We start from the raw sequence: 57671 nt of genomic DNA, 5'->3' as shown, positions 1-57671 counted from the left end.
AGCTGAATTTAAAAGTGTTGGCTCATCTGTAGCTTTGTCATTCACTGCTACTACTTTACCTGCTAGTGGTGACGCTAAATCTAAGACTGTTTTTGAAGCTTCTAATTCTAATAGTGAGTCATTTTTCTCAATTTCTTCTGCTTTTGTAAATTCTACGAAACCAACTGTTCCGATATCATCTTGTAGTTCTGGTGTCATGATTAATGTATATTCTTCACCATTTTTTTCAACCCATAAATAGTTCGCAACTTTTCTCATCGTAGACCATCCTTTTATTTATAATTTATATATTGAAGCTATCAATTCCAATGCTCTATGTCGATTGTTAACTCCAGGCATTAAGGGGATTAATAGCAGTTCATCTGCATCGATTTTCTCTATGAGTTGATCGAGCTGGTCTTTAACGCTTTTAGCACTACCTACTACCATTCTCGAACGATTCGATTCCAGACGTTTCACTTCTTCTACAGTATAAGTGTATTCTTCTGCAGTTTCAACCGATGGAAACCTTTCAAATTCACTGAAATTCATTTTACCAAGTAACCATAAATCTAAAGCCTTCGCCATATGTTCAGCCGCTTCATCTGTATCTGCAACAACGACAAATGGTGAGATCATCACCGTAGGCTTTGCCATCACTTTGGATGGTATGAAATTTTCTCTATACCTCTCAACAGCGAGTTTTCCAACATCAGCCTTATCTATCGAAGCATGTGGAAATAAGCCAAAAGTATAGCCAATACCTTGCCGTGCAGCAAGTTCAGCTGATTTAACGCTTGTAGATAATACCCACATTTCTGGATTACTTTCACCGAGTGGATTCGCCCGAACATTATTAAAACGGTGTTCTTCATCATCTTCATTACAGAGAAATTTCTGAATATCTGAAATATTTTCTTCATATCTCTGTTTTCTAGGTCTATATTCATTCATTGCTTTATTTACTTCTGGTGTCCCGAGTGTATTTCCAAAACCTAAATCTACACGCCCCTCATAAAGGTTTTCCATAACTCTGAAATTTTCAGCCACTTTTAAAGGACTATAATGCGGGAGCATCACACCACCTGAGCCAACTTTAATTCGTTTCGTTTGGCCTAAAATATGCATCATCATCATCTCAGGGCTCGAACTCGCAAAAGCATTTACGTCATGGTGTTCAGCCATCCAGAACCTGTAAAAACCTAAATCTTCTGCTTTTTGGGCAAGTCTGACCGTCTCCTTTAGAGCAGTAGTCGCATCTTGACCTTCATCAATCACTGCATAATCTAGCAAGTTTATTTTCACTATTTCCACTTATCCTTCAAATACAATATATGTTAATCATATTAATTATAGCTAGGGTAAATTTTATCGTCAATTGAGTTGTTTTACGAGTAACTTTAGAATCATTACTTTGATTTTTATGCTATAGCACATTAATATTAAATTAAGGAAATGAAAATGTACGAAGGAGCTATACTATGAACAAAAAGTATTCACCCTTGTTTGAACCTCTGAAGTTACCAAACGGTAGTGAGCTTCAAAACCGTTTTGTACTATCCCCAATGATTACAAACTCTTCTACACGGGATGGTTTGGTTACTAAAGAAGATGAACAATATCATTTAAGAAGGTCGACCTCAGCACCTATACAAGTTACTGGTGCTGCCTACATCGAACCCTATGGCCAGCTCTTTGAGTATGGGTTTTCAGTAGCAGATGACCGAACAATTCCAGGACTTACAAAACTCGCAAGTGCAATGAAATCAAATGGAAGTAAAGCCATTCTTCAATTAACTCATGCAGGCCGGTTCGCCAATACTGCGATTATGGATTTGGGTGTGGTTTATGGTCCGAGCTTTATGTCCTTAAACACACCTATAAAACATCAGGTTTTACCGATGACAAAAAGAAAAATTGAACTTGTAATTAGAAATTATGCTGATGCAACCAGACGGGCAATTGCAGCTGGTTTTGATGGCGTTGAAGTATCCGCTGCTCAGCGTCTACTAATTCAAACATTCTTTTCTAAATTTTCCAATGAAAGAACGGATGAATATGGTAGTGATTCATTAGAAAACCGTTCAAGATTTGGTCTAGAAGTAATTCGAGCAGTTTCAGATGTAATTGATGAAGAAGCTGATGAGAATTTTATCTTCGGATTTAGAGGTACACCTGAAGAAACACGTGGAAACGAAGTGGGCTACAGTGTAGAAGACTTCTTGAGTTTCGTAGATGAGATTGAAAAGATTAGAAGACTAGACTACCTTGCCATCGCCTCTTGGGGTCGCAACATTTACCAAAATGAAGTGCGTGCTGAAGGCCAATATCAAGGTCAGCCTATCAATAAAGTCGTTTATGAACACGTTAAAGGCCGAGTGCCAATGATGGCAACTGGTGGTATCAACTCTCCAGATAAAGCCCTAGAAGCACTCGAGTATGCAGATATGGTCGGTGCCTCTAGTCCCTTTATCACTGAGCCGGATTTTGTAGCAAAACTACAAAGCGGTGACGAAGATCAGATTGATTTACAGTTTACTATCGATGAACTGGATGACCTCAAAATACCTGAAGCAGCCTTCAAGGATATTGTAAAAATGATGGATTACGGTGAAGGTCTCCCAAAAGAAACACGTGATGAGTTGAGACGGTTAGCAGAAGAAAAATGATATTGATTGTTATTTGCTGGATTTCGAATTTAATTCGAGGTCCAGCTTTTTTTGGTTGCTGGTAGTCGTTTTATTTTCGAGTTCTTGGTTTTATCAATCATCATACTCTAACTGCTTTTTCTCCTTGAGAAGGTCTTGAAACTCCGCATCTAATTCCTCTGATGGCTCAATACTCAATCTTGCCAACACATCTGCGATTTTATTGTGTAACAGCATCAATTTTTCCTTTTTGAGATTCCGTTTTGTTGCCGTATTTCTATTTTCAAATTCAGTGAATGTCCCATCGAACACTATAACCTGTCTATCTTCAATCGAGAGTATTTGACTGGCAACGTTCTTTAAAAGCGTCCGATCATGACTAACAAAAATGATTGTTCCTTTATAAGATTTCATTAATGCTTCCAATGCTTCTAATGAATTAATATCAAGAAAATTCGTCGGTTCATCCAATACCAGCACATTGACGTCACTTAAAAATAGCTTAGCCAAGGCGACTTTCACCTTTTCTCCCCCACTTAAGACACCAACTCGCTTAAATACATCATCTTGCCAAAAGTGCATTCTCGCCAGGACGGTTCGTATTGTTGTTTCATCTTGGGAGGAGCTATCTTTCACATTATCTAGAATACTTTTCTTCTCGTTTAATATAGTCAGATGCTGAGAGAAATATGCTATTTTCACTGCAGGAGATACTGTTATCTCATTTGAATCATTTAAAATTTTATTGATTAAAGTTGTTTTTCCTGACCCATTCGCTCCAATAACCGCGACCTTTTCACCACTCTTAATATTGAAGCTAAAAGGTGACCATAATATTCGTTCACCAAGATTACCTGTTACCTTCTCTCCTCTAATAATGATGCGGTCTTTTAAAGCTTCTTCATTATACACTTGCATTTTTATAGGTGCTTGAACTTCAGGTTTCTTCACTTCTTCTAGTTGGTCTAAGCGTGATTCTAGAGCTGAAGCTGTTTTTCTTAATTTCTTTTGCTTTTTAGCAAAATACGGCTTTGCCCCCATTTGACTCGCTTCTGAATTTGATACTCTTTTTGGTGCTTTTGTTGCCCGTGCTGCTTTTGCTTCCTTCTTTTTAATTGCCTCTTCTAGTTGTGACTTTTTCTTTTCATACTTTTCGTACTCTGCCATTTGGTGACGTTCTACCTTTTCCTTCTCTTCTATAAACGTCTCATAGCCACCATGGTAAACTTCAATTTTTTCATCATTTATTTCCCAAATATCAGTACACATTGCTGATAAAAAATCACGGTCGTGAGAGACGATAATCATTGCTCCAGACAAGCCGTTCAATTTTTCTTTCAACCAATCGATATGTTTAAAATCTAGATGCGTTGTAGGTTCGTCTAATAATAATAAGCCGGCTGAATGATTAATTGCCTGTTGTATATAGCTTTGAGTCATTTCACCCCCACTTTTTTCATCGTCAATTTCCTTTATCTGAGGTACGAGTTCAACCGTCGTTTTTCGATCAATCGTACCTTCTTCTGGTGTAATCGTTCCTTCTATAATGCTTAGTAAATTAGTCTTACCCCTGCCATTATCACCAACTAAGCCGATAATTTGATTATCATCTACATGTAAGTGATTGGCTTCAAACAGTAAGCGGTCTCTGACATAATGTTTTAAATTCATAATTTCAAGTAACTGCATAATATCTACTCCTTAAATGGAGGCATAAAAATACCTCCTATCTCTATATAGAATAGGAGGTATCCACACATTGAGATGATTATAGATAGGCAGACAGAATTCACCCAACTACACACCCAAACACAAATATCGAATCCAATCCTATTCTAAAAACAAACACAACAAATAAGCATTCAATATAAATACTTATTCACTTGCGTGGTTTTTGGTTAAATAGGATTAGATCTTCATGTGATTGGCTCACCTCTTTCTTAGATTGCTTACAGATTAACATCCGCTTAAAATACTGTCAACAACGCTTATTGATTTACCTCATTAGTGATTACTCTTTAACAGTAAACTTTATTTTGACCTGAGAGCATCATACGGAACACCCTCATCAAACAACTGAATATAATATAATAATTCACTAGTTGTGTGCACTATATTCGACTTCAAAAAAATACTCCCCTTAAGTTTTCACTTCATGAAGTGAAAACTTAAGGGGAGGGACATCTTTTAATTAAGATGTGGACATCTTTTAATTTGAAGTCACATTAACCGGTGCACCATGTTCAATGGTATTACCAATCGTGCAACCACGTTTTGCAATTAGGACTAATTTTTCCTTAGTCGCATCATCAATATTACCTTTAAATGCAATATCTACATCAATTCTTTCAAGTCTTGATGGGCTTGTATTAGCTTTTGTAGCTGATGTTTTAATTTCATATGAGTCAACTTCAATTTCTCCACGATCTAGTACAGCATCAAGCGTCAGTGCCATACACATAGCAACTGAACTTGTAATGTAATCAATAGGACTATACCCTTCAATCACACTGTCCTGTGCGGCACCTGCCGTCATTACATTTTTGTCATTTGTAATTTCGTGTACCTGATCTTTATTTTTGACTAATTTAATCATTATGCATTCTCCTTTTTGTTATTTCATTCCAAGTGATTAATTCCCAAGTTACATCGTCCAAATCTTTAAATATAGCTGAATACCCCCATTCATCTGCCTTGCCCTTAGAGATGATTTTACCTCCATGTTCAGAAGCACTTAATATTATACTATCCACAGTTTCTCTCTTTTCAACATTTTGACTTAAAATAAGACTAGCTGTACTAATAGTTTCCACATCTTGGTCAGTCATTTCAGCGAAACTTTCAATTTCACATAAAACTAAAGACAAGTTATTACGAAACAGTATAGCAATATGATTTTCACCTTCAGAAATATTGTCTTCTTCTAATTTAAAAATTTTCTTATAAAATAAAGCAGCTTCCCCTAGGTTTTTTACAGGAATTGTGACAATATCAATGTTTGGTTTCAATCGTATCACCTCTTTGTTATTAACCTCATTATAAATTTTCTAATCTAAATAAAAAAGCACAAGGCTCTGAACCTTGTGCTTTCATTTATTTACCTACCCCTATAACTAACTGAATTTCCACAGGTGCATTTCCTGGTAAGGACTTTACTCCAATGGCTGCTCTTGAGCCGATACCAGCCTGTCCCAAGTTATTAAATAAGTAGTCAGAACCAATATCTGCCACTTTAGAATGTGAAGTGAAATCGTCATCTGCATTGACATAAACAGTCATAGATAAGACCTGTTTAACTACTTCATCATCACTAACCAAAGCCATCGCTGCACTATATGCATTGTCTATGGCTTGTAAGATTGCTTCTCTATAAGATTCTATTGACTCAGTGTGTAGAATTCTCCCACTTTGAATAAGCTCTCCGTTCTTTCTCGGTGTCATTCCTGCTGTTGAAATAATATTTTTAAATCGTGATGCTGGCTTATAGTTACCTTGTGGAACTGGCTTATTTAATTCACTCATTTTCTTAATTCCTCCACAACTTGAATAATGCGTTTCATTGCTTCCACTGCAGCTTGATGATCTTGTGAGAAGTTCACTCTAAAGCTAGAATCAAAGCCTTTCCCAAACTCTGTTCCTGGAGTCACTGTTACCCCTGCTCTTACTCTTAATATTTTAACGAATTCAGCTAATGATACTTTAATAGCTGGAATTTCAGGAAACAGATAACTTCCCGCTTCTGTTGGACGAACTTTAAAGCCATCTGCCTCATTTAAAACTTTCACTAAATCATCTCTTATTGCCTGATGACTCTCAATTCTATTCTTCATCCAACCATTTGGCTCATTAAACCATAGTTTTAGTACAGCTTGATTGTAGCCACTTGCCCTTAAAGAAACAATTGCTTGGAGTTTTTCCATACGTTCGATAATTTTTGCTGATCCAAAAGCGACACCTAAACGGTAACCACTTAATGATTCTGTTTTAGAAGGCCCAATGATTGTAATGACATTTTCTGAATTGATACCTTCTTGTGTAATCAGATGTATATAGTCTCTCCCATCGAACAACTGACGCGAGTATAGCTCATCGACAATAACAGCAACACCATACTTTTCTGCTAAGGCCGTAATTTTTTGAATTTCATCCTTAGAATATATGACCCCAGTTGGATTATTTGGATTAGAGAATAAGAAAGTTTTTACACCATTCTTAAATGCCTCTTCAAGTTCATTTAAGTCTAAACCCGCTTCTTTTTCATTATCAAAATAATTTAATTGTACGGGAACAAGTTCCCCATCAAAAAAGTGCACCAATTTTCTATTGGCGAAATAATCCGGGTCAACAATTGCCACCTTATCCCCACGTGCAACTAAAGCACCCATAGCAAGAAATAGTGCGCCTTGGGTCCCAGGAGTGATGAGTAAGTTACTGTCCGCTTCCATCTTCCATCCCGTAAAGTCAGTGAGCTTACTCGTAAGATCTTCACGTATATCTAAGCTACCACGATATTCTGTATATGCTTGCTGTCCTCCAAGTTCAAACCCTTCATTAAAAGTTTCTTGAACACCTGGAATGGGCTCATGTGCATCGATATCTCCATGTGAAAAATCAACCGGTGTACCAGGAATTTTATCGATATCAAACGAGATTTCATCAATACTTTGTCTGACCTCTTGACCAGGCGCAAATTCTGCACCTAACTTTGAAAACTTATCTTCTATAGATGACATTTCAATCACGCTTCCTTTTTTATTTTGCATAAAATATTAATCTTCTCTATAGTTAATAATGTTAATAGATAAAAGCCTGGATGCCCAATAGCTATAATCTATAATGGTATATATTTCTTGTTATAGTGCGTTAGAAAGGAATGCTGAAATGTTAAAAAGTATGGATTATGTGTATGCAGTTTACTTAAATCAAAGTTTTTCAAAAGCGGCAGAAGCTTTGTACATTTCTCAACCTGCCCTAAGTGCTGCAATTAAAAAAGTTGAGGTTGAAATTGGCACACCTTTGTTTGATCGCCGAACGAACCCAATCAGTTTAACAGAAGCTGGTCAGTATTATATAAACTCTGTAGAAAGAATTATGCAGATTGAAAAAGAGATGCAAGATAAGTTTAAAGCATTAAGTGAGAAGAACAAAGGTATTATTAACATTGGTGCTGCTTCTTTTTTCTGTACATATGTCCTACCTAATCTTATTCAAGACTTCGAAGAAAAGTATCCACAGTACACAGTGAATTTACTCGAAGCCAATGCAGATGATTTAATGAAATACTTAAAATCAGGTGTGGTAGATTTAATAATAGATGTAGAAACTAAAGGTGAACATTATCACTATGAGTCTCTTATTTGGGCAGAGGATGATATTTTACTCGTTGTTCCAAAAGCATCTCAGATTAACGAAGCACTGATTAATTATCGATTTACATATGATACTGTCAGAAGTGGTGAATATCACAAAAATGATGACTTAAAGGTAAATTTAGATGCTTTTAAAAACGAGAAATTCCTCCTCTTAAGAGAAGGTAATGACATGTATAACAGAAGCATGAAAATGTTTAAGAATGCTGACTTTAAACCTAAAGTGTCAATGTATTTAGACCAGATGCTAACTTCTTTTCACATTGCCTGTAAAGGTGTTGGTCCCGCTTTTGTACGAGCAGGTTTGACCAATTATATTGATATTAGTGATGACGTCTATTTTTATAAACTGAATGATGTAAACAGCTACCAAAATATAAAGTTGTATTATAAAAAAAGCATTTCATCGTCTGAAATCAGTCGGGACTTAATTCGATACTTAGAACAACATAAACCAAAGACAATATAAACAGGGCTTAGGATATAATCCTAAGCCCTGTTTTAAATATTAAGAGTTTACAATCTTTTTAGTCACTTTTAAGAATGTCAAAATTTCTTCTTTAGACTGGCAATGCATGGGTGATATTCTTATCGCACCATCCATATCAAACGATTCGAGCATTCTTTTAGAATAAATACTCGATGCAACTCTGTCATATACAATGATATTTTCTCTTGAATATAAGTCCACAGCCACATTGTAATCAATACCTTCAAGACTTATACCGACTATAAAATCACGTTTGGATAAGTCTTCATAATCCAGATGTACAGTGACCCCATCTAACATTCTTAGGCCATCTACTGATTCAGTGCCATCTAACAGTATCTGCAGTAGCGCCCTTTCGTGTTGAGATATTGCCGTCATTCCTGCTTCGTACAAAGAACGTCGGTCTGACGTATTCGTAAATTTCTCTCCCAACCAACAAATATAATCGACAACCGCACTGATAGCAGCATAATGACCAGGTGTCACACTACCAAGTCCAAGTTCTTCATCACTTTTCCCAAGTAGTCTTTGATGTGGTAAATGAGTTGCACGGTCTGACACGTAAGCAAAACCTACACCACGAATACCGAAGAATTTATAAGGTGCAAAATTAATGACATCGACAACTGTCTTTTCTAAGTCAATTAAACCATGAGGCGCATGTTGAACAGCATCTATAATTATATAAATATCAGGCTTAATTTTCCTAGCTTCTTTAATGATCGTCTCTACATCTAAAATGCCGCCAGATATATTTGATGCATAGATGAAATTTAAAGAGATTGTATCTTTATCAATTAACTTTGTAATCTCCTCGACATCGACACCACCAGTGATTTTGTTTGTCGGTGCAACACGGAGTTCCTTTCCAAACTTATCTGCATAAAATTGAGCAGCATCATAAAGTGAGGGGTGCTCCAAGGCCGTCGTTACAATATTAGTCCCTTCAACATGTTCTGCTACTACACCTGTTAGATTAAATATTGCCTGTGAAGCCGTATAGTATGGTACGATAGCCCCATTTTTCGCATTGAAGATTGTTCTGATATCGTCAATCCCTTGTTTTTCAATATCCGACAAATATACAGCCGTCCTATGTTCCCTCATCGGATGGTCAGGAATTAAATCTATTTCAGCAAATCGCTCATTTGCAAGCTTTAAACGAAATGATCCTCCTGCATTATCTAAAAATATCCTAGCCTCTTTTGTTAAAGGATCAGTATCGATGTAAGCAAATTTCTCTCTAATTTCTCCCAGTAACTCTGAATCTAATAGTTTCCCTTCTGCAACATGACTCATTGTAAAAACCCCTTTTAAGTTGTTACATTTATTGTTAGGGAAATTTGAATGAATCACAAATACTAATAATCTATATTGTTATATGAAAATTTTTATACTTAATTCATCGTTGCTTCAGAAGTCTTCTCTAGTAAACTCACTACTTCAACATGCGCTGTATGTGGAAATAAGTCCACAGGTTGAACTTGTTTTAACTCATAGCCAAACTCACGGAGCCAAACAATATCATCAGAGAATGTTTCCGGGTTACACGATACATATGCGACACGCTCAGTACCAAGTCGACCAATTCTTCTCATAACCTTACCACCTGCACCTGAACGTGGTGGGTCTAGCATTAATAGGTCTGGTTTACCCCATGTTTCTAATACTTCGTCCATACCTTTTCTTGCATCCTTTGCAAGGAAGTACGTGTTATTGATGCCATTATCTTCAGCATTTCTTTTAGCTGACTCTATAGAAGTTTCTACAATTTCAATTCCTGCAAGTTCTTTCACTCTCTTAGCGAATGGTAGTGAGAATGTGCCCACGCCACAAAATAGATCAATCATTCTCTGATCTTCTGTTGCTTCTGCCATCTCGATTGCTAAGTCAACTAACTTTTCAGCCTGTGTTGGATTTGTTTGGAAAAAAGTATCGAACCAGATTCGATATTTATAACCATACATAACGTCATATATATAGTCTCTACCAAATAATGTATAAGTATCTTCTGATTGTGTACGGTCAGCCATATCTGTATTGACCATCCACATCATACTTTTCACGTTTGAAAATTGTGCTGATATATCAGCTACTAACTCGTCGATTTTATCTTTTAACTCACCATCAGGTGTTTCTGTCGCAAAAATAGCCAACATCATCTCTTTTGTTTCTTGAGAACGTCTGACCATCAAGTGTCTCAGTAATCCTGTATGATTCTCTTTATGGTAACCTGGTAAATTGTACTTACGTGTCCACTCAGATACAGTCAACATTGCATTCACCATATCCTTATCTGCAATCAGACAAGTATCTAAGTCGATGACTTTTCTAAAATTACCAAGTTCATGCATTCCTAATTCACCGTTCTGGCCGAAGGTGAATTCCATCTTGTTACGGTATTCAAATGGATTTTTTTCCATACCAATAGCATCTTTAACGATGTTTTCATCAAAACCATTTCTCTCTAACTCACGCTTCACGTAATTCGTCTTCTCAATTAATTGTGAATTATACGTCCAGTGCTGCCATACACAGCCGCCACAATGCTCGAAATGAGGACAAGGTGGTGTAATTCTATTTGGGCTTTCTTCAATAATTTCTTTCGGCATCACTGTGCCACGTTTTCTCGTCGGATTCGGTACATCAACAAGTACCTTCTCACCGGGAATCGTTTGTGGAATCGTCAATTTGATTTGACGCGGTTTATGTCCTCCGTTATCTCGATACGCTACCCCTCTACCTGAGCCCTTCCTATCAAAGTCATTGATCTTTACTTCAAATGTTTCTATATGATCATTATTCATTTTTGCCACTTCAATCGCCTCACACTTATATTCGTTCATACAATTTTACTGATAGACTAGAGGACTTGCAAGCGAAAAAAAGATGCCCACAAGGGCATCCTAATCTTCATACATAATTTTTCTATTCTTCTCTTTAAATCGCTGATTGTGCGATGACACCATCGCGTATTGGTTTGCTTCAGGATCTAAATGTGTCTTAGCGTTATTTACAGCGTTAACCGCATCTGCATATGCACCAGCAATAAGATTGACCTTCCCTTCGTAACGTATGCAGTCCCCTGCAGCGAATATTCCTGGTACATTTGTTAATCCAGTGGGTGCAGCCTTAATATAGAAATCATTTTCTAAATTTAGTCCTAAATGATTTTCTCTAAACAAGAGGTTATTTTGATCATAGCCATGGTTAACAATAATCGCATCAAAAGTTTCCGTTGTTTCTTCACCAGTAACCTTGTTCTTAATATCAACAGTTTCAAGGTTATTTTCACCGCTTACCCCAGTGACAATCGATTGAGTACGAATTTTAACACCATTCTTCTTCAAGCGACTGACCTCTGCTTCATGAGCGGTCAAATCATCACCACGGTAGATCAAGTTGATTTCTCCTGCGATTGGGGTTAAATCATTAGCCCAGTCTACTGCTGAGTAGGAGCCACCTGTAATTAACACTTTTTTACCTTTAAAGCTCATAATATCTGGTACTGCATAATGTAAACTTTTACCTTCATAACGGTCAGCATTTTCAACATCTAGTTTAACTGGCTGAATCATGCCACCGCCGCCTATGGTAATTATCACACTTTTAGAATAATGTTCTTCTCCAGATTCAGTGGCAATCGTAAAGTAATCATCAGTATCCTTTTTAATATTTGTAACAATGGTATTGAGCACTACATCCGGATCAAAAGTCAAACCTTGTGCAATAGACTTTTCAATCAGTTTACCTGCTGGTAATGGCTCCGTTCCTCCAATATCCCAAATCATTTTTTGTGGATAAAGATGTACCTTTCCGCCTAACCTTTCCTGGCCATCTATAATCTTCGTCTTCATTTCACGAAGTCCTGCGTAGAAGGCACTAAATAGTCCGGCTGGACCACCGCCAATCACTGTAACATCATATATATTGTGTGACATTCCTTACACTCCTTAATTTGTACCCAATGCTTCTTCCACATCTTCAACGATCAAGCTATTCGCAATATATCCACTATATAACCAGCTGTTTCCTTGCTCTAATTCATACACATTACCGTTTTCAACAGCAGGTATATTTTGGAACACATTATCAGCTAATGCTTTTTCACTATCCCCTTCAGCATCAGCAATGAAGAAAATATGATCGACATCTAATTCTGCAAAACTTTCAAGTGAAGCTTCAATCCAAGGTGTTTCGTTATCCGCTGATAGCTCTTCAACTAGGTCTGGTGCTGTCAAACCTAAATCATTATACAGCACTTCACCACTTGACTTGTCTTTGTTAGAAATAAAGAATGAACCGCCAGTGTACCATACAGCAATTGCAGACTCATTATTTACCTCTTCAGATAATTCAGTAGAAGCTTGATCTACAAGTTCGTTATATTCATTAATCTTTTCTTCGGCTAAATCTTCCTTACCAAATACTTCTGAAACACGTGTCAAACGGTCTCTCCAATCATCATATGAGCCACTGTCTACAACAAATGTTGGCGCAATCTTAGAATAGCTTTCGTATTTGTCACCTTCTACAGTATCTGCAGAACTGATGAGTAGTAGATCTGGCTCTTCAGCTGCTACTGATTCAAATGGTAAGTCAAAAGGCATTAATGGTAATCCTTCAAGACCTTCATCTTGTAAATAATCTTGGACACTATCTTCTCCAACTGTCCATTGAGCAATTGGTGTTTCTTCTAGCGCTAGTAAATCATCTTCTAAATATGTACCAATTATTCTTTCTGGATTACTAGGAATCGTTACCTCATTACCTGCATCATCTGTAAGGACGCGCTCCTCACCCTCTTCTGATGCACCTTCCTCAGATTCATTTTGTGCAGTATCGTCACTAGTATTTGAACATCCAGCTAAAAAGATAGATACACCTAACAAAATCGAAAGTAATTTCTTCATTATTTTCCCTCTGTCCTATTATAATATTGATAATCATTATCAATTAAATTTTATGCTTATTACACTATAAAGTCAATAAAACTTTAGAGTAAGGCATGATTTATTATTAATAAAAAAAAAGAATAGCTTAAGCTATTCTTCTTTCACTGATAAAAACGCGTTCAAGCAATCCTTGAAAATCATCTTTATTAAACATGACAGGGACTGGATAGTAAGGATTCGCTTCTTTATATGCAAGTTTAGCTAAGAAACCAACTTCTTCTTTAGCTAATGCATTCAACGGCATTTCAATATTCATTTTTTCATTCAACTCACGGATTTCATGAATAAATTTTTGCGCGCTTTCTTCAATTCTATCCGATTCTTCTGAAACGCCTGCAATCAGTGCAAGTTTCGCTAGTTGACTGTTAATTTTACTACCGTACTTCTCTAATACATAAGGCATTAAATAAGCCACTGCATGACCATGTTGGATTTTATATTTTAACTCAATTGAATGACTCAAGGCATGAATATTACCGAGTCCAGCTCTTGTAAATGCCTTACCAGAGAAATAAGATGCTCTTTGCATATTTGTTCTTGCTGTTATGTTACTACCGTCCTGGTATGATTCATATAAGTTTTTGAAGATTAGTTCCACTGCTTCTTCACTTAGTATTCTCGTTTGCTTATTGGAATTTTGGCTAATATAAGCTTCAACGGCATGCACTAAAGCATCCATGCCTGTATAAGCTGTCATCTCTCTTGACAGACTTATCAGCAATTCAGGGTCTAAGACAACTGTTTTCGGCATGAGCTTAGCGTCAGTGATCACGAATTTATTCTCACCAGTTTCATCACTGAGTACTGCACTGTTTGATGCTTCACTTCCAGTTCCTGCTGTCGTTGGTACTGCAACTAAGTAGGGTAACTTATTTTTCACTTTCATAAATCCTTTATACTCACTTAGATGTTCCATATTATTTGTGGATAAAACCCCAGCACCTTTGGCACAATCTATGGCAGAACCTCCACCAAAACCAATGATTGCTTGGCAATTCTCTCTTAAATATAAATCTCTTGCCTCCTTAGCATGTGATACTGATGGATTTTCTTCTACACCTTTATAAATATAGTAAATAATATTCGCCTCATTTAAAGACGCTAGAAGTGAATTAAGAAGTCCAGCATTTAATATTTTTTCATCTGTGACAATCAGTACTCTATCTATGTTATCATCTGCCATTTTTGGCGCTAATTTTTCAATACATCCGGCACAGTTAAGAACCGATTCAGGTTGCCAATTAAATAAAGGTGCCATACTTTTTAATAAGAATTGATATGCTCTACTATAAAACCTTAAAAACATGATTATCTTTCCTTTCAAAGCGTCTAATCACCCGCTTATTGTCACATGATACATACCTATTCCTAAATTATCGTGAAAGGAAAATGATAAATAGATTAAATTTTCATCAAATATATACCGTTGACATTTATACAGTCCAACTATATAGTTAAACTATACAGAACAACTATATAAAGGAGAACATTATATGAGACCTAAATTAGTTCCTTTATCTGAGACCATGCATCTAATATTGCTCGCACTTAGAACACCTTTACATGGTTATCGCATTATGCAGTTAGTTAGTGAAATGAGTCAGGGAGAAGTTAACATCGCAGCGGGTACACTTTACGGCGCCTTAGAAAATTTAAAGAAACACGGTTATATAGAGCTTTTATCAGAACCTGGCGAACGAAAAAAAGTATATCAGACCACTACACTCGGTGAAGAAATTTTAAAGAAAGAAAATGAAAGGTTAAATCACATTATTGCGCTTTATGAAAAAGGAGCTGAAGAGGATGAGGGTATATAAGTATTTCACAAATCCAAATAAACAAGAAAAATGGTTGAACACAATGAATGAACAAGGTTATAAGCTTGTTAAAAATCCAATGGATTGTATTTTTGTATTTGAAAAAAGTGAAAAAGATTATGTCACTCGACTTGATTATAGAAATAGCATGAGTGCAGAAAAATATAATGAATATGTATCACTCCATGAAGATTTGGGATGGGAGCACGTCCGTGGTGGCCGCTTTGGAATGACACCCCACACATGGACGAAAGTTAAAGATGGCAATGATGAACTATTTTCAGATGTCGAATCAAAAGTAAGTTTTTATAAACGTGCTGCTTCATACACAGGAACTTTTGCTCTTATATTTCTGATTTATACTTTTATAATTTTCAATGCCTACGACGGAGCAATTTTTTTAACACCGGGCTTGTTTGATATGGAAGGCTTTGAATTTTGGCGCGCATTTTTATTTGAGTTACCTTTTGCGCTTATGAGAATAGTGCCACCATTTATCTTCTTAATAATGGGAATATTTTTCTTTATATCCTATTCAAACCTAGAGAAAGTGAAAAAAGAAGCTGAAAAAAATCTTTAAGCATAGGAGATGGAACAGATGGAACTAAGCAATGTGACTAAAAAATACAGATCCAACTTAGTATTAAACCAGGTCAATTTTATGCTCGACTCCAATGTAACCGGACTGATTGGAAAGAATGGTGCCGGAAAAACAACAATGATGAAGATTATGTGCAACATTATTCCTAACTATTCAGGTGATGTGTCTGTTGATAATCAAGCAACAGTTGGTTATTTAATTGAGGAACCAAAATACTATAAAAACCGTTCTGGTCTATATAATATTAAGTATTTCACGAATATTAATGGCACTGCTTATGACAAGCAATATATTAATAGTCTCCTAGAAGATCTAGGCATGTCTGGCTATGTAAATAAAAAAATGAAGACCTACTCTATGGGTATGAAACAAAAATTAGGTCTGGTTATTGCCTTAGCTAGAAAACCAGACTATTTAATTTTGGATGAACCGACAAATGGCATGGACCCTGATGGATCCATAGAAGTTCTAAGAATCATAAGAGATTTAGCTCGGTCTCAGAATATGAAAGTTTTGATATCTAGTCATAAACTTGAAGATATAGAAGCAGTGAGTGATGATATTGTTTTTATCGACAAAGGGGTTTTAAGCAATAAGGAAAACATTGCTGAACTGTCGACTCAAAGTACCCTATCCTTGGTTTTTGACATTAAAGATATTGAACTTGCCAAACAAATTATTAAGGAAATTGATAGTCAAGCTAAAATTGATGAGACTATTATCTCAACCCGTCAGGTTAATAAACTGCAGGATATCTTAAAAGCACTTAGTGTTGACGGCGTGTATCCGGTGGATATTAATAAGCATAAGCAATCTGTTAAAGATTATTACTTTAGTCAAATGAAGGATGGTGAGAAATAATGAAGATTAGTAAAATAGTCACTTACGATTTACTTGCAGCTTTAAGAAGTTGGTTCACTTATTTCTCACTAATTCTGTGCATCTTACCTGCTGGTGCTATAGCATATTCAGTCGCAAATTTTGAAGCACCATTTGATACGACTCAATTGATTGCATTCTTTGCATTCTTCGGGTCCCTACTCGTCGTGATTAATGCGATGTTACCTTTTACTAAAGACTTAAGTCAGAATACGATTATTTTAATGATGAATCAATCAAGTAATAGAATGAAATATTTCTTGAGTAAAATAATATCCATCGGTTGTAGTGGATTACTCTTTGGACTCGCCTGTCTAGCTTCTACTTATGTACTTTCAAACTATGCTGGACTAGACTTTGACTCAGCACTATACTGGAAGATTCCAGTCACTTATGTCATTTACACATTGTTTTATGGTGCATTATTCCTATTAATTAGTATTTACTTTACTAACGTTGCAGCACTATTTATTATTGCTTTGATTTCAATCGTGCTACTCCCGAGTTTATTTAACGGCTTATTATTCTGGGATAAGATACCAGATTCAGTCGTAAAATTTTTAGAAAATAGCCTGCCACTCTACTATTTACCAGATCTTCTTAATACTCTTGAATGGCAAACTTCATTTTACTTCTCATCTATTGTTGCCATTCTATTATTCACAGTATTGGGCATGTTATTGATTAGAAGAAAAGATTATTAAAATTTTAGGGTGAAAATCTTGATATGATTTCCACCCTAATTTTGTGATTTTTTATAGTATTTTGGTTATGTTGTGTTGCCGGATGGAGATGACATGTTCTCATCTCTGTTCTAAGCATTTTGAATGGAGATGACACTTTCTCATCACTTTTCGAATCACATCGGATGGTGACAAACTGACCTCATCACCATCCCAAAAACAATAAAACCCCTATAACAAGCTAACTCTCACAGAACCCATCTCACTTTTATATTCTGCCTTATAACGAGAATCTACAATTTCAACCTTTGCCAAGTCGTTATGTACCTTACCGACATTCGCCTTCGCAACGACTTTGGTTAACTGAGGTGCTTTTTTATAGTTAACATGAACTGCACCCATCTTACTGATTGCTTTCACGTTACTTTCTACTTTTAATCCTGTCAGATTGATACTCCCGAGTTCTGAAACCAGATGATAGTAATCAGCTCTTACATCTTCTAAAATAATTTTACCCATCTCTGTTTTCATAGATAATTCATTAAACTGACTTGTTCGTGAAATAAGACGCCCCATATCAGATTTAATCTCGGCATTATCACTTTTCACATTTGTTGCTTCAACCATTCCTTCAGAACTATGAAGTCTTAGATTTTTAGCATTGATATGAGCCAAACTGATTTTGCCGTGTCTTAAATCCACATTCAACTCATCTAATGACTTAGGCCAAATGATTGTCAGCTCATCATTTCGCATCTGTTTTCTTTTTTTCATATAGTCAAAAATCGTATGCACTCTTACATTTTTCTTTCGTCCAGTATGAAGTATGTTCAACCGGCCATCTTTAATTTGATAGCTCAAATCACCTTTATGTGAATACGATATAAATTTAAATCCAAGCTTATGTCCAGCCTCAACTTTGACATCGACCGACGTCCCGCTCACCATCAGCTTTTGAATATCATACTGATTGACCACAGATGCAAAATCCGCTGTTACTGGTTGGATCTCACCTTCTGGAACCTCTAGGATCTTTTCTTCCTCCGTAGCTTCTTCTTCAACAACAGCATCTCTTATATATTTCTCAGCCACTTTTTTCGGGTCATCCAATACTTTTAACAAGTCCGCTTCACTATCTCCTAAATCTTTAGCTCGTTCGATTTGTAATTTGAAACGATCGATGATTTCACCCCTTTGTTCTTCTGGTAAAACTCCGAGTTCATCTTCCAATTCTTTTATAAAATTATCTAGCGTCATAAAATTCTCCTGATTCTACCCTACTTATTTTTCAATTTCGTTATGCATATTTTGAATTTTATCTTCCTCATCTGAAATTTGTCTGGCACATTCTAATAGTGTTTCTTGATACGCTTTAGTATCCTTTTTAGTATTTTTATAGCGCATCTTATGTTCAAGGCTTTCCCACATATCCATGCCAATCGTTCTAATTTGAATCTCCACAGGTGTATGCTCAATTCTTTCCGATAAAAACACAGGGACTGATACAACGATATGAAGACTACGATAACCATTGTCTTTGGGATGCTCTATATAGTCTTTTCTCTTTAATAATTTAACATCTTCTTGTTTTAAAAATAGAGATTCTAGCACATAGATATCTTCAATCTAATTACAAATTACCCTCATACCAGCAATGTCTAAAATGTTTTTGTTAGCACTTGCAACGTCAATATCTAGAACTTTTCGCTTTAGCTTACTCAATAAACTCTGAGTGCCCTTCACTCTGCTCTCCATGTGATGAATGGGATTATGCTTATGAATGACTTGAAACTCATCATCTAAAATTTTTAATTTCGTTGTGACTTCTTCTAAAACAGAAGAATATATATGATTGAGTTCCACAAAATCTATAAGTTGATCAAAATATTCTAGAGAATTGAAGTGTTCTCTTTCCTTAATTCTATTCGCCATTGATTCTTTCAAATCTAAAATATCTATAGATGGTTTACGCTCAACGTACATTTCATACACTCCTAGAAATACTTCTTTCTCCTATTATAAATGTATTTTTAATAATATACCAAAATTCATATATTTCTATTATTCTGAAAAAGCGTTATGATAAAACTAATAAGAAAAGGGGATGGTATGATGACATTGAAATTAGCTGATATCAAAGAAGCTCGTGAACGTATTACACCGTATACTGTAGAGACACCACTTTTAAGATTACATAACTTAGAAGAATACTTAGGTTGTGAAGTGTACGTTAAGTTAGAAAATATGCAATTGACTAAGGCTTTTAAACTTCGTGGAGTGATGAACACCCTACTCCAACTTTCTGACGAACAGTTAAGTAAAGGCATTATTGCATCATCTTCAGGCAACCATGGTCAAGCCATTGCCTATGGGGCAAAGATGCTCGGTATTAAAGCAGTCGTCGCTGTTCAAGATACAGCTCCAGCATTCAAGAAAGAAAAGATTTTAGAACACGGGGCAGAAATTATACCAACGACTGTTGAAGAACGTTTTAAGTTAACTGAAGACCTTGCTAAAGAACATGGTTACGAATTAATTCACCCATTTAATGATTATAGAGTTATGGCAGGACAAGGCACAATTGGATTAGAGATTTTAGAGCAACTACCAGATGTCGATCAAATTTTTGTACCCGCTTCAGGTGGTGGGATCTTATCCGGTATCGCAACTGCGATTAAAGAATCAGGTAGCAGTGCTAAAGTTCATGGTGTTGAGCCATTTAATTTACCGAAATATAATGAAAGTCTTAAGAACAGGAAAATTACACAAGTTGAAAATAAAGGGACAATCGCTGATGGCTTAGTGACTGTAGTGCCAGGTGAAAAGACCTTCCCAATCGTTGAAAAATATGTAGATAGCTTCCATACAGCAACTGAAGAAGCAATGAAAATGGGACAAAAGTTATTGTTAATGGAAGGAAAAATCTTAGCTGAAATCTCCTCATCCGCGAGTGTCGGTGCAGTACTTAATAAAGAAATAGAGGTTAATCCTAAAGACAAAGTATGCTTTGTTATTACTGGTGGCAACCTTGGTTTTGAACAACTAGACTACATTAAAGATGTAGATTATAAGTAATATATATAAAAGCGACGTGAAATTAGATTTTCACGTCGCTTTATCTATTCAACTACATCATAGATGTAAACCATACACCAAGTGAGGTACCTATATAGTTACCTATAATGTATCCTAGTGTACCGATGATGAGTATCGGTCCAACTAATTTTGTCCAACCTCTCGAAATCGCCATTGCTGCAGCGGTTGTTGGTCCACCGATATTTGCATTACTCGAAAGTATGATTTCCTCTAAATTAAATTTAAATAATCGACCGAAGCCAAATGAGATAATCATATTAATCAACACAATAACAGCTGCAAACACTAAGATTATTGGTGCATTTTGGATAATTAATGGAACCGATGCAGGTACACCAATGACTACAAAGAATATATAGATGAAAAACGTCCCAAATTCTTGTGATCCCGCAATGTTTTCAAAGTATTTAGGGAAGCTCGCTACAAGTACTAGTGTTAACGTTGTAAGCATTAAGTAGTTATCACCGATAATACCTCTTAAGACAGATAATAAAATATTGCTATCTTCCGGAATTACACTGGCAAAAAATTCAGCAATAGAGAATGACACTGCTACAATGATAAAGGCTGTTCCAATCGCTAAAGCTATATCTTGTAATGAAATATCCTTAGATTTCCAATATGAGGCAGCATGATTATCGCTTTTTCCATTAGACTCATTTTCATCCATGTGTGGTGTGCCGAATTTGTTTTTAAAGAATGATACTGTCGGTATCAATATAAGAACAAAGAAATAAACTGCCATTAGTAGATTATCCGCAACGACTGTAGAAGATACTAGGTCTTGTGGCACGTCAAATCGTGTCGCCATTGCCGCAAAGTTAACCCCACCACCTGAGTAGGAACCACTTAACATGGCACCGATATAGTTCGCTTGTGGTACAAACTCTCTTAACAACAAGAAGGCAACAATTGCACCTGCTACTGTTCCGACTGTACTAATTAAAAAGATAATTAACAGGCGTTTACTCTCTTGCCAAACCTTAATAACGTTCGACTGGAATAGTAAAAGTGGTATTGCGAGTGGCACCACGTATGTCCATACTGCATCATAAACTGGTGATTCGAGCGGAATAACGCCAGTATTACTTAGGAGCATGGCCCCCACTAAAGCGATTATTGCTCCAGATAACTTTGATGCCCAACTGTATTTTTGCTCGAGAACAATAGCGACAGCCGCCCAACCAATTAATATCGCCCAGAGCACCCAATAATTATCTGGACTAATGAAACTTGTTGTCTCTCCCATGGTAATTCCCCCTAGTTTTTACTTACCGTTATTATTATACTCGATTTAAAGCCTCACCTATATATCAATTTCCATTAAAATTGGAGTATGATCCTGTCTTGGTCCTGAGTCAATCATCTCAGACTTACGAACCTGTCCAGCTAAACGATTTGAAACTAACCAATAGTCAATTCTCCATCCTGAGTTATTAATCTTACTTGTTTTCGCTCTTTGTGCCCACCAAGTATACATGCCTTCAACGTCCCCATTAATGTGACGGAATGTGTCAGTAAATCCTTTGTTTAAAAGGTTTGTAAATCCTTCTCGTTCTTCATCAGTAAAACCTGGAGAACGACGGTTATTTTTTTGGATTTGCTAGGTCTATTTCTTTGTGTGCAACGTTGTAGTCTCCCGTGGCTAAAACTGGTTTTTTCTCATCGAGATCAGCTAGGTAATTTGAATATTGAATGTCCCATAGTTGACGGTCTGCTAACCTTCTAAGACCATCCCCAGCATTTGGTGTATACACTTGAGTTAAATAAAAGTCTTCAAACTCTAAAGTAATCATTCGTCCTTCTGCATCCATTGTCGTAGGTGCACCGATTGATGGATAATGCACTTCAGGTTCTAGGTGATTTTTGTATAAGAACATTGTTCCAGCATAACTTTTACGTGCGGGTTCTTCTGAACTACGCCACACTATGTTATATGAAGGAAAGGCTGTTTCTAAAGCCTCTACATGTTTTTTGGTTGGACCTTTCGCTGATAATTTAGTTTCTTGAATCGCAATAACATCAGCGTCGTGTACCTGAATGGATTTGATTACTTCTCTTGATAATAATGCTCTAGCAGAATCACTTGTTAGTGCTGCGTTTAGTGAATCTATGTTCCATGAAATAAACTTCAAAATGCTTCCTCCTGAATAAAATGAATTTATATTTGCTTATTGTTTATCTTATCCAAAATCAATCATCATTTCCATTGCTCGAATTAAGATTGGAATAACTTATTAATGACATCTTCAACTTGAGTAACCAGGTCTATTACCATTTGATTCGCAGAGTTCTCTTTAGAGCTTCTTAAATTTTGTCCACACCATAACGACATGTATTCAGGGCGATTTAATTTTGCTGCTTTAGCTCGAATCGGCTGTGTTAAACTATTTTGTACTGGATATGAAGGGACTTTCCCTTCATACTGACGCATTTCTTTTATAAAATCATTCAGTAAACCTCTTGCTGGCTTACCACTGAAAGTCGTGGTCACTACAGTATCAGTTTCTTGTGCATTTAAGATCGCAAGTTTGGCAACTTGTGGTGATCCGTTCTCCTCACTCGTTAAAAAGGCTGTACCTAATTGTACACCTTTTGCACCGAGTCCAAGAGATGCAACAATGCCGCGACCATCAGAAATGCCACCCGCTGCAATGACGGGTATGCTAACATAATCTACAACTTGTGGTACTAAAGCCATGGTCCCAATCATAGGCACCGCTTCTTTATTTAAGAAACTCCCTCTATGTCCGCCAGCTTCGCTACCTTGAGCAACAATTGCATCCATACCAGCTGATTCATTGGCAATCGCTTCATCTACAGTAGTTGCGGTACCTATAATAATAATACCTTTCTCTTTTAATTTTTTAATGATATCTCTATCAGGTATACCAAAAGTAAAACTGCAAATTGGAACGTTCTCTTCAATAATAACTTCGACTTGTTGTTTAAAATTCTCATCTGTAACCTTTTCAACAGGAGGTGCTTCATTGATGTTCAATTCATATCTATATCTACTTAACCAATCATTTGCCTGATCAATTTCATTTTGTTCTACTTGAACAAATTCAGGCGTAAACAGATTCACTGAAAAAGGTTGATCCGTTAATTTTTTAACTTCTTGAATCGTCTCTCTTAATTTTTCAACATTCATGTAACCCGCACCGATACTACCTAGCCCACCGGAATTGGATACTGAAGCAACTAAATCAGGCGTCGTAATTCCACCTGCCATACCCGCTTGAATAATTGGATATTTAATGCCTAAACTTTGACTTAACTGATTATTATTCCACATCAAACAATTCTCCCTTGTATTTGTATATAGTATACAATACGCAATATGCAATATATAAGATAAAAGACAAAGACCGTTAAGATCTTTGCCTACACTTACTTAACATTAGTAGATTACTTTTCTTCTAGAAATACATAAGTTTCTCCCATTGAAATATTTTGATAGATATTTGATAATTGAGAAGTTTCATCACCTACATGTAATTCTCCATCATCAATTACTCCGCTATAACTATAATATTCATCAGGTGTTTCTTTAAATTCTACGAAGTCCAATCTTAAATTTGTACCTTCATCTTCTAGTTTAACTGTTAGACTCTCACCATCTAAGCTGTAACTACCAGTATATTCATTACCTAGATTCAAAAGCGTCACTTCATCAGCTGAAGAAAATTCTAAAACTAACATATTTGAGGAAAAATTAATTTCAGCATTTTCTTTTTCTTCTTCCGAAATTGTAGGGTCATTACTTGAGATACCTAATTCTTTACCTTCTAGTCCTGTTTCATTATTACTACAACCTGTTACTATAAACAGCATTACACCTAATACTATTGTAATAATTCTCAAATTCATCATCCCTTACTAACCTATAGATTTTAGTAATTCATCAATTAATTCTTATATTTTTAACTATAACTCACTTCTTCATTAATTGGAAGCGCTATCAAATTATGTCAAAGCATAATAAAAGAGGCTAAATAAACAGCCTCTTTTTAATCTATTTTCTCTCTAACACAGTAACCGCTTCGACATGTTTCGTCTGTGGGAATAAATCTACGGGTACAACGGATTTAGCTTTGTAACCATGGTCAATTAAATACTTCATGTCTCTTTGTAGTGTACTTGGGTTACACGAGATATATACAATTTTTTTCGGTTCTACTTCTAATAACGAATCTAAGAATGTTTGATGACAGCCTTTTCTTGGTGGATCTACAAAGACTAAGTCTGCACTGACACCGGATTTAACTAGTTTAGGCATCACTTCCTCAGCCTTACCTAAATAGTAATCTGCATTATCGATACCATTCAACCGTGCATTTTCTTTTGCATCTTCAACTGCAGAGTCAACGACTTCAATGCCAATGATTTTCTTAACCCTATCCGATGCAGCAAGCCCTATTGTCCCAATACCTGAATAAGTATCGATAATCGTTTCGTCACCATTTAAATCGGCAAGATCTAAGCCGATTTGATAGAGTTTTTCAGTCTGCTCGTGATTCACTTGATAGAAGGAACGGTCTCTAATTTTAAATTCTCTACCGAGTAAGGTATCCGTAATATATTCTTTTCCGAGGAGTACAATTGAACGCTTGCCAAATATCACATTGGTCTTTTCATCATTAATATTTTGTACAATACTCTTGATTGCCTGAAATTCTTCTCTTAATGCTTTAATGATCGATAAAAATTCATTACGCTTACCATTAGTAATAAAGACGACTTGAATCTCACTATCATCATGATTCGACCGTATGACTAAGTGTCTTAACAGTCCTTCATGCTTCACTTCATCGTAAATCGAAACATCTTCTTCAATCAGTTTCTCCTTAACGAAATTCATAATATCATTGTGAATATCTTTTTGAATATAACAATGGTTGATGTCAACGATATCGTGTGAACGTGGTTTATAAAAGCCCATCACTAACTTACCATCCACTTTTTGCACTGGAATCTGAGACTTATTGCGGTAGTAGTTCCCACTACCTGTCACTGTGTCTTTAATTTCTAGATTTAAACCGGCCAGTCCATTGATATTTTGTTCGACAACTTCTTTTTTAAATTTCGCCTGTTCAAGGGCATTCATTACCTGAATCTGACAACCTCCACATTGAAAGTAATACTGACATGGGGGCACTTGTCTATTTACTGAGGCTTTATTTATCTTTAAGGCTTTACCAAAGGCAAATCTTGATTTGACCTGTAAGACTTTGAAACGAATTTCTTCATCTTTTAAAACATCAGCAATAAAGACCGGCTTATCGTTAACTTTAACGACACCCATGCCTTCTTTTGTATAGCTTTCTACGACCCCTTCATACTGTTCATTTTTTCTTAATACACTCATTATTAAACCTCTAACTGTTTCATTTTATAAATCAATTTCATAGGTTGAAAACCCATCACCGTGGTCTTCAATATGTCTAATCGGTAAGTCATCTTTATATTTTCTCCCTAGACTCCCGCTAGTAAATTGGTATGTTCCGTGTGGTAAAAGTGTCATTGGCTTTTTATCAGTAAAAGTCTCACCATTCTTCAAATACTCAGTTAAAATATCTCTAACAGATAAGGCAGATTCATAAATAATCTCAGCATCTCTTAAAAAAGGTGCATAAGCGACTTTGTAGTTATTTGCTGCAACTAAAAACATATCTTCATCACGAATTGGTTGCCCTTCATACTCAAGCTTTACTACTCTATTAGAATCACTAATTTGATGGGCAGAACTTCTATATCGTGCTGGCTCACTTAAATCAAATGTATAAGTAAGATCAAAGAAAGTATCAAAGTTATAACCTGGAAAACCATCTCTCGAATGATTTTCTTTAACTAGTGATACTGCACCGACTTGATTGAATGAAGATGCTGACCATTCAAGCCATTCTCTTAACACTTTGCCTGTAATTTTCACGATGACTAATGTGTTTGCATGCTTATACAAATTCACTGTGTCTGTGACTGTTAAGTCACCTGCTTTGATATCTGTGAAATCGTTCTTTCCGTCTCGTCCACTTTTAATAGCAGAATTAAAACCGAGTACAGGTAGCTGTTCTTTCTGAACTTCAGCTAGTCCTTTCGCATACCAAACGACCGCTTCAGATACGACCCGGACTGCTCTTGAAGGTATAACTCTAGAAAAGTACGTATGTAGTGGCACATCAGTATGACCAACGACTTGATTTAAGTACCCTTTCACTTTCTCATGATAAGAATTAAAGTCTTCAAGGGCTTCGTAATCAATCATCATATCTGTCGATGGAATTAAGCTAGATTTACCTTCAGTAACTGTCCATCCTTGGTCATATTCTAAGTCAAAAGATAGTAAGCCTAAATGACTGGCAGACACACCAGGTTGAACCATAGGGATTCCATTAAATGTGCCCTTAAATAGATCCAAGCGCTCATCTTGAACATTGATGTCTTCATGCGGGAACAAGTCGTGTGTATGGCCAAACACAATACCGTCAATGCAGCCTAATAACGCCATTAGCATTGCCTGGTTTTCACCATGTGTATGTTGGTCATCTGCCGCTTTACTCATTCCTGTATGACTCAATAGAATAATAATATCTGCCCCATCTTCTTTTAAATCCGCTGCTGTTTGTTTTACCGCTTCTGACATAGGGTGAACATCAACATTCCCAGATAGATGAAATTTATCCCATTTCATAATCTGCGTTGGGACTACACTTAAAAATCCAATATTAATTGGCTTCTTATCTATTTCTGTTTTCATAATGTAAGACTTTTTAATAATGGAAGATAGCGCACTATCCTTAAAATCGACATTTGAATTAACAATAGGTACATTCACTTGTTCATAGAAATCACCTAAAAATGATAGGCCGAAATTAAACTCATGATTGCCAAGACCAATCACATCATACATATTGTTGATAATTGAGGGTAAGAGTGCCTGTTTAGGATGAATGCTGTCATATTCACTCCATACATCACCCTGTAACAAATCACCATTATCCACAGTGATTACGCACTCGTCTTCATGCATATTTTTATAATGTTCAATATATGATTTAAATTTTAGCAGTGCATTAGACTTCATTTCATTCATAAAATAATTATAAGGATAAATTGCACCATGCACATCCGTAGTTGAAAATATTGTCAATTTCAAAGCAGTCACCCTCAGATTATTGTCTTTACATTTCTTGTTCCGTGTCCGGTAAACTATATTCCATGTCCTCACCATTTAATTCCTGATAAAACGCCAGTGGCACCCTTACTTTTAAAAACTCTTTCTTATTTTTAAAGTGTGCCGGTAAGACGCCACCAAACTCACCATCTAAATTTAACTGTACCTCTTCAAAAGATGACACTTTGACCTCTCTCGCTTTAAAGTAATGTACCTTTGGATGTTTTAAATGTTCGCCCTTCATGGCGATGGAAAGTAGATGGGCAAACTCCGCTAAATTAACATCTTCAATAATTAACAAAGAAAAATAGCCATCATTCAGTTTGGCATCTGGCACAAGCTTCTCAAAACCACCAATGGAATTTGTGAGACCAATCAAAAAGAGCATGACTTCACCTTGAAAGACATCATCATCATACTCAATACGTAGATTGATACTCCTCATTTGTGGAACCAGCTCTATACCCTTTATATAGTAAGCTAGAGAACCTATCATTGCTTTAAGTTTGCTCGGCGCCTCATAAGACACTTCTGTAATCTTTCCACCACCAGCAATATTCATAAAGTGCTTACCATTCATACTCCCTAAATCAACTTTCGCTGTTTCACCACTTAGAATAGTATCGATAGCTTCTTCTAAATTGTTTGGAATTGTTAGGGCATGTGTAAAATCATTTACAGTCCCCATTGGGATAATACCGAGGTCTGGTCTTTCGTTAAAGTCTGCCAGTCCATTAATCACTTCATTGACAGTACCATCACCACCGACGGCAACAACCAAATCAAAATTTTGTTCACAGGCAAACCTAGCCGCATAAGTCGCATCATCCGGCCCAGATGTCGCATGCGTACTTGTGATATAACCTGCATTCTCAAATCGAGTCAACACATTCGATAATTGATCTTTAAATGTTTCTTTACCAGCAGTAGGATTATATATAATTCTCGCAGTCTTCATAAATATCTCCTCTATATTATGAATTTATACGCCCTCGGATGATTCATTTCTATTCATCATCGAAAAGAGACGATATTTACGCTCCCCGTACTCATCTTCCGTAATTTCACTCTTAAGAAAAGCTTTTTTAAGTATTTTTAAATTATCACTGTAGTTTTTATCGAAAACAAGAAATTCAGTACAGTTAATGACCGTTTCCTTTTTTCTACTACCACTGCTCATAAAAATCATATTAATATTCGTTCCATCAACCGTTCGCCTGATGACCATATCATCCCTAAAGAAATCTGAGAAATCATCGATTTGCACATAGCCTTCAGCAATCAATATATCTGCTAAATTCTTAACATCATCATAAGATTTTACGATAAACAATATATCCAAATCACAATCATAAGGGAACTTTCTAAGTTTAGAGGAACCAATATGATGTACTTCTATAATCATTGATTTAAAAAAGTTTAATATTTCAAATGCTTGATTTATATATATATCTTTAACACTACTATTTAAATTTTTTATATTCATACAATCATCCTAAAATAATGTCGTTCACATCTATTTCATGTATAATAATCAGTAAAAGAATTATGTGCCAATATTATAACATATTCATGATTGGCAATATTATTATTTGAGGAGATACTATGAAAAAAGCTATTGCAATCATATTACTTATCGTCTTTGGTGCTGGCTTGTATTTTAACTTCGTACATACCGGCTCAGTGTCAAACGACACAACAACAGAAGACCAAGAAAGTGCGAAAACAGAAAACAATGAAGACAACCAGAACAATGAATCAGCTGAAGATTCTGAAGCATCGACTGATGAAACTGAAACGTCTGAACAACCAGATTCTATCGCTTTTAATGAGTCAAGCATCCAAGAACAGTATGATCAGCGAATTGCTAACAATGAAGCTTTAATTGTCGACGTTTTAACACCTGCATACTACAACAGTGACTTTGCTGACAGATTAAACCAACAGTTCGATACAAACACTATACAGTTTAATCAAGTGGAAATGCCAGGTAACACTGTTGATATGAATGAATTAACTGTTAACGACAATAGCGACATTGTGATCATGGATGCAATGCAAATTGCAGACTATAATGATGAAGTGCTTCCGGAACGTAACTTGAATAACTTAAGAAATGCATACATGGACCTATACAATGCAGATAAGACAGTTATTATACTTGGTAATGCAAATGTTCACGAACATGAAAACTTAGCAGACACGCTAAGTAATGATGCTGAATACTTCCCAAACAATGACTTCTTCTATATCGATAACCAAGAAGTCTCTGTTGAGAACCCTTATAACCCAGATGACAATGTTATGAATCCAGCAGTTGAAGATGAGATAATAAATAATATTCAAGCATACTTACTTCAGTAAGTAAAAAGGCGGAAAATCATATGATTTTCCGCCTTTTTTATAAATAACTTATCGTTTTTTAATTTCTGTTAGAAGTATTTCATTTACCATTTTAGGGTTTGCTTGCCCTTTTGATTTCTTCATGATTTGACCCACTAAGAAACCAATTGCACGGTCTTTACCATTCTTAAAGTCTTCAACTGATTGTTCATTAGCATCAAGTACTTCAGTCACCATCTGTGTTAAGGTTTCTGGATCAGAGATTTGCTCCATACCTAAGTCCTTCGCAATTTGTCTCGCTGTTCCACCCTTACTAATTAACTCAGTGAATACCTTCTTAGCTTGCTTACTTGAAATTGTGCCGTCTTCAATAATTTCAATCAGGCCTGTTAAGTTTTCTGGTGTAATTCCAGTTTCTTCAATCGCCACATTGTTTTTATTTACGTACTCATTAACATTACCCATCAGCCAGTTTGAAGCAAGCTTAGGATCTGCTTGATGAGATTCTACCATCTCGCTAAAGAAGTCAGAGAGTTCTTTTCTCATCGTTAAAATTTCTGCGTCATAGACAGGTAAGTCGTATTCATTTATATACTTCTCACGTAATTCGTCTGGTAATGTAGGAATCGTAGCTCTAACTTCTTCTTCCCACTCATCATCAATGTGTAGATATAATAGATCAGGTTCTGGGAAGTAGCGGTAGTCATCTGCACCTTCTTTGACACGCATGAGTACTGTTTCGCCTGTCTTCTCATCATAACGTCTTGTTTCTTGTTCAATAACACCGCCGGATAGGAGTACTTTCTCCTGACGCTCAACCTCATGCTCAAGTCCTTTTCTGACAAAGTTAAATGAGTTTAAGTTTTTCAGCTCAGTTTTCGTACCGAACTCTTTTTGTCCGACAGGTCGAATGGAAATATTCGCATCACATCTAAGTGACCCTTCTTCCATCTTCACATCAGAGACACCCGTATATTGAATGATTGATTTAATCTTTTCTAGATACTTGTAAGCCTCTTCCGGTGAACGAAGATCGGGTTCAGAAACAATCTCAACTAAGGCTGTACCTTGACGGTTTAAATCGACTAGTGAATAGTCATCCTTATGCGTAGATTTACCTGCATCCTCTTCTAGATGTAGACGAGTAATGCCAATTTTTTTCTTTTGTCCATCGACTTCGATTTCAAGTGAACCATGCTCACCAATCGGTTTGTCAAACTGTGAAATTTGATAGGCCTTCGGATTATCTGGATAGTAATAGTTTTTTCTATCAAATTTAGTATCTGTTGCGATTTCCATGTTTAATGCCATGGCAGCTTTCATACCATATTCTACAGCCCTATGGTTTAAGACCGGTAAAGTTCCTGGGTACCCAAGTTCAACTACTGACAGATTCGTGTTAGGATCGTGTCCATAGTGTAATGGGGCATTTGAAAATATTTTAGAATCCGTTTTTAATTCAACGTGGACTTCGAGTCCGATTATTGTTTCAAAATGCATCTTACTCCGCCCCCATCGTTAGATTTTTGAGTTCTTCATGTAAGTTATAAACTTTTTCAAACTGATAAGCAACATTATAAATTTTGTTTTCTTCGAAGTGGTTACCCATGATTTGTAATCCAATTGGTCGATTATCTTCAGTAATGCCACATGGAATACTTAAAGAAGGTATACCTGTTAAGTTTGCTGGGATCGTTAAGATATCATTCTTATATTCTTTTGTCCCTTCGATACTTACTTCGTCGTATTTATGTGCTGGAGTCGTTGACGTTGGCCCAATAATTAAATCATGATCTTTTAAAATTCTTTTCACATCGTCCGCAACTAATCGACGTAATTTTTGTGCTTTTACGTAAAAGGCATCGTAGTGCCCTGCACTTAACACATAAGTACCAAGTAAGATACGGCGTTTTACCTCATCACCAAATCCTTCGCCACGAGACTTTTTATATAGTTCTTCAAGTGTATTTGCATTTTCTGAACGGTAACCAAAACGGATACCGTCAAAGCGTGCGAGATTGGCACTCGCTTCACTCGAAGCAATCAAGTAATAAGAACTTACTACGTATTTAAGATTAGGCATCTCCACTTCTTCTACAGTTGCACCTAAATCTTCAAAACGTTTTTTAGCATCTAATACAGCCTGTGTCACTTCTTCGTCCACATCATCACCTAAAAACTCCTTAGGTAAAGCGATCTTCAACCCTTTTACGTCCTCATCTATACCAGATAAAAAGTCTATTTCCTGATTTTGAACACTTGTCATGTCGTGTTCAGTATCTTCTCCTGCGATTAGCTCTAGGACTTTTGCATTATCACGTACATTACGTGTAATAGGTCCAATTTGATCAAGTGAGGATGCGAAGGCAATTAAACCAAAGCGAGATACTCGACCATAAGTTGGTTTCATACCAACTACGCCACAGAAGGATGCAGGTTGTCTTACTGATCCACCCGTATCTGTTCCAAGAGCAAAGGGTACAAAACCTGCGGCAACAGCTGCTGCTGAACCACCTGAAGAGCCACCTGGTGAACAGTTCAAGTTCCATGGGTTTTTAGTTGTTTGGTAGTAAGATGTCTCAGAAGTTGAGCCCATCGCAAACTCATCCATGTTTAATTTACCAAGCATAATACCATTTTCACTATTCAGCTTGTTCATTACTGTTGCGTCATAGACTGGTTTAAAATTGTGTAGCATCTTACTCGCACAAGTCGTTAAGACATCTTTTGTCACAATATTATCCTTAATACCAAATGGTACACCAAATAATGCCTGATCCATTTGATCTTCAGCCTGCATACGATCAAGTTCTTCTGCTTTAGCTGTTGCTTCTTCTTTTGTCAGTGTAATGAACGCTTTAATATCTCCATCGTACTTTTCAATTCTATTGAATAAAGCCTCTATTACTTCAGAGGGTTTAATTTCTTTACTGTGAATTTTTGAGTATAATTCTTCAACTGTTAATTCATTAATATTCACTTCATTGACCCTCCCTTTATATCATTTTAGGAACTTTGAATTGTCCGTTTTCTGTATGTTCAGTATTACTTAAAGCTTCTTCCTGTGTTAACGGCTGACCTGCTTTATCTTCTCTCAGTTTAGATTCAACCTGAAGTGCATGGGTCATCGGCTCAACCTGATCTAGATCAAGTTCGTTAAGTTGATCTGCATGTGCAACAATGCTTTGAATTTTTGTTGATAGGTTCTTTAGTTCCTCATCATCTTTAATCTCAATTTTTGATAGGTTCGCAACATGGCGAATTCTATCAAGGTTAAGTTCTATCATGAATGACCCTCCTATGTTTTTACAATATTATTAGTTTACCAAATCTACCTTGACTTTACCATGTGAACTCACTATTCAAAGATGTATAAGTTCGCTTGTCCTTCGCCTTCTCTCGTGATGACACTATAGACCTGTGACTTATCTTTAATCTCTACTTCAACATCAGTATTGGTAAAGTGTTCATCTACTAAGTCTCTAACGAACTGCGACATACCTATCATTTCTCCGCGGCTATTATATTCAAGGGGGATTTCAACAGTCAACGTATCTAAATTATTATCGACAAATTTCCCACGTCCAACCGATGTCGTAAAACTATCGAAATATGACGATAACTCTCTGTTAAAGGTTTCGTATTCACTGTTTACTTCACTTGAGATTTCAGACGCTTCATTAGAAGGTAAGAGTACATTTTGTACGTTGATATCAGTGAATTCACTGATTGAATTTTCACCTGGTTCAACTGTGGCTTGTGAGACGAAATTACCGGGTACAATATCAGTATCTGATGATTGGATGAATATTGCGAAAACAATCTTCTTATCTACATATTCATCGTTCGCACGAATACGTGATAAAATCTCAGTTGCCATCTTTTCGCCTTCCTCTTTGACGACTTCTGGGTCTAATTCTTGTTCTTGTGTTTGACCATATTCCTCAGTTTGATAATAGTGAACACTATTCATCGCAAGTCCAATCGTAATACCATCAAAGTTTAAATTACCTTCTTCATCTTCAGACAAGTAGTTCTGCTCTAAAATATGTGAGAGGTAAAGCGGTGCTTCTTCGGCGATTACTTCAGGATCAGTCTCACCATTTGTCGATGGATTTAAACCTAAGTTACTGAAGGCATCTGAACTTAATAGCTCATCTTCTTCCATATTTTCTAACTCTTCACTCGTATATTGACGGCCTAAGTAACCTCTAGTCATCTCCTCTGAGATAATCTGTCCTTCTCTAAAGACAAACTGATCCGTCGGAAACTCTCCTTTACTCACTTCAAATAAGCCTTTTTCAAACTCCTCAACATTGTATGAAGACACCATGTTTTGACTTGATAAGCCTCTAGCTGGTGACAATTCATAAGGTACCACTGATCGATAAAATTCGTCACCACTTGAAGTTATTCTATCCTCTTGTTCTTCAACCTGAACATTTGACACTTCATTTTCAAGGCCAGAATTTTCGGTCTGCTCTGTGATCTCTGCCTCATTCTCACCACAAGCACTTAGTAAGAAGGCTACGACACCGCCGAGCATTAAAGTTTTAAACTTCATTGTCATTGCCCCAATTTCTCAATAAATTCTCTTTCATTCCAAACTTCGATTCCGAGTTGCTTGGCTTTCTCTAATTTCGAACCAGCATCGCTACCTGCGACGACAAGATCCGTACTTTTAGATACGCTACTCGTGACTTTACCACCTTGGGATTCAATATATGCACCTGCTTCTTGACGTGTCATTTCTTCTAGTTTACCAGTTAAGACCACTGTCATATCAGAAAAAAGGTTACCAGCTACTTCTTGAACTTCTTCAGTGAAATTTAATCCATGGTCTTGTAATTTCTTAATCAATTTTCTAAAGTCCTCATTCGAAGTATAAGTCACTATAGAGTCTGCAATTTTCTCACCAATTTCAGGAATTTCAATTAATGATTCAGCTCTGGCTTCGAGGATTTTATCGATTGTACCGTATTCTTCTGCTATAAGTCTGGATGCTTTAGCACCTAAGAACCGAATGCCTAAACCAAATAATACTTTATTTAAAGGATTTTCTTTTGATGCCTCAATCGCCTGGAGCAAATTACGAACCTTCTTATCACCCATACGCTCAAGTTCAATTAAATCCTCATATTTTAAGCTATATAAATCAGAAACATCTTTAATCAAGTCCGCTTCAAATAGCTGCCTAACCACTTTTTCTCCAAGACCATCAATATTCATTGCCCCTCTAGAAACAAAGTGAATAATACCTTCTTGAAGCTGAGCTGGACAGGCAGGGTTAATACAACGTATCGCAACCTCATCTTCTAAATGTACCGCATCATGTCCGCACGATGGGCAAGTTGTTGGTGCTTCATAGACCGCTTGATCTGTTCGTTCCTCTTTAAGTGATTTAACCACTTCAGGAATAATATCTCCTGCTTTTCTAATGACGACCTTATCACCAATTCTAATATCTCTTTCTTCAATGAGGTCGTGGTTGTGAAGCGAGGCACGTCCAACTGTTGTACCTGCAACTTTAACTGGTTCTAGAATTGCTGTTGGTGTAATGACACCTGTACGTCCCACTGTCAGCTCAATATCTAAGACCTCGGTAATCACCTCTTCGGCTGGGAACTTATAAGCGATTGCCCAGCGGGGAGATCTTACTGTAAATCCGAGCTCATCTTGTTCTTGTAGATCATTGACCTTAATGACAATACCATCAATCTCATAGGGAAGTTCAAAGCGGTGTGTCGTCCAGTAATCGATATACTCTAAAACTTCGTCTATGCTATTTAATAGCTGACGTTCATGATTGGTTTTGAAGCCGAGCTTATCCAATGCATCTAAAGCACCGTTTTGAGTCGTAGCTTCTAATGCTTCTGGTGAAGTGACACTATATAAAAATACTGATAAGTTTCTCTTAGCTGCAAGCTTTGGATCTAGCTGTCTCAGTGATCCCGCTGCTGCATTTCTTGGGTTCTGAAATTCTTGTTCACCACGTTCAAGGCGACCTTCATTTAATTTTTCAAAAGAAGATTTTGGCATGTATGCTTCACCACGGACTTCAAAGGATAAGTCTGTAGGCACTGAAAGTGGGATGGCATGAATGGTCTTTAAGTTTTCAGTAATATTCTCTCCAACTGTACCATCACCGCGTGTCGCACCAATGGTGAATTTCCCATTGTCATATGTAAGCGACACGGCGAGACCATCAATTTTTAATTCACACATATATGTTGGACTGTTCAAAACTTGTTTGACCCGCTTGTCAAATGCTCTTAAGTCCGCTTCATTAAAGGCATTACCCAAACTTAACATCGGTGTATTATGACGCACTTTCTCAAAGTGACTTAAGACAGCGCCACCGACCCTAACGGTCGGTGAATCCGCACTTTTATACTCAGGATATTGTTCTTCTAATTCAATTAATTCCCTGAGTAATTTATCGTAATCGACGTCCTGAATTGATGGTTGATCCAGGACATGGTATTCGTAGTTATATTGATTTAACTGTTTTTGTAAGGCTCTAATTTTTTCTTTCATCTAGTCTCAATCCTTCTTCTCGAGTGGTGCGAAATTCGCCAAAAGACGTTTTGGCCCTGCGGTATGAAAGACAATGTCTAACTCCGTATCATCACCCTCACCCTTAATTTGAGAAACGATACCATCACCAAATACTTTATGAGATACCTTGTCTCCGATACTGTATGTGGCATTTGGTTTTTTTTGAATAACCTGTGACCGTTTTTTCGGACCTTTAGCATAAGATGGTGTGGGCTGATTCGTGTTACCGAATAATTTTGTTCCACCCTGATTCTCTACTAACGCTTCAGGTATCTCCGATAAAAACCGACTCATCATATTGGATTCAGTACGGCCATATAACATTCTTGACTCTGCTCTTGATAAGATGAGTCGGTCCATGGCACGTGTGACACCAACGTACATGAGTCGACGTTCCTCTTCAAGTTCTTTATCGTCAAATTGAACACGTTTAGATGGAAAGACGCCTTCCTCTAAACCGACAATGAAGACGACTTTATACTCTAAGCCTTTTGAAGCGTGCATGGTCATCATCGTCACGCCCACTGTATCGTCCACACCATCTTGGTCGGAAACTAAAGCCATATCACTTAGGAACTCAAATAGATTATCATCTTGGACAGGGTGCTCATTATCAAATTCTTTCGTGACCGTCTTAAACTCTTCTAAGTTTTCTAAACGACTTCTCGCCTCGAGTGTTTTATCCTGTGCTAACATGTCGTGATAGCCGGTATCTTTTAATACTTCGTCTACGAGTTCTGTCATCGTTAAGTATTTGGACTTTTCCTTTAAGTTATCCAATACTTCTAGTAAAGACACTAATTTCACAACAGTCTTTTGTGGTATACCCAAAAAGTCTGCGTCACGAATCGCATCGTAAATACTGGAGTTCAACTGATCTGCATGGGCTTGAAGCTTTTCAATGGTCTTTGCCCCAATGCCTCTTTTAGGCACATTAATAATGCGACTGAAGCTAATATCATCAAAAGGATTTTGAATGACTTTTAAGTAGCTCATTAAATCCTTGATTTCCATGCGGCTGTAGAACTTCATACCACCAACCATTTTATAGGGAATACTTGACTTAACGAAGGCATCCTCTACCGCACGAGATTGAGCATTCGCTCTATACAGCACTGCCATATCACCATATGAGTATTCATCACTCAACTCTTGAATCTTTCGGACAACGGCTTGCCCTTCTTCACGTTCACTAAAGGAAACGTTCACTTCCACCTTCGCCCCCTCTCCTTTGTTAGAGCGCAAGTTCTTCGGTTTTCTTTCTGTGTTGTTATCAATGACTGCATTGGCAGCATCTAGAATCATCTTAGTCGAACGGTAGTTTTCTTCTAGTTTTATAACTGTGGCTTCAGGATAGTCTCTTTCAAAGTTTAAAATGTTTTGAATGTCTGCGCCACGGAACTTATAAATAGACTGGTCAGAATCCCCAACGACACAAATATTTCGATACTTATCCGCAAGCATCTGTACTAGGCGGTACTGTGCATGGTTCGTATCTTGATACTCATCAACATGAATATACTGAAAACGCGACTGATAGTAGCTTAAGACACTGGCTTCTTTTTCAAACAATTCAATTGTTAGCATGATTAAGTCATCAAAATCTAAAGAACTATTACGATAGAGCACCTCTTGATAGTCCTTATATATTTGACTGTAGAGTTCATCTAGGAAGCCGCCTGCTTCTTGAATCGCTTGGTCTGGTTTTATCAATTGGTTTTTATAGGCTGAAATCACTGATAATATACTTCTAGGGTTATGCTGTTTTACATCTAGGTTTCTATTTTTTAAAATGTCTTTAATGACGGATTGTTGGTCTAGCGGATCTAAAATAGAAAAGCTCGTATCGTATCCGAGATAGCTAATGTCTCTTCTTAGAATTCTGACACACATGGAGTGGAATGTTGAAATCCACATTCTGTTCGCATCTTCTTTAATTAACCTATCTACACGTTCACGCATTTCCTTTGCTGCCTTGTTTGTAAAAGTGATCGCTAAAATATTATAAGATGGGACTTGTTTTTCATCTAGAAGATAAGCTACGCGGTGTGTTAGAACTCGCGTCTTACCACTCCCTGCTCCAGCCATGATTAAGAGTGGCCCTTCCGTAGTTTTAATCGCTTGTAGTTGTTCCTTATTCATTCCACTTAAATCCATTTTAAAAAACTCCATTTATTAAATGATTGTTGTCAATGCTTGTTCTATATCATCGTAGATAATATTTCCTACGACGATCGTGTCGCTCACCTTGGCCATCTGAGTTGCCTCTGAGTGGGACTGAATACCACCGCCATATAATAAATGACTATTTTCACACGCATCAAATGCTTCTTTAACAAGTGCATAATCTCCGTATGTGCCACTGTACTCTACATATATAAAATCCATTTTATATAACTTATCTAACATGTGTATAGCAGCTAGAAATTCTTCGTCATTCATCAAAGTACACTCCGCTCGATTAAAAGCTTTGCAGTGTTCGTTCATCACGATATAAGGTAAGAGTCTAATGTTTTCATACTCAATAAACTCATGATATTCCATTAACGCCTCAATTAAGAGGCCATGTGCATACTTAATATTTTTAGTGTTGATCACACTTGGCACGTAATAATAATCAAAGCCTGGTACAACAGTATCAGGATGAGATATTTCAAGCGCTATAGACTTGTCTAAGTTGAAGCTTTTGATACGCTCAAGTAAATCCGAGATGTTTTGTCTGGTGACACCGTCTGTACCACTTATCATGATTAAATCTGTCTGAGATGTTAGGGTCGCTTCAAGTGATGCATCTGTAATATTTTTCTGTGGATCTAGCTTAAATACATGTTTTGCTTGTCTTAACATAGTCACAAGTCCTTTATAAAAATCATATGATAATTATAGCATTTTTACCTATTAAAAAACATAAAAGCCCGTGGGTGCTTTACGCACCACACGAGCTCTTAAATAAGGTCGAAATACTCCTCTAAAGTTAAGCCACTTTCATGAATATCCGTCGCCTTATCTCCAACATATCTCAAATGCCAAGGTTCGTACATGTAGCCGGTAATATCTTCTTTACCTTTCATGTAACGAATAATAAATCCATAGTGATGGGCATTTTCCTCTAACCATTCAAATTCTGGCGTGTACTCAAATGAAGTTTGTAAGAGTACTGCACTATCATATGATCCGACATCAATTGCAAGACCTGTCTGATGTTCTGAATGACCTGGTTCGGCACTATAGCGGTCAGCCGCTTCCTTACCATCTCTAGCTACATAATTATTATATAGCTCAGCCTGATAATCATAACTTCTAAAGTCACTCACCAATTCAAAGTTGAGCCCTTCTTCTTTAGCATCTTCAAACATTGTCATATAAGCGTTCTCCGCTTCTGGTTGCATACCTGGGTTGTAATCATCAGGTAGCGGAATCTCTTTGTTTACGATTAACACACCATCCGCATAAGTCACCCCATCAATTACTTCAACATTGACTGGAATGTCTAAGTCTGAAAACGTAAGCGCCTCATAATTTTTACTGTAGTCAATTGCCTCTGCCTCAGTTGATGCCTCGCCGCTACAAGCACTGAGAGCTAATAATAGACTAAGGACGAAAGTAAATTTAATTGCTTTCATTTACTCTAAACCTGCTCGCTTAAATATTGTATCTACACGGCGTAAATGATGTGACTCATCAAAGCATGATTGCAATTCTTCACTCGTTAGTGCTGCTGTGATTTTCTCATCTTGACTTGCGAGTTCTTGTAAAGGCACCTTACTTTCCCATGATTCCATCGCCTTCGGTTGCACTAAGTCATATGCTTCTTCTCTCGACATGCCTTTATCGATTAGGGCTAAAAGAATCTGTTGAGAATATACAAGTCCAAATGTCTTATCGATATTGGCCTTCATGTTTTCTTCAAAGACTGTTAAGTTTTTAATGATATTACCGAAGCGGTTCAACATATAATTTAAAGCGATTGTCACATCTGGGAGCATAATACGTTCTGCTGAGGAATGAGATATGTCTCTTTCATGCCATAGCGGCACATTCTCATATGCTGTTGTGATGTACCCTCTTATCACTCTCGCAAGGCCAGATACATTTTCACTACCGATTGGGTTTCTCTTATGTGGCATGGCACTTGAGCCTTTTTGACCCTTAGCAAATGCTTCTTCTACTTCTCTTGTTTCTGTTTTTTGAAGATGTCTAATTTCTACAGCAAACTTTTCAATTGAGGTTGCAATTAAGCCGATTACCGCTATATAGTGTGCATGGCGATCTCTTTGTAGTGTTTGTGTTGAAACCTCCGCAAATCCTATACCAAGATGATGGCAAACATATTCTTCAACTTCTGGTGGAATATTTGCAAATGTGCCGACAGCGCCACTCATTTTACCTACTTCTATTTCTTCTCTAACCGTTCTAAAACGTTTCAAATTGCGAACCATTTCTTGATGCCAAAGCGCCATTTTTATGCCAAAAGAAGTCGGTTCAGCGTGCACACCATGTGTACGGCCCATCATGATAGTGTGTTTATGTTCTCTTGCCTTATCCGCTAAAATTTCAATAAAGTTCTCTATATCTTTTTCTATAATTTCATTTGCCTGTTTAAGTACATAGCTCTGTGCAGTATCGACGACATCTGTTGATGTTAATCCATAATGAACCCATTTCTTTTCATCGCCCAAAGTTTCAGATACTTGTCTTGTAAAGGCGACAACATCGTGTCTTGTTTCTCTTTCAATTTCTTGGATTCTAGTCGCGTCAACACGAGCATTCGGTCTGATATTCTTCACTTCTTCTTTTGGAATGATACCAAGTTCAGCCCATGCTTCTGCTGCGAGTATTTCTACTTCCAACCAGGCGCGGTACTTATTATCTTCGGTCCAGATGTCTGCCATTTCTTGTCTTGTATACCTACTGATCATTAATTACTCATCCTCATTATTTGATTAATTTACCCTCAAAAACAGTCTCTTGATGTGAGACGACGACCTCGCCGCCTTCTTCTTTAAACACCGGAACTTCCATGCGTCTAGTGACTTGATAGCCTTCTTCCTTCATTCTTTCTAATACCTCTGCAAGTGTATCATCAGGGCCAACCTTAAATTTTTTCTTTCGTTGCTTCTGTTGCGCCATTAGCGTCATCCTGTTCTTGTAGCTCATATATTTCTTCTAATACTTCTTCTACATTTTCTGGTTCATAGTTCTTCATACGACGACGGCTAAGTCCTTTAGTCCAGAAACCACCATGTATATTTTTCGGTTCATAAGAGATAATAAAGGCCTTATCATCTAGCTCACGAATCGTTTCCATTAATTTTCTTTCATATTTTCTAGGTGACAGTATTTGCATGACTGTCCGCTGTCCATCACGTCCATATTGATGACCGTGTGTTACACCATAACCTAAGTTCCTTAAGTCATTTGGCAAATCGATATCTTTTTTACCTGTCGTAACGTTAACAACCGTATAACCAAGAGCAAGTTGCTCTTCAATCTTAGTACCGACGAGTATACCGACACCAAATCCAAGTGCATAAGCAACGATGTTTTGTGGTCGATCTAGATTATCGAGCACAAGTCCTAGACCAATGACGTAAACAAACGTTTCTAAAATACTAAAGGCAGCTGCAACAAAGCGATAGCCTTTTAAGGTCATGATGGTACGCATCGTTAAGAACGTGACGTAAATAATGTTGATGATAAAAATGACTAAAATCATTAACATTGGGTTTTCGTTAATCATTTGTAACATGGTTGTTAGCCCTCTTTCTTTATTTATCTATTTAGGTAAATTGTAACGGTTATAAGGTAAGTCTCTTTTATGAGCTGACCGTTTATAATGGTTAATGATTGTATCAAAAGCATGCTGAGATACTGGTTTACCTTCTAGGAAATCATCGATTTCTCTATAGCTAACACCCAATGCTGCTTCATCACTTAAGAGCGGTTTGTTGCTTTCTAAGTCTGCTGTCGGAATTTTTTCATAGAGGTGTGGTGGTGCTTTTAAAAATTCAAGTAGCTGACGCCCTTGACGCTTGTTTAAGCCCATTAGTGGCGCGACATCACAAGCACCGTCACCAAACTTAGTATAAAAACCGGTGAGCGCTTCTGCTGCATGATCTGTCCCGAGCACAATACCGCCTGTATGTGCTGCAATTGCATATTGAACCTTCATTCTCTCTCGTGCTTTTTCATTACCGATAACAAAATCGCTTAATGTAAAGCCACTATCCAATAAAGCGTCAACACTGGCATCCACACTATCTTTAATATTGACCGTGACACGTTCATCGGGTTCAATGAAGTCGACCGCGTCTCTTGCATCGCTTTCATCTGCTTGCACGCCATAAGGCAATCTGACTGTGTAGAATTTAACTTCCTTACCTTCTTCTCTTAAAGCAGCTACAGTCAACTGGGCAATCTTGCCTAAAAGCGTGGAATCCTGCCCCCCAGAAATACCTAAGACGAAACTTTTTATAAAAGGATGATCAGTGACATAATCCTTTAAGAAGTTAATGATTTCTGAGAGTTCTTCTTGTGGATTAATTTCTGTTTTAACATGAAGACGCTCGATAATTTCCTTTTGGATATCTGACATCAAAATCACTCCAAGGTCTTATTTGACAATTCTTCAATTAAATCGTTTTTAACGTTCCAGAGCTTTTTAGATAAGTCTACAGGATATTCTTGTGGGTTTAAGAAACGCTTTGTTTCCTCCCAGATTTCACTGAGACTTTCACTACATTTTTCTTTCATTTCATCAACAGATGGTGACTCATAGACGACTACTCCATCGACGATAATGTCGTGTAATAAATCGACTGCTTCATAAGACTTGATGAGCTTGCGCTTCATCGTATGAATGGGATGGAACATCAACAGTGGATTAGAGTAATCAAATTTCTCATCGTACAATGTAATGTAATCCCCCTCAGACATGCCTGTATCCTTATTGATAATTCGATATAGTTTTTTCTTCCCTGGTGTGGTTACCTTCTCAATATTACCTGAAATTTTAATGCGGTTTAACCACTCCCCATTTTCTCCTTCAATAGCTGCTAGCTTATAAACCGCACCAAGTGCCGGGTGGTCAAAGGCAGTAATCAGTTTTGTACCGATACCCCAACCGTCTACTTTTGCTCCTTGCGAAATTAAAGAGAGAATTGTCACTTCATCTAAGTCATTAGACACGATAATCTGAGCGTCTTGATAACCCGCTTCATCTAACATGATTCTTGCCTTCTTCGTTAAGTAAGCAATATCACCAGAATCTATTCTAATACCGACAAAGTTAATTTTATTACCAAATTCATTGGCAACCTTGATTGCTGTTGGAATTCCTGACTTTAATGTATCAAACGTATCGACTAAAAAGACGCAATCCTTATGGGTTTTAGCATAAGCTGTGAAGGCATCGTAATCATTGCCGTAGGCTTGAACCATCGCATGTGCGTGGGTGCCACTTGCTTTTAAATCAAACAATTTAGCTGCTCTGACATTACTCGTTCCATCAAACCCACCAATGATCGATGCTCTCGCACCCCACATCGCTGCGTCAAACTCATGCGCACGGCGCGTACCAAATTCCATGAGGTTATCCCCTGGTACTAACTCACGAATACGACTTGCCTTTGTCGCAATCAGCGTTTGGAAATTAACAATATTTAAAAGCGCTGTTTCAATTAACTGTGCTTCTACTAAACTCGCCTCTACCTGTACAAGCGGCTCATTGTTAAAGACCGTTTCCCCCTCTACTACCGAACGTAAGGTCCCTGTAAAACGCACTGTTTTTAAATAATCAAGAAAGTCATCCTCATAACCAATTGATTTTAAATATTCAATGTCACTATCTGAGAAGTGTAGATTCTTTAAATAATCAATAATACGTGCTAAGCCAGCATAAACTGCATAACCATTACCAAAAGGCATCTGTCTAAAGTACAGATCAAAAATCGTTTTCTTTTCGTGAATCCCATGTTCAAAATACGTTTTCGACATGTTTATTTGATATAGATCTGTGTGAAGCATGAAACTGTCATCTTGATATTTATACATTCGTTTCTCTCCTATGAGTAACAATTATAGATAATCTAATTTTATCACATAAAATAACCTGGTAAAGTACAGTTATATCGCTCTTTATATGAAGATATAGAAGACACCCTTAAGAAATGTTAAAATATTAAGTGAAGAAAATATTACACACACATGAAAAAGGAGATTGACTGTAAATGGCAATTAAAATATTCGGTCACCAAAACCCAGATACTGATACGATAACTTCTGCACTTGTTGTCCAAGATATTGAGAAACAACTCGGTTCAGATGTAAAGGCATATCGCCTTGGAGATATTAACAGTGAAACACAGTACGCCCTAGATGAATTCGGAGTAGAAGTACCGGATTTACTAACAGAAGTGGCAAATGGAGACGAAGTTATTTTAGTCGATCACAATGAGAAACAACAATCTGCAAAAGGTATCGAAAATGCGGTCGTTACAAAAGTTTTCGATCACCACAGAATTGCGAACTTTGAAACTGAAGGCCCACTCTACTACCGTGCTGAACCTGTCGGTTGTACTGCAACAATCCTAAACAAAATTTACAAAGAGAAAAACTTGGAATTATCTAAGGAAATGGCAGGACTTATGTTATCTGCAATTATTTCAGATACTTTACTTTTCAAATCACCAACAACAACTGAAGAAGACATCGATGCAGCATCAGAATTAAAAGCTGTAGCAGGTGTTGATCTTGAAACATACGGTCTTGAAATACTTAAAGCCGGTGCATCTACTAAAGACAAATCAGCAGTTCAGTTAATCACTGAAGATGCAAAAACGTTTGATATTGGTGAGAAAAGCGTACGTATCGCTCAAGTCAACGTTGTAGATGTGGACGAAGTATTCAACCGTCGTGAGGAAATTGAAGCAGCAATCAATTCAGAAATCGACAAAGAAAATTACGATCTATTTACGTTGATCGTTACGGATATTCTTAACTCAAACTCTAAGGTACTCGCACTAGGAAATGAGTTTTCATCAGTAGAACGTGCCTTTGATGTTGCGCTTGACCAGAATACAGCAATTCTAGAAGGTGTTGTATCTCGTAAAAAACAAGTCGTTCCAAACATTACAAAAGCCTTATCAGAATAATTTTTGTTTGTTATGAAAAAGAGAGAGAGCATCCAACTTAATTCAGTTGGGTGCTCTCTTTTGTTGTTTGAGTATTGGTTGTTGATGGTTGTGCGACTTGTGGTGGTCACAGTGACCCGATTTTCTCCTAGCGGTCCGTTGTCAACTTCACAGCGACCCGTTATTTTCCTAGCAGACCGCTGTCAACTTCACAGTGACCCAGCCGACCCGCCCACAATAATCCATTTACTCCAGTATTCTCATCAACACGCTTGTTTTACCTTCTTCTAAGCGTTCTTTTGAACACTCATCTCTAACATCGTACTCTAACTCATCTATTGCTCTACCAAATGAGACTTCGTCTATCCAATTCGTTAAGTCCGCTTGATCGTAGCAGGACGGATGGACAATTTCTTTGGTTGTGTTATCAATGATGACCCGCGTCGTACTTGCTGTTTTATCAACTAAAGGAAGTAGCAATACTGACAAGACAATGACAGTAATGATTCCCCAAACTAATTTTTTACGCATTCTTCGTCCTCACTCAGCTTATTATTACTATTAATTTACCATATATCCACCACTTGAAAAATCGAACGTATGTTCGTATAATGAGAACAAGCAGTTAAGAAAGAAGGTTGAAGTTATGGATTATCGTCAACTTCCCGTGGATCAACTCAACTCAAATATTCCCAATGGACGCGGCATGATCAAGTGGGCGCCTTTTGCTACTATGCCTGAGCAGTTTGAAAATGTGCAGCAACTCATGGATGATCAGACTAAAATTGAACGCCCTGAACTGTCCGATGATCGTTTAAGTGAAATGGAATTTACTTTCCAAAAAGCGCTCAATGAACAACGTGCAGTTCGTATTTTCTACTACTATGATGGTTCTCGCTTCTCCGTAGATTTAGAAGTTATAAAAATAGACCAATGGAGCTTGATGCTCATTGGTCAAAAGTGTGGACAGGAAGATTTAATCTTCGTCCCTTTTATAGATATTTTAGATATTATCTTAATCGATAAATATTAGTTCTCTTGTTTTTCTAAGAACAAGACAGGTTCTTTCTGGTGTTCTGTTGCCTTAACTAAATGATAAGCAAGCACTGTCGTTGTAATTGCACCGATTCCACCCGGAACTGGTGTAATGAATGAAGCTTTATCTTTAACTGCTTCATAGTTCACGTCGCCGACCATCTTACCTTCATCATTAAAGTTAATACCCACATCGACAACAACCGCACCTTCTTTGACGTGTGGTTCATCAATCAAGTTAATTGCTCCCGCTGCAGAAACGATGACGTCCGCATTCTTACATTTCTCAACAAGATCGTCAGTGTATAAGTTACATGTGGTAACTGTCGCTTCTCTGTTCATCATTAACAGTGATAACGGCTTACCAACTACTGCACTCGCACCAACTACTGTGACATTTTTACCCTTTAAGTCGATGTCATAGTAATCAAGCATATTCATTACAGCGGCAGGTGTACATGGTTCCAAACGATCAGGATCGTTCGTGAGTACCTTACCTAGATTTGATGCTTTCATTCCATCGATATCTTTAAATGAATTCATAACCTCTGCTACACGTTTCATTGGAATGTGTTTTGGTAAAGGTTGTAAGAGTAAGATACCGTGTATTGAATAATCTTCATTAATTTCTCTAAACTTTGTTAAAAATACTTTCGTCGATACATCTTCTGGAAAATGGAACTGAGATGTCTGGATTCCCAATTTTTCAAAACGTTTAACCGCGGCATTTTCATAAGAGATCGAATCGGATAAATCTCCAATTCTCACAAACGCCACTTTAGGCTGAATACCATGTGATTCTGAAACCTCTAGTGCTTCACGAATCTCATCGGACAAGTGTGCGGCAACCTTTTTGCCGTCCATAACTACTGTCATATATTGCACTCCCCTATTAATATTTTACTAGTCAATGACCCAGACTCATTATAACATAATCAAAGGGTTAAATTAAAAAAAGCTATCATCAATTGATGATAGCTATAAGTAATTATTTAGTTTCACGGTGTAACGTGTACTTGTTCAATCTAGGGCAGAATTTCATCATTTCGATACGCTCTGGATTGTTTCTTTTGTTTTTCTTAGTGCTGTAGTTGCGGTCTCCGCACTCAGTGCAAGCTAATGTAACGATTACTCTCATTTCTGTCGCCTCCTTTGTTAAGTGAAATCGATAATTAATGATAATATACTCGAATCAACTGGCCAGTTGATCATCCATTTCACAGATGATTAGTATATGCTTTTTAAATCACCTTATTTATTTTACTAGGATTCTCCTAAAATTTCAAGACTTTCTTGGTTAAATATCACTTGCATAATATCAAGCAGTCCGCTATAATTTTAAATCGTAATCATTACGGAATTAGGAGTACTATAAACATGATTAAATTTCTTCCCTATCTTATAACCGCCCTGCTCTTCTTAACAGCATGTAGCAACTCAAGCGAAGAAGACAATAGTAAACTAAATATTTATACAACTGTTTTTCCCTTAACGAGCTTTGTAGAGGAAATCGGTGGTGATACTGTTGAGGTCGAATCCATTTACCCAGCTGGTGCAGACATGCATTCTTATGAGCCCACACAAAAAGATATGATGGAGTATGCTGATGGTGATATTTTCATGATGACATCAAATGATTTAGACCCTATCGCCAAAAATATCACAGATACAATTATTGAAGACACGAACGTCATTGAAACCACAGCTAACATCAATGAGGACGATTTAATTTCAACGAGTCATGATGACCATGATCACGAGCACGATGACGACCATGATCACGAGCACGGTAGTGGAGATCCCCATATTTGGTTAAATCCAAATCTCGCTATAATTATGGCAGAATCTGTCAAAGATGCGCTAATTGATGCTCAGCCCGAACATAGTGATATGTACGAAGAAAACTTTAATAATTTACGAACAGACTTAGAAAATATCGATAAGCAACTCACTGAAATTACAGAGGATCCTGTCTATACAGATGTCTACATTTCCCACGAATCTCTCGGTTACTTAGCCGAACAATATGGTTTTCATCAGGTTGGTATTAATGGATTAAGCAACCAAGAACCTTCACAAAAGGAACTGACTGAAATTATCGATCAGATACAAGCACAAAATATTCCTTATATATTATATGAACCGAATGTCACATCGACCGTCACTGATGTCATCAGAGATGAAACCAACACTGAGCCGCTCTACTTCAACAATTTAGAAACATTGACTGATAACGATCCTGAAGATGCAACTTATCAATCGATGATGGCTAAAAACATCGAGACCTTAGATCAAGCTCTCAATGACAAATAAAATCTTGTCCGGAATATTCCGGACAAGATTTTATGCTCTTCCGCGATATAAGTCGTTTTTAATGCTTTCAGTAAACTCTCGGATTTCATCTACGTCCTTTTTAAGGAAAAATGCTAGAACCACGACAGCCACTGCCGTTAATGCAAATAAAATAACAAAAGTTTTAAATATAAAACCGAGTAAACCTTTAATTAAGTCCATTGAGTGACCCCTCCTGTGTATTAATTCTCTATTCTATTCCCTTTTTTCTCTTTTATAATCTTAATTGCAGGAATATCTGCCGGTGCCCAGTCCAAAGTATCAATATCAGCTGCAGGCAACCATTTCATCTGTACATGTTCAAGTAATTCCACTGTGCCACTCTTGATTTTAGAAAAGTAAGTCGTCAGCTCAACGATGCCAAAATCATATTCATGAGTGGTCGTTGTGATCTTATCTTCAATTGTAATATCTAGTGCCATCTCTTCAATCAATTCTCTTTTTAAAGCATCTTCAGGCGATTCATCTGCCTCAATTTTACCACCTGGAAATTCCCATTTTAAGGCTAGATTTTTACCTTCTGGTCTTTGAGCACATAGGATTTCACCTAAATCATTTTCTATTACTGCACCAACAACGTGGATTTTCTTTTTTGTCACTCTAAATAACCTACTTTCTCTCCAACATTTCAATCATTTCGTCCTCAGTTAGCTCTGCAAGATTATTTCTGAAATTTCCTGCGGCCATCGCTTGACGTGCAATTTCTGGGATATACTCGCGTTCAATAGCTAAATCTTCAAATGTCATACGAAGTCCTAATGTTTCTTTTAGGTCATTAATTGCGTCTGACATCTCACGTGTGTTTTTAAAACCGAGTTCAGCACTAATATTATCCATTCGATTATCTATTTCCGCATTATATAAGATCCATTGATCAAGCGTAAAGGCACAAGCTTCTGCATGAGGTATGTCAAATTCAGAAGTTAGGTAGTAGCTCGTCGCATGTGATCCACTCGTCATAGTCTGACTAAAACCAATACCCGCCATAGTACTTGCCAAGGCCATGTTTTTTCTAGCAGTCACATTATCTGGCTCATTAAATGCTGTTTCTAGATTTCCAAAGGCAAGCTTTAAAGCTTTTAAATGAATTGCATCAGAAATTGGATTGTGATTCTTAGATCCAATAGAATCTAGTGCATGACAAATAACATCAATACCTGAAATCGCTGTGACTGATGGTGGACACGTATATGTGAGTTCCGGGTCAACAAAAGCATGTTTTGGATATAAATCTGGGCTATTTAACGATACTTTTAAGCCGCGTTCCTTATCACTGATGACACTAAACGGTGTACCTTCAGATGCAGAACCACTCGTCGTCGGTAATGCAATCACATCAAGCGCCCCGTTGACTCGCTTATCATCGATAATTGTCCGAGCGTCTACATCACGAACAACTGCTGCCGCTGCCGCTTTCGCAGCATCCATCGTCGAGCCACCACCTACAGCAATGATAGCATCAGCCTTAAAGCTATGACATGCTTCAATGATACTGTCTACATTATCTACTGTAGGATTGGGTTCAATATTTGAAACAGTATCTTTAATTTTGCCCGATAATAATGACTTTAATAAGTCGCTAACCCCATTCTTCACTTGTGAGTTTGAAGCAACGAGAATAATAGATTCGTAACCGGCATCCTGTAACACTTCTTCAATCGTAGTAATCACACCAGCACCAAAGTGAATATCCGTTGTATTGTGAAAAGAAAACATATAATCCCCCTTAAGTTTTATTTCTTTTTTATATTGTATTCATAATGCTTAAAACGTATCGTTAAAGGTTGGAATAAAAATACATATAATAAAAACAAGATAAAACTAATGAGCAGCGACGGCCACATCGGCCATTGCATAATTGGTATTAATATAAATATAAACAAGGCAACAAGAAATATCGCGATGTAATCATAGATTATCGATAAAGTCGATGGTTCTATGTATTCTCTACACTTCGGGCACCTGATACGTGTCCGAGGTTTTAATGCATAACCTAATAGTTTTTCTTTGTAAGTCCACTCATGCTTACAGTGCGGACATTCTCCCATACAATCACCTTTTTTATAGTATTACTCACGATTATATCAAAAAAGAAGAGCACATTCGCTCTTCTTATTCATCATCTTCAAATTCATAGTAATCTTTTAGAATGTCTTTAATCTGATTTTCTTCTTTAGACTGAACAAGCTTAATATTTGTTGTCACATGTTCGCAACCTTCTTCTGCAAGGTAGAGGTTAATCTTTTTAGCGAGATTAAATAGCTCATCCAAATTCCCCTCAACTGTTGTCTCACTTGGGCCAACAAAGTGAGTAAAACCACTGTTTTCTATTAACTCAATCGCCCCTTTAGTATGCGAGTAAAGTTTTTTGTCACCAGGGTGATAAGGCAACACTTGAATGCTCATAATATAATTCATATTTCTCTCTCCTCAATTCATTTCTACCACTATTATGATACTATTATTGTTAGAAAACAAACATTTAAAGGTGGTTTCAAATGTTTAAAGTTAGCAAGGGTTTAAATATTATTCTCATTTTAATTGCGCTAGGCATGATTTATTATTTCTGTCAGGATTTTCTACCATCCTCACTTAACATACCATTAATATTAACTTTAATCTTATTAGGTATCGTCTCGATCATGTCGATTATTAGAAAAGAAGAGCCTGAAGACTAGTCGAGGTAAGGTACAACCACGACTTTGTCACTATAACTTGTCATGTGCTCACTCACGTCACTATAGACATCAGTCATATCCATTGCATCGAGTGGCTGGAGGTAAAAGTCTTCATATTCATTACTATCAACGTAGGTCGGCATGAATCTAACATCGCCGACATCAATATTCTCCCCTTCTTGTTTCACAGTGACTTCTAAAATACCACCGAGCCGAGTATTTAATGTTTGTTGTGCACTTAAGAAATTAGACATAGAGTATGCAATTACCGCTTCACTTCCGTCTTCTCTTTCATAGTGTTCAATCGGTTGTAAGGTGTGCGGATGAGAACCGACAATAATATCTGCACCGGCCTCTGCCATAGAGTGATACTCAGGTATGTGCTCATCTCTAGGAAACTCATCATATTCAATACCCTGATGGTAGCTGACAATTAATACGTCCACTTTATTTCTTAACTGCTCAATATCTTCTACAATACTTGGCATATCAATTAAATTCACTAAGTACTCTTGTCCTTCTGGTACAGGAATACCATTGGTTCCGTATGTATAAGCTAGGAATCCAACATCAATCCCATTGACATTGAAAATACGATCACGGTCTTTATCTTCCTCACTTACATTTGCACCGACGTAATCAATATCTCTCTCTTTTAAGTTTTCAGTCGTTGCAGCTATACCTTCCGCGCTACGATCTAGTGTGTGGTTATTAGCTAAGTTAACAATGTCTGCATTAAAGTAACTTAGTAAATCTGCGACTTCTTCTGGTGTATTAAAGGTAGGGTAACCACTAAGACCTAATTCCTCTCCACCTATAGGTGTTTCTTGATTTAAGAAGACCAGATCTTGTTGTTGTAAATAAGGTGCAACTGACTCTACGCGAGATACAAAGTCGTATCCATCCTCTGTTTGAACGTCTTCATAAAGATAGTCATGCACTAAGATGTCACCCGTTGCCGCAAAGGTAAACGAAGAATCTAAGTACTGACTCAAATTTTGTAAGAAAGCATCCTGATCGATTGTTTCAAAGTTTTTAGTATTCCCTTGAAGTGGCTCTGTTTCACTATTAGAAAAGAAACTGAAAAACATTAGTACTGACAACAATATCTTCATTTCATTCTCCCCTTAATGTTTGTCCTTGCTCAGGTTCAAGACCATGTTCAAATTTAATTTTTAATGACTGTGAAGTGTCTGGGTTCGGCCCATCCATCACATGAAAGTGTAGGTGAGGCGTATCACTCGCCCCGCTGTTACCACAGGCTGCCAATACTTGCCCACGATTTACGTAGGTCCCCTCACTGACTAGGATAGAATCTGCTTTTAGATGCGCAAGCATACTGTACTCATTCACGCCATGTTGAATAATGACGGCATTACCTTCTGGATCATCCATATTCATCGACATCGGTGGATTATCTCTCACCCCATCATATACTTTAAAGATAGTACCTGATGCTGGTGAGACAATTGGACGTCCATAACTGTGATAATTTTCTAAAACTGAAGTATTTCCTCTGACCGCTTGACCATTTTCTTTAACGATAAAATCAAAGGCATAGCGCTGATTTTCATAGGAATAATGATAGTTTAAAAAGTTATCTTCTCCACCAAATAAGACGAACCAATCATCTTTAAACGGTAGGCGATACTTCACTTTTGAAGACGTTTTATACTCATGATATTGTTCCAAGTAACCAAACTTTAGACCAATGATAAGCGACTGTTTAACCGCGACCGTCAACATTTTTTTCGTCTTGTCATCTACAAAAGCATAACGTCTCACACCAGGTTCTAATTCATTTTCTCTGTACAAGGAAAAGTGAACCGTACCCTGATAAAAATGGCGTGCTTCATTTAGAAATTCTTCTTTTGGCATCAATGCTTGCCATTCAGGCATAGTGGAAAGATAGATGTCTTCGAATTTTTGTGCGTTAAAAAGCTCTCCAATCAAAGCCCCTTCTATTTTCACTCGTTACTCACCCGCTTCGTTTATTTTATCGACAATATACTCCGTTTGTTTTTGTATAGAAATCAAATCATTAGTAATGGTATCTTCTGAATTGAGTAAGATCACATGATCCTTATCAATATCCATTGCCTGTGCAAATTCACTTTTAATATCCTCATTTTCATAGTCAGGTGTATTAACAAAGACATAATCTGCTTCAAACTCACTAAGGTCACTTGGTGTTTTCACATCAAATAAATTGTCTTCTAAATGACTTTGTAGTGCACCGTCCATCTGGAAACCGAGCACATCATATACCGCTTCAGTGCCATAGCTCATATATTCATTATAGAGCAAATAACCATCTTCATTAGCGACAGCAACGACAGCATTCTTATCATCAACTTGCGTATTAAGTTCTCTTTTTAAGACTGTTGTCTGTCCTTCCCACTCGTCACCAATCTTGTTTGCTTCTTCTTCTTTATTTAAAATTACACCTAAATAATAGAGTTGTGTTAAATAGACGCGTGGACTAAACGGACTCAGTATCCCCCCTGAATAAGACATTCTAATCGTTGGTGCGACCTCACTATACTGATCAAAATATTCATCAGGTGAATAGGTCACAATTAAATCAGGGTCAACTGCTTTTAATCCCTCAATATCACCAGGCTCTAAAAATGTCAGTGACTGTCCAACCTCATTAGTCAGTGTTTCATTCCCCTCTAGTGCTCTGTTCACTGCAGTTGGCTCATATCCTAAAAGGGCTGCATTTCCTGGATCAATGGTACGAAACAGGACAATATTTTCTGGCTTACCCGGGATATCAATTTCTGATGTATCTTCTGTTGTAATTCTTCTTAACTCCCCATCATCTGTCACATCAATTTCACGAAAACTAGAACATGCCGTGAGCATGAGTACCAGTGTAAGGAGGAATATCATTTTAAATTTCATAGCTTCCCCTTTATTATTTATACCGTCATTATACACAAATATAATACGTATTCGGTACTATTAGAAAAAATTACCTCATTTCAAATATAAAAAAGACCCCGGAGCTTACCGGAGCCTTCAATATTCTATATACTTTTATGCTAGTGCTTCATTTTCTACTGTAACTTTACCTTTGTACTTGTAGACAAATTCTAAGAACTTATCAAGCTTACCCTCGGAAATGCTTTTTACGCTGACGATTAATTGGTCATCTGTCCACAGATGTACAATGTGACCTACAAGAAGCAAATCTTCTATGGTAATTCTTGTAATTTTCTCATAGTCAAAATCTTCAATACAAACAACACCATGATCTTCAAGATTCAAAAACAATCTTTGTGTCGTTGCAACGAGTGAACCATGGTAAGTACTTTTCTCCCCATTAAAGTACTCTACTGATCCTACAAGTGCAGGTCCTACAACTTCTTTAGGTTGTAAAGTAACACCTTCGATGTTTTTTAATTTGTTGTACATAGACAACATCCCCTTTTTTAACTGTTATTTTTTTATTTACCACCAAACATCAAGTAATAAACATCTTTTATCTTTAAAAATAGGACCCCAAGTAATACGCCTATGATACCTCCAATTGAGTTTAAAATAATATCATCGATACTTGTAATTCTTCCTATCGGTAATAAATACTGCGTTGTTTCAATAAAGACTGACAAACATAAGCAAAGAATTGTGGTTAACAACTCTCTTCGAATTATAAAATATAAAAAGAAAGATGTTGGTATGAATAGAACAATATTCATTAACACACTATTGATTAATGCTTCTGTTGTTGCATAATACCAAAGGTCTTCAATACTCTCAAAAGGTGTGAGCTGAACGATGTCGCTTCCATTTGAAGTCGGCATCAGCGTTACGAGAAAAATACCCACTATGCTCATCGTCAAACCAATGATTGAAAAATATCTGATCTTTTTTGCGATTGTATCGAGCTGATAGCCACTCCTAATATTAATCAATAAGGTCACCACAACGATGATCATAAAAATAAAGATAAATATCGGTATGATTGGACTAAATGCTTCTATTAAAATTCCCATTTATAAAACTGCCTCTAATCTTCTCCAAATTGCTGGTTTGTAAATTCTTTATATTTTTCATGACTGGATATTAGGGATTCGTGTGTTCCTTCTCCAGTAAGTAATCCATTATCGATAAAGTATATCTTATCTGAGTTTACAATTGTTGATAAACGGTGCGCAATTACAAGGACTGTTCTACCGGCCATAAGTTCGTTTAAAGCTTCACCAACATATTTCTCTGACTCTGAATCTAAACTGGCAGTCGCTTCATCTAGCATTAATATTTTAGGGTTTCTTAAAAACGCTCGAGCAATACCGATACGCTGACGTTGTCCACCTGACAATTTAACACCACGTTCACCTACTTCGGTGTCGAGTCCGTTTTCTAGATTGACTACAAATTCTTTAGTGTATGACTGTTCAACAGCTTTTTCAATATCTGCTTCTGTATAAAAAGATGGATCTAAACCATAAGTAATATTATCGCGTATTGTACCTGAAATAATGGCGCTTTCCTGCGCGACATAACCAATGCCACTACGATATGAACTTAGACTTAGATTATTGATATTAATACCATCAACAAGTATTTGTCCACTCCAGACTTCATAATACTTCTCTATTAAAGCAAAAATTGTAGATTTACCACTACCACTTGGACCAACAAAAGCAACCTTTTGATTGTTTTGTGCCGTAAATGAAATATTTTCTAAAACAGGTGTTTCATCATATCCAAATGTGACTTGCTCAAATCTTAAGTTGTTATAGTCAAGATTCGGTTTCTCTACTCCTGATTTTTCATCATCCAGTTCCATTATATTGATAATTCTACCTGTTGCGCCAAGGGCTTTATTATATTCTGTAAAGAACATCGCAAACATCGTCATCGGCATAATAATTTGGAAGAGGTACAGTAGAAATGCGACAAGTGTACCAATTGTCATCGTTCCATCAGCAACACGTATGCCTCCATAACCAATGACTAAAATGATGACTAACATCATTACTGTATACATTATAGGTGATAAAAGCGCGTTGATAACAGCTTCTTTCATTCCATATTTATAAAGTTTACCAATACCTTTTCGGCCTTTTACCTTTTCGTAGTTTTCAGCATTAAAGGACTTCATTAAGCGGATTTCTCCCAAAGTTTCTTGGATAGAACCTGTAAATGTCGCCGTTTCATCCTGTAATTTCCTCGATACTTTTTGCATTCTATTTCCTAAAGGTAGAATCACTGCGATAGAAATTGGTAAGGCTATGAACATAATTAGCGTAAGTTTCCAATCCAAGAAGAAGAGAATAACAACCGACCCAATTATACTCATCACACCTGAAATTAATTGAGGGAAATGACTCGTAATTAAGCCTTGAATAATACTTGTATCATTTACCACTCTACTAACAGACTCACCGCTCTTCGTCTTATCAAAATATGTTACTGGTAATTTAAGAAACTTATCCCATACGAGTTCTCTTAACCGTTTGACGACTGACTGTCCAATTTTTGCGAGCATATAATAAGCAACACCATCAACGACTGCGCTTAAGAGAAAGACAGCAATAATCAGTACGATGAGAGGTGTACTAATTACTGAAGGATCAAAGCCATCTATGAACATCTGTGTTAAAAGTGGCACGATTAATGATCCTGCGGTACTAATTAAAGTAAGGAACACACCAAAAAAAATATACTTTTCTTTACATTCGTGCGTTTTATTAAATCCATAAACTTTTTAAATGATGCTCTTTCTTCTACTGTTTCCAAGACGACACCTCACTTTATAAATTTAACCTTTTATATTATAACAACTTTTCTTTAACAAGTGGTGTGGTAAAATGTAAACATCAAAATAAAGGGGGAACATACCATGGCTTTGGAGTTAAGTAACATCCA

62 protein-coding genes and 1 pseudogene (2 of these 63 cut by a window edge) are annotated in these 57671 nt (G+C 36.9%); 13 read left to right on the top strand and 50 right to left on the bottom strand.

All coding sequences use genetic code 11. From position 1 onward, the window contains the following. Together JEM45_RS10805 and JEM45_RS10800 are read right to left on the bottom strand one after the other, a co-directional pair. Positions 1–258 carry the 5' portion of a glycine cleavage system H family protein gene (locus tag JEM45_RS10805; RefSeq protein WP_026867227.1) on the bottom strand. Its footprint begins 75 nt before the window's first position, so 258 of the gene's 333 nt are visible here — the first part of the coding sequence; its start codon is at positions 256–258; the stop codon falls past the left edge of the window. A gap of 18 nt (positions 259–276) precedes the next feature. Continuing rightward, positions 277–1284, bottom strand: coding sequence for an LLM class flavin-dependent oxidoreductase (locus JEM45_RS10800; RefSeq protein WP_235678869.1), 1008 nt, complete (start codon positions 1282–1284; stop codon positions 277–279). A 176-nt stretch (positions 1285–1460) separates the two neighbouring features. Here JEM45_RS10800 and JEM45_RS10795 point away from each other — a divergent pair, with 176 nt between their 5' ends. Further along, positions 1461–2648: an NADH-dependent flavin oxidoreductase gene (locus tag JEM45_RS10795; RefSeq protein WP_198687486.1), complete on the top strand. Its 1188-nt coding sequence runs from the start codon at positions 1461–1463 to the stop codon at positions 2646–2648. 93 nt (positions 2649–2741) lie between these two features. On the opposite strand, the gene JEM45_RS10790 is transcribed toward JEM45_RS10795, so the two are convergent. The 5 genes from JEM45_RS10790 to JEM45_RS10770 form a co-directional block, all read right to left on the bottom strand. Then, positions 2742–4316 carry a Vga family ABC-F type ribosomal protection protein gene (locus JEM45_RS10790; RefSeq protein WP_198687485.1) on the bottom strand — a complete coding sequence of 525 codons (1575 nt, stop codon included), beginning with the start codon at positions 4314–4316 and terminating at the stop codon, positions 2742–2744. Between the two features lie 520 nt (positions 4317–4836). After that, entirely contained in the window at positions 4837–5223 is a 387-nt protein-coding gene (locus tag JEM45_RS10785; protein ID WP_026867231.1) for an OsmC family protein, read from the bottom strand. Further along, entirely contained in the window at positions 5216–5635 is a 420-nt protein-coding gene (locus tag JEM45_RS10780; RefSeq protein WP_026867232.1) for a VOC family protein, read from the bottom strand. The genes JEM45_RS10785 and JEM45_RS10780 overlap by 8 nt, the downstream gene beginning before the upstream one ends. 85 nt (positions 5636–5720) lie before the next feature. Next, positions 5721–6149, bottom strand: a complete 429-nt coding sequence (locus JEM45_RS10775; RefSeq protein WP_198687484.1) for a RidA family protein — start codon at positions 6147–6149, stop codon at positions 5721–5723. Next, positions 6146–7390 (bottom strand): pyridoxal phosphate-dependent aminotransferase, encoded by a 1245-nt coding sequence (locus JEM45_RS10770; protein WP_235678867.1) that lies wholly within the window; start codon positions 7388–7390, stop codon positions 6146–6148. The genes JEM45_RS10775 and JEM45_RS10770 overlap by 4 nt, the downstream gene beginning before the upstream one ends. A 118-nt stretch (positions 7391–7508) precedes the next feature. Here JEM45_RS10770 and JEM45_RS10765 point away from each other — a divergent pair, with 118 nt between their 5' ends. After that, the gene (locus JEM45_RS10765; protein ID WP_198687483.1) at positions 7509–8465 is read left to right on the top strand and encodes a LysR family transcriptional regulator; all 957 of its coding nucleotides are present in this window, start codon (positions 7509–7511) and stop codon (positions 8463–8465) included. Positions 8466–8504: 39 nt separating this feature from the next. On the opposite strand, the gene JEM45_RS10760 is transcribed toward JEM45_RS10765, so the two are convergent. The 5 genes from JEM45_RS10760 to JEM45_RS10740 form a co-directional block, all read right to left on the bottom strand. Beyond that, positions 8505–9785 (bottom strand): aminotransferase class V-fold PLP-dependent enzyme, encoded by a 1281-nt coding sequence (locus JEM45_RS10760; protein WP_198687482.1) that lies wholly within the window; start codon positions 9783–9785, stop codon positions 8505–8507. Between the two features lie 98 nt (positions 9786–9883). Further along, positions 9884–11293, bottom strand: a complete 1410-nt coding sequence (gene rlmD, locus JEM45_RS10755) for a 23S rRNA (uracil(1939)-C(5))-methyltransferase RlmD (RefSeq protein WP_198687481.1) — start codon at positions 11291–11293, stop codon at positions 9884–9886. A 99-nt stretch (positions 11294–11392) separates the two neighbouring features. Continuing rightward, entirely contained in the window at positions 11393–12427 is a 1035-nt protein-coding gene (locus JEM45_RS10750) for an NAD(P)/FAD-dependent oxidoreductase (RefSeq protein WP_198687480.1), read from the bottom strand. Between the two features lie 12 nt (positions 12428–12439). Continuing rightward, complete coding sequence (locus JEM45_RS10745) at positions 12440–13399, bottom strand: ABC transporter substrate-binding protein (RefSeq protein ID WP_198687479.1); 960 nt, start codon at positions 13397–13399, stop codon at positions 12440–12442. A 127-nt stretch (positions 13400–13526) separates the two neighbouring features. Further along, positions 13527–14747 carry an iron-containing alcohol dehydrogenase gene (locus JEM45_RS10740; RefSeq protein WP_198687478.1) on the bottom strand — a complete coding sequence of 407 codons (1221 nt, stop codon included), beginning with the start codon at positions 14745–14747 and terminating at the stop codon, positions 13527–13529. A 187-nt stretch (positions 14748–14934) separates the two neighbouring features. Between JEM45_RS10740 and JEM45_RS10735 the strand changes: the two genes are divergently transcribed. The 4 genes from JEM45_RS10735 to JEM45_RS10720 are packed head-to-tail and all read left to right on the top strand — an operon-like array spanning position 14935 to position 17442. Next, positions 14935–15258: a PadR family transcriptional regulator gene (locus JEM45_RS10735; protein ID WP_198687477.1), complete on the top strand. Its 324-nt coding sequence runs from the start codon at positions 14935–14937 to the stop codon at positions 15256–15258. Then, a complete protein-coding gene (locus tag JEM45_RS10730) occupies positions 15245–15838 on the top strand; it encodes a DUF2812 domain-containing protein (protein WP_198687476.1) in 594 nt (197 codons plus the stop codon). Before JEM45_RS10735 ends, JEM45_RS10730 begins: the two co-directional genes overlap by 14 nt. Positions 15839–15856: 18 nt before the next feature. Continuing rightward, positions 15857–16720 (top strand): ABC transporter ATP-binding protein, encoded by an 864-nt coding sequence (locus JEM45_RS10725; protein ID WP_198687475.1) that lies wholly within the window; start codon positions 15857–15859, stop codon positions 16718–16720. Beyond that, complete coding sequence (locus tag JEM45_RS10720) at positions 16720–17442, top strand: ABC transporter permease (protein WP_026867124.1); 723 nt, start codon at positions 16720–16722, stop codon at positions 17440–17442. The genes JEM45_RS10725 and JEM45_RS10720 overlap by 1 nt, the downstream gene beginning before the upstream one ends. Before the next feature lie 210 nt (positions 17443–17652). Here the strand turns inward: JEM45_RS10720 and JEM45_RS10715 are convergent, their stop codons facing one another. Both JEM45_RS10715 and JEM45_RS10710 read right to left on the bottom strand, forming a co-directional pair. Continuing rightward, positions 17653–18678, bottom strand: coding sequence for a DUF4097 family beta strand repeat-containing protein (locus JEM45_RS10715; protein WP_198687474.1), 1026 nt, complete (start codon positions 18676–18678; stop codon positions 17653–17655). A gap of 24 nt (positions 18679–18702) precedes the next feature. Beyond that, positions 18703–19404 (bottom strand): annotated as a pseudogene (locus tag JEM45_RS10710) (GTP pyrophosphokinase family protein). 129 nt (positions 19405–19533) lie between these two features. Here JEM45_RS10710 and JEM45_RS10705 point away from each other — a divergent pair. Further along, the gene (locus tag JEM45_RS10705) at positions 19534–20496 is read left to right on the top strand and encodes a threonine ammonia-lyase (protein ID WP_198687473.1); all 963 of its coding nucleotides are present in this window, start codon (positions 19534–19536) and stop codon (positions 20494–20496) included. A gap of 52 nt (positions 20497–20548) precedes the next feature. Here the strand turns inward: JEM45_RS10705 and JEM45_RS10700 are convergent, their stop codons facing one another. The 9 genes from JEM45_RS10700 to JEM45_RS10660 form a co-directional block, all read right to left on the bottom strand. Then, on the bottom strand, positions 20549–21766 hold the full coding sequence (locus JEM45_RS10700; protein ID WP_026867127.1) for a DUF819 family protein: 1218 nt from the start codon (positions 21764–21766) through the stop codon (positions 20549–20551). A gap of 57 nt (positions 21767–21823) precedes the next feature. After that, positions 21824–22117, bottom strand: a complete 294-nt coding sequence (locus JEM45_RS10980) for an exodeoxyribonuclease III (protein ID WP_198687993.1) — start codon at positions 22115–22117, stop codon at positions 21824–21826. Further along, a complete protein-coding gene (locus tag JEM45_RS10690; RefSeq protein WP_198687472.1) occupies positions 22104–22652 on the bottom strand; it encodes an exodeoxyribonuclease III in 549 nt (182 codons plus the stop codon). The genes JEM45_RS10980 and JEM45_RS10690 overlap by 14 nt, the downstream gene beginning before the upstream one ends. Before the next feature lie 83 nt (positions 22653–22735). Continuing rightward, positions 22736–23815 carry an NAD(P)H-dependent flavin oxidoreductase gene (locus JEM45_RS10685; protein WP_198687471.1) on the bottom strand — a complete coding sequence of 360 codons (1080 nt, stop codon included), beginning with the start codon at positions 23813–23815 and terminating at the stop codon, positions 22736–22738. Between the two features lie 113 nt (positions 23816–23928). Next, a complete protein-coding gene (locus JEM45_RS10680; protein WP_198687470.1) occupies positions 23929–24384 on the bottom strand; it encodes a hypothetical protein in 456 nt (151 codons plus the stop codon). Between the two features lie 151 nt (positions 24385–24535). Next, on the bottom strand, positions 24536–25888 hold the full coding sequence (gene rlmD, locus JEM45_RS10675) for a 23S rRNA (uracil(1939)-C(5))-methyltransferase RlmD (RefSeq protein ID WP_198687469.1): 1353 nt from the start codon (positions 25886–25888) through the stop codon (positions 24536–24538). A gap of 24 nt (positions 25889–25912) precedes the next feature. Continuing rightward, a complete protein-coding gene (locus tag JEM45_RS10670; RefSeq protein WP_198687468.1) occupies positions 25913–27676 on the bottom strand; it encodes a 5'-nucleotidase C-terminal domain-containing protein in 1764 nt (587 codons plus the stop codon). A 25-nt stretch (positions 27677–27701) separates the two neighbouring features. Continuing rightward, a complete protein-coding gene (locus JEM45_RS10665; RefSeq protein WP_198687467.1) occupies positions 27702–28652 on the bottom strand; it encodes a diacylglycerol kinase in 951 nt (316 codons plus the stop codon). 24 nt (positions 28653–28676) lie between these two features. After that, a complete protein-coding gene (locus tag JEM45_RS10660) occupies positions 28677–29180 on the bottom strand; it encodes a GrpB family protein (RefSeq protein WP_026867135.1) in 504 nt (167 codons plus the stop codon). A 119-nt stretch (positions 29181–29299) separates the two neighbouring features. On the opposite strand from JEM45_RS10660, the gene JEM45_RS10655 reads away from it, so the two are divergent. Beyond that, on the top strand, positions 29300–30058 hold the full coding sequence (locus JEM45_RS10655; RefSeq protein WP_198687466.1) for a hypothetical protein: 759 nt from the start codon (positions 29300–29302) through the stop codon (positions 30056–30058). A gap of 48 nt (positions 30059–30106) precedes the next feature. Here the strand turns inward: JEM45_RS10655 and gatB are convergent, their stop codons facing one another. From gatB to JEM45_RS10590, 13 genes are all read right to left on the bottom strand, one after another. After that, positions 30107–31537 carry an Asp-tRNA(Asn)/Glu-tRNA(Gln) amidotransferase subunit GatB gene (gene gatB / locus JEM45_RS10650; protein WP_026867137.1) on the bottom strand — a complete coding sequence of 477 codons (1431 nt, stop codon included), beginning with the start codon at positions 31535–31537 and terminating at the stop codon, positions 30107–30109. 1 nt (position 31538) lies between these two features. Continuing rightward, positions 31539–33017, bottom strand: a complete 1479-nt coding sequence (gene gatA, locus JEM45_RS10645; RefSeq protein ID WP_198687465.1) for an Asp-tRNA(Asn)/Glu-tRNA(Gln) amidotransferase subunit GatA — start codon at positions 33015–33017, stop codon at positions 31539–31541. Positions 33018–33033: 16 nt separating this feature from the next. Further along, the gene (gatC, locus tag JEM45_RS10640; RefSeq protein ID WP_026867139.1) at positions 33034–33324 is read right to left on the bottom strand and encodes an Asp-tRNA(Asn)/Glu-tRNA(Gln) amidotransferase subunit GatC; all 291 of its coding nucleotides are present in this window, start codon (positions 33322–33324) and stop codon (positions 33034–33036) included. 71 nt (positions 33325–33395) lie between these two features. Beyond that, on the bottom strand, positions 33396–34601 hold the full coding sequence (locus JEM45_RS10635) for a CamS family sex pheromone protein (RefSeq protein ID WP_026867140.1): 1206 nt from the start codon (positions 34599–34601) through the stop codon (positions 33396–33398). A gap of 2 nt (positions 34602–34603) precedes the next feature. Next, positions 34604–36574, bottom strand: a complete 1971-nt coding sequence (gene ligA, locus JEM45_RS10630) for an NAD-dependent DNA ligase LigA (RefSeq protein ID WP_198687464.1) — start codon at positions 36572–36574, stop codon at positions 34604–34606. A 6-nt stretch (positions 36575–36580) separates the two neighbouring features. Then, positions 36581–38752, bottom strand: coding sequence for a DNA helicase PcrA (pcrA, locus tag JEM45_RS10625; protein WP_235678866.1), 2172 nt, complete (start codon positions 38750–38752; stop codon positions 36581–36583). An 18-nt stretch (positions 38753–38770) separates the two neighbouring features. Continuing rightward, complete coding sequence (locus JEM45_RS10620; RefSeq protein WP_198687463.1) at positions 38771–39442, bottom strand: geranylgeranylglyceryl/heptaprenylglyceryl phosphate synthase; 672 nt, start codon at positions 39440–39442, stop codon at positions 38771–38773. Positions 39443–39540: 98 nt separating this feature from the next. Then, positions 39541–40218, bottom strand: coding sequence for a M15 family metallopeptidase (locus JEM45_RS10615; protein ID WP_026867144.1), 678 nt, complete (start codon positions 40216–40218; stop codon positions 39541–39543). Continuing rightward, positions 40219–41514, bottom strand: coding sequence for an adenylosuccinate lyase (gene purB / locus JEM45_RS10610; RefSeq protein WP_198687462.1), 1296 nt, complete (start codon positions 41512–41514; stop codon positions 40219–40221). 16 nt (positions 41515–41530) lie between these two features. Continuing rightward, entirely contained in the window at positions 41531–41725 is a 195-nt protein-coding gene (locus tag JEM45_RS10605) for an NETI motif-containing protein (RefSeq protein ID WP_198687461.1), read from the bottom strand. Continuing rightward, positions 41691–42344 (bottom strand): DUF2179 domain-containing protein, encoded by a 654-nt coding sequence (locus JEM45_RS10600; protein ID WP_198687460.1) that lies wholly within the window; start codon positions 42342–42344, stop codon positions 41691–41693. The genes JEM45_RS10605 and JEM45_RS10600 overlap by 35 nt, the downstream gene beginning before the upstream one ends. Before the next feature lie 27 nt (positions 42345–42371). Next, positions 42372–43190, bottom strand: a complete 819-nt coding sequence (gene nadE / locus JEM45_RS10595) for an NAD(+) synthase (RefSeq protein WP_026867148.1) — start codon at positions 43188–43190, stop codon at positions 42372–42374. 5 nt (positions 43191–43195) lie between these two features. Beyond that, entirely contained in the window at positions 43196–44647 is a 1452-nt protein-coding gene (locus JEM45_RS10590; RefSeq protein WP_198687459.1) for a nicotinate phosphoribosyltransferase, read from the bottom strand. Between the two features lie 176 nt (positions 44648–44823). Here JEM45_RS10590 and JEM45_RS10585 point away from each other — a divergent pair, with 176 nt between their 5' ends. Further along, positions 44824–45747, top strand: a complete 924-nt coding sequence (locus tag JEM45_RS10585) for a manganese-dependent inorganic pyrophosphatase (RefSeq protein WP_198687458.1) — start codon at positions 44824–44826, stop codon at positions 45745–45747. A 225-nt stretch (positions 45748–45972) separates the two neighbouring features. Here the strand turns inward: JEM45_RS10585 and JEM45_RS10580 are convergent, their stop codons facing one another. Next, a complete protein-coding gene (locus JEM45_RS10580; protein ID WP_026867151.1) occupies positions 45973–46257 on the bottom strand; it encodes a hypothetical protein in 285 nt (94 codons plus the stop codon). Between the two features lie 115 nt (positions 46258–46372). Between JEM45_RS10580 and JEM45_RS10575 the strand changes: the two genes are divergently transcribed. Next, entirely contained in the window at positions 46373–46759 is a 387-nt protein-coding gene (locus JEM45_RS10575) for a YolD-like family protein (protein WP_026867152.1), read from the top strand. Here the strand turns inward: JEM45_RS10575 and JEM45_RS10570 are convergent. Together JEM45_RS10570 and rpmG are read right to left on the bottom strand one after the other, a co-directional pair. Continuing rightward, positions 46756–47637, bottom strand: coding sequence for a bifunctional 5,10-methylenetetrahydrofolate dehydrogenase/5,10-methenyltetrahydrofolate cyclohydrolase (locus tag JEM45_RS10570; RefSeq protein WP_026867153.1), 882 nt, complete (start codon positions 47635–47637; stop codon positions 46756–46758). The two genes, JEM45_RS10575 and JEM45_RS10570, sit on opposite strands and share 4 nt — an antisense overlap. 112 nt (positions 47638–47749) lie before the next feature. Continuing rightward, on the bottom strand, positions 47750–47899 hold the full coding sequence (gene rpmG / locus JEM45_RS10565; protein WP_035811226.1) for a 50S ribosomal protein L33: 150 nt from the start codon (positions 47897–47899) through the stop codon (positions 47750–47752). Positions 47900–48138: 239 nt separating this feature from the next. On the opposite strand from rpmG, the gene JEM45_RS10560 reads away from it, so the two are divergent. After that, complete coding sequence (locus JEM45_RS10560) at positions 48139–49074, top strand: metal ABC transporter solute-binding protein, Zn/Mn family (RefSeq protein WP_235678865.1); 936 nt, start codon at positions 48139–48141, stop codon at positions 49072–49074. A 30-nt stretch (positions 49075–49104) separates the two neighbouring features. Here JEM45_RS10560 and JEM45_RS10555 read toward each other — a convergent pair whose 3' ends face one another. The 5 genes from JEM45_RS10555 to JEM45_RS10535 all read right to left on the bottom strand — a co-directional run bounded on the left by JEM45_RS10555 (position 49105) and on the right by JEM45_RS10535 (position 51531). After that, complete coding sequence (locus JEM45_RS10555) at positions 49105–49275, bottom strand: hypothetical protein (RefSeq protein WP_166627065.1); 171 nt, start codon at positions 49273–49275, stop codon at positions 49105–49107. 20 nt (positions 49276–49295) lie between these two features. Next, on the bottom strand, positions 49296–49712 hold the full coding sequence (locus tag JEM45_RS10550; protein WP_198687457.1) for a (deoxy)nucleoside triphosphate pyrophosphohydrolase: 417 nt from the start codon (positions 49710–49712) through the stop codon (positions 49296–49298). 10 nt (positions 49713–49722) lie between these two features. Next, positions 49723–50829, bottom strand: coding sequence for an iron-containing alcohol dehydrogenase (locus tag JEM45_RS10545; RefSeq protein ID WP_198687456.1), 1107 nt, complete (start codon positions 50827–50829; stop codon positions 49723–49725). A 17-nt stretch (positions 50830–50846) separates the two neighbouring features. Continuing rightward, positions 50847–51161 carry a TIGR04104 family putative zinc finger protein gene (locus tag JEM45_RS10540; RefSeq protein ID WP_084145796.1) on the bottom strand — a complete coding sequence of 105 codons (315 nt, stop codon included), beginning with the start codon at positions 51159–51161 and terminating at the stop codon, positions 50847–50849. A 64-nt stretch (positions 51162–51225) separates the two neighbouring features. After that, complete coding sequence (locus JEM45_RS10535; protein ID WP_026867157.1) at positions 51226–51531, bottom strand: thiamine-binding protein; 306 nt, start codon at positions 51529–51531, stop codon at positions 51226–51228. 80 nt (positions 51532–51611) lie between these two features. Between JEM45_RS10535 and JEM45_RS10530 the strand changes: the two genes are divergently transcribed. After that, the gene (locus JEM45_RS10530; protein ID WP_026867158.1) at positions 51612–51791 is read left to right on the top strand and encodes a hypothetical protein; all 180 of its coding nucleotides are present in this window, start codon (positions 51612–51614) and stop codon (positions 51789–51791) included. On the opposite strand, the gene JEM45_RS10525 is transcribed toward JEM45_RS10530, so the two are convergent. The 6 genes from JEM45_RS10525 to JEM45_RS10500 form a co-directional block, all read right to left on the bottom strand. Beyond that, on the bottom strand, positions 51788–52906 hold the full coding sequence (locus JEM45_RS10525; RefSeq protein ID WP_198687455.1) for a CapA family protein: 1119 nt from the start codon (positions 52904–52906) through the stop codon (positions 51788–51790). The genes JEM45_RS10530 and JEM45_RS10525 overlap by 4 nt on opposite strands. A gap of 1 nt (position 52907) precedes the next feature. Further along, positions 52908–53762, bottom strand: coding sequence for a M23 family metallopeptidase (locus JEM45_RS10520; RefSeq protein ID WP_026867160.1), 855 nt, complete (start codon positions 53760–53762; stop codon positions 52908–52910). 3 nt (positions 53763–53765) lie between these two features. Continuing rightward, positions 53766–54698, bottom strand: coding sequence for an ABC transporter substrate-binding protein (locus JEM45_RS10515; protein ID WP_026867161.1), 933 nt, complete (start codon positions 54696–54698; stop codon positions 53766–53768). Between the two features lie 135 nt (positions 54699–54833). Next, the gene (locus tag JEM45_RS10510; RefSeq protein WP_051220546.1) at positions 54834–55211 is read right to left on the bottom strand and encodes a PH domain-containing protein; all 378 of its coding nucleotides are present in this window, start codon (positions 55209–55211) and stop codon (positions 54834–54836) included. A gap of 32 nt (positions 55212–55243) precedes the next feature. Further along, positions 55244–55792, bottom strand: coding sequence for a VanZ family protein (locus JEM45_RS10505; RefSeq protein ID WP_198687454.1), 549 nt, complete (start codon positions 55790–55792; stop codon positions 55244–55246). Between the two features lie 14 nt (positions 55793–55806). After that, positions 55807–57414, bottom strand: coding sequence for an ABC transporter ATP-binding protein (locus JEM45_RS10500; protein WP_370545366.1), 1608 nt, complete (start codon positions 57412–57414; stop codon positions 55807–55809). A 231-nt stretch (positions 57415–57645) separates the two neighbouring features. Between JEM45_RS10500 and JEM45_RS10495 the strand changes: the two genes are divergently transcribed. Further along, positions 57646–57671 carry the start of an ABC transporter ATP-binding protein gene (locus JEM45_RS10495; RefSeq protein WP_166627066.1) on the top strand. It continues 874 nt past the right edge of the window, so only the first 26 of its 900 coding nucleotides appear in the window; it begins with the start codon at positions 57646–57648; its stop codon lies beyond the right edge, outside the window.

The sequence above is a fragment of the Jeotgalicoccus sp. ATCC 8456 genome (genome assembly GCF_016313225.1).
Classification (GTDB): Bacteria; Bacillota; Bacilli; order Staphylococcales; family Salinicoccaceae; genus Jeotgalicoccus; species Jeotgalicoccus marinus.
The sequence above is the reverse complement of the archived record's forward strand: the minus strand, read 5'-3'. Positions and strand labels throughout refer to the sequence as shown.

What these genes read in the sequence shown, in the direction of transcription:
- JEM45_RS10505 (WP_198687454.1), bottom strand. Translation starts at nt 55,792, where the DNA reads ATGGGAATTTTAATAGAAGCATTTAGTCCAATCATACCGATATTTATC.
- JEM45_RS10665 (WP_198687467.1), bottom strand. Translation starts at nt 28,652, where the DNA reads ATGAAGACTGCGAGAATTATATATAATCCTACTGCTGGTAAAGAAACA.
- JEM45_RS10620 (WP_198687463.1), bottom strand. Translation starts at nt 39,442, where the DNA reads ATGTTAAGACAAGCAAAACATGTATTTAAGCTAGATCCACAGAAAAAT.
- JEM45_RS10770 (WP_235678867.1), bottom strand. Translation starts at nt 7,390, where the DNA reads ATGCAAAATAAAAAAGGAAGCGTGATTGAAATGTCATCTATAGAAGAT.
- gatB (WP_026867137.1), bottom strand. Translation starts at nt 31,537, where the DNA reads ATGCATTTTGAAACAATAATCGGACTCGAAGTCCACGTTGAATTAAAA.
- JEM45_RS10580 (WP_026867151.1), bottom strand. Translation starts at nt 46,257, where the DNA reads ATGCGTAAAAAATTAGTTTGGGGAATCATTACTGTCATTGTCTTGTCA.
- JEM45_RS10535 (WP_026867157.1), bottom strand. Translation starts at nt 51,531, where the DNA reads ATGAATTATATTATGAGCATTCAAGTGTTGCCTTATCACCCTGGTGAC.
- JEM45_RS10525 (WP_198687455.1), bottom strand. Translation starts at nt 52,906, where the DNA reads ATGAAGATATTGTTGTCAGTACTAATGTTTTTCAGTTTCTTTTCTAAT.
- JEM45_RS10775 (WP_198687484.1), bottom strand. Translation starts at nt 6,149, where the DNA reads ATGAGTGAATTAAATAAGCCAGTTCCACAAGGTAACTATAAGCCAGCA.
- gatC (WP_026867139.1), bottom strand. Translation starts at nt 33,324, where the DNA reads ATGATAGAACTTAACCTTGATAGAATTCGCCATGTTGCGAACCTATCA.
- JEM45_RS10590 (WP_198687459.1), bottom strand. Translation starts at nt 44,647, where the DNA reads ATGTATAAATATCAAGATGACAGTTTCATGCTTCACACAGATCTATAT.
- JEM45_RS10725 (WP_198687475.1), top strand. Translation starts at nt 15,857, where the DNA reads ATGGAACTAAGCAATGTGACTAAAAAATACAGATCCAACTTAGTATTA.
- JEM45_RS10570 (WP_026867153.1), bottom strand. Translation starts at nt 47,637, where the DNA reads ATGACAGTAGTTATGGACGGCAAAAAGGTTGCCGCACACTTGTCCGAT.
- JEM45_RS10660 (WP_026867135.1), bottom strand. Translation starts at nt 29,180, where the DNA reads ATGAATATAAAAAATTTAAATAGTAGTGTTAAAGATATATATATAAAT.
- JEM45_RS10765 (WP_198687483.1), top strand. Translation starts at nt 7,509, where the DNA reads ATGTTAAAAAGTATGGATTATGTGTATGCAGTTTACTTAAATCAAAGT.
- JEM45_RS10700 (WP_026867127.1), bottom strand. Translation starts at nt 21,766, where the DNA reads ATGGGAGAGACAACAAGTTTCATTAGTCCAGATAATTATTGGGTGCTC.
- JEM45_RS10790 (WP_198687485.1), bottom strand. Translation starts at nt 4,316, where the DNA reads ATGCAGTTACTTGAAATTATGAATTTAAAACATTATGTCAGAGACCGC.
- rlmD (WP_198687481.1), bottom strand. Translation starts at nt 11,293, where the DNA reads ATGAATAATGATCATATAGAAACATTTGAAGTAAAGATCAATGACTTT.
- JEM45_RS10720 (WP_026867124.1), top strand. Translation starts at nt 16,720, where the DNA reads ATGAAGATTAGTAAAATAGTCACTTACGATTTACTTGCAGCTTTAAGA.
- JEM45_RS10585 (WP_198687458.1), top strand. Translation starts at nt 44,824, where the DNA reads ATGGCAATTAAAATATTCGGTCACCAAAACCCAGATACTGATACGATA.
- JEM45_RS10730 (WP_198687476.1), top strand. Translation starts at nt 15,245, where the DNA reads ATGAGGGTATATAAGTATTTCACAAATCCAAATAAACAAGAAAAATGG.
- JEM45_RS10655 (WP_198687466.1), top strand. Translation starts at nt 29,300, where the DNA reads ATGAAAAAAGCTATTGCAATCATATTACTTATCGTCTTTGGTGCTGGC.
- JEM45_RS10540 (WP_084145796.1), bottom strand. Translation starts at nt 51,161, where the DNA reads ATGGGAGAATGTCCGCACTGTAAGCATGAGTGGACTTACAAAGAAAAA.
- JEM45_RS10515 (WP_026867161.1), bottom strand. Translation starts at nt 54,698, where the DNA reads ATGAAATTTAAAATGATATTCCTCCTTACACTGGTACTCATGCTCACG.
- JEM45_RS10555 (WP_166627065.1), bottom strand. Translation starts at nt 49,275, where the DNA reads ATGGACTTAATTAAAGGTTTACTCGGTTTTATATTTAAAACTTTTGTT.
- JEM45_RS10740 (WP_198687478.1), bottom strand. Translation starts at nt 14,747, where the DNA reads ATGTTTTTAAGGTTTTATAGTAGAGCATATCAATTCTTATTAAAAAGT.
- JEM45_RS10635 (WP_026867140.1), bottom strand. Translation starts at nt 34,601, where the DNA reads ATGAAGTTTAAAACTTTAATGCTCGGCGGTGTCGTAGCCTTCTTACTA.
- JEM45_RS10575 (WP_026867152.1), top strand. Translation starts at nt 46,373, where the DNA reads ATGGATTATCGTCAACTTCCCGTGGATCAACTCAACTCAAATATTCCC.
- JEM45_RS10745 (WP_198687479.1), bottom strand. Translation starts at nt 13,399, where the DNA reads ATGAAGAAATTACTTTCGATTTTGTTAGGTGTATCTATCTTTTTAGCT.
- JEM45_RS10735 (WP_198687477.1), top strand. Translation starts at nt 14,935, where the DNA reads ATGAGACCTAAATTAGTTCCTTTATCTGAGACCATGCATCTAATATTG.
- JEM45_RS10605 (WP_198687461.1), bottom strand. Translation starts at nt 41,725, where the DNA reads ATGGCGCAACAGAAGCAACGAAAGAAAAAATTTAAGGTTGGCCCTGAT.
- JEM45_RS10705 (WP_198687473.1), top strand. Translation starts at nt 19,534, where the DNA reads ATGACATTGAAATTAGCTGATATCAAAGAAGCTCGTGAACGTATTACA.
- JEM45_RS10560 (WP_235678865.1), top strand. Translation starts at nt 48,139, where the DNA reads ATGATTAAATTTCTTCCCTATCTTATAACCGCCCTGCTCTTCTTAACA.
- JEM45_RS10510 (WP_051220546.1), bottom strand. Translation starts at nt 55,211, where the DNA reads ATGTACAACAAATTAAAAAACATCGAAGGTGTTACTTTACAACCTAAA.
- JEM45_RS10685 (WP_198687471.1), bottom strand. Translation starts at nt 23,815, where the DNA reads ATGTGGAATAATAATCAGTTAAGTCAAAGTTTAGGCATTAAATATCCA.
- ligA (WP_198687464.1), bottom strand. Translation starts at nt 36,574, where the DNA reads ATGAAAGAAAAAATTAGAGCCTTACAAAAACAGTTAAATCAATATAAC.
- JEM45_RS10715 (WP_198687474.1), bottom strand. Translation starts at nt 18,678, where the DNA reads ATGACGCTAGATAATTTTATAAAAGAATTGGAAGATGAACTCGGAGTT.
- JEM45_RS10615 (WP_026867144.1), bottom strand. Translation starts at nt 40,218, where the DNA reads ATGAAAGCAATTAAATTTACTTTCGTCCTTAGTCTATTATTAGCTCTC.
- JEM45_RS10750 (WP_198687480.1), bottom strand. Translation starts at nt 12,427, where the DNA reads ATGTCACACAATATATATGATGTTACAGTGATTGGCGGTGGTCCAGCC.
- nadE (WP_026867148.1), bottom strand. Translation starts at nt 43,190, where the DNA reads ATGTCAGATATCCAAAAGGAAATTATCGAGCGTCTTCATGTTAAAACA.
- JEM45_RS10785 (WP_026867231.1), bottom strand. Translation starts at nt 5,223, where the DNA reads ATGATTAAATTAGTCAAAAATAAAGATCAGGTACACGAAATTACAAAT.
- rpmG (WP_035811226.1), bottom strand. Translation starts at nt 47,899, where the DNA reads ATGAGAGTAATCGTTACATTAGCTTGCACTGAGTGCGGAGACCGCAAC.
- rlmD (WP_198687469.1), bottom strand. Translation starts at nt 25,888, where the DNA reads ATGAGTGTATTAAGAAAAAATGAACAGTATGAAGGGGTCGTAGAAAGC.
- JEM45_RS10795 (WP_198687486.1), top strand. Translation starts at nt 1,461, where the DNA reads ATGAACAAAAAGTATTCACCCTTGTTTGAACCTCTGAAGTTACCAAAC.
- pcrA (WP_235678866.1), bottom strand. Translation starts at nt 38,752, where the DNA reads ATGGATTTAAGTGGAATGAATAAGGAACAACTACAAGCGATTAAAACT.
- JEM45_RS10600 (WP_198687460.1), bottom strand. Translation starts at nt 42,344, where the DNA reads ATGTTACAAATGATTAACGAAAACCCAATGTTAATGATTTTAGTCATT.
- purB (WP_198687462.1), bottom strand. Translation starts at nt 41,514, where the DNA reads ATGATCAGTAGGTATACAAGACAAGAAATGGCAGACATCTGGACCGAA.
- JEM45_RS10545 (WP_198687456.1), bottom strand. Translation starts at nt 50,829, where the DNA reads ATGTTTTCTTTTCACAATACAACGGATATTCACTTTGGTGCTGGTGTG.
- JEM45_RS10530 (WP_026867158.1), top strand. Translation starts at nt 51,612, where the DNA reads ATGTTTAAAGTTAGCAAGGGTTTAAATATTATTCTCATTTTAATTGCG.
- JEM45_RS10760 (WP_198687482.1), bottom strand. Translation starts at nt 9,785, where the DNA reads ATGAGTCATGTTGCAGAAGGGAAACTATTAGATTCAGAGTTACTGGGA.